Source organism: Sphingobium sp. FG11, from assembly GCF_057809915.1.
The window spans coordinates 1-57,671 of record NZ_JBMDKW010000006.1 but is presented as its reverse complement, the minus strand read 5'-3'; the positions used below and the strand labels follow the sequence as shown (position 1 = coordinate 57,671).

Genomic DNA, 57,671 nt, shown 5'->3' with positions numbered 1-57,671 from the left:
CGTCGGGTTCGACCGTCACCGGCAGGGTGTCGGCATTCTGGCCCAGATCGCGCAGCAGCACGGCGGTGCGCCGGTCGACGAACCGCTGCATCAGCGCCCCGTGCAGCGCATCGGACAGCTTTTCCTCCAGCGCGCGGGTCCGCTCCGCCATTTCGGCGGGATGCGCCAGCCAGTCGGCGCGGTGCGCGATATAGGCCCATGTCCGCGCGGCGGCGATCCGCCCAGACAGCGTGTCGATGTCGCCCTGCACCGAATCGAGCCGGGCGACAGCCTGTGCGAACCAGTCACGCGGGATATGGCCGTCCCCTTCCGACAGGAAGCGCCAGATTCGGGTGACGGTGCGGGCGTGGTGATCGGCGCCCAGTTTTTGAAAATCGGGCAGGCCACAGGCGGCCCACAGCCGTTCGACCTGCCGGTGGCCGCGCACGCGATCGATGACCAGCGGATCGTCGGCGAGGCGCTTGAGCACGGCCAGGTCCACCGCCTCGGGCGCGGCGCGCAGTTCGGGGCGGTCGGGTCGTTCCTCAAGATCGCCGATCAGCGTGGCGACCGAATCGAAGCGCGGCGCGCCGTCGCGCCAGTAAAGCTGCTCGATCGGGGGAAATCTGTGCGCCTCGATCGCCTCGATCTCCTCCGGGCGAAAGGCGGAATCGCTCTCCTCGCCGCCCAGGCTGCCAAACGTGCCGTCCTTATGGTGCCGCCCGGCGCGGCCGGCGATCTGCGCCATTTCCGCCACCGTCAACCGCCGCGAGCGCCGCCCGTCGAACTTGCGCAGCGACGCGAAGGCGACATGGGCGACGTCGAGATTGAGGCCCATGCCGATCGCATCGGTCGCGACGAGATAATCGACCTCGCCATTGAGGAACATCTGTACCTGCGCGTTGCGCGTGCGCGGGGAAAGCGCGCCCATCACGACGGCCGCACCGCCGCGAAAACGGCGCAGCATCTCGGCCACCGCATAGACTTCTTCGGCGGAGAAAGCGACGATGGCGGAGCGGCGGGGGAGACGGGAAAGCTTCTTCGCACCCGCATAGGACAGGGTGGAAAAGCGCGGCCGGCCGATGATGTCGATGTCGGGCACCAGCGCCTTGACGACCCGGCTGATACTGGCCGAACCCAGGATCATTGTTTCCTCCCGGCCGCGCGCATGCAGCAGACGGTCGGTGAAGATATGGCCCCGTTCCGGGTCAGCGCCGATCTGTGCCTCGTCCAGCGCGACGAAGGCGTAATCCCCCTGTGTCGGCATCGATTCGGCGGTGCAGAGGAAATAGCGCGCATGCGGCGGCACGATCTTTTCCTCGCCGGTAATCAGCGCGACCTGCTCCGGCCCCTTCATCGCCACCACCCGGTCATAGACCTCGCGCGCCAGCAGGCGCAGCGGAAAGCCCATCATGCCGCTCGAATGGCCGCACATGCGCTCTACCGCGAGATGGGTCTTGCCGGTGTTGGTAGGCCCCAGCACGGCGGTAACGGACGGGCGGGCGAACTGGGCCATATCCCGTCTATGTCGGGCATGGCGGCGACGAGGACAAGGGGCTTTGAGGAGGGGAAAACGATGCGCGCGCAGCAGGTGGCGCTATAAGGTCGCTCCGTCGATATTTATTCGACTTTAACCCTATGCCTTCACAACGGTTCGGCTCGACGCGCGGCGCGGGGGCCGTTGCGGCGCGCAATGACAGGATTGCCGGGGGACGCCCGTTTGTTTCAGGAAAGCCAGTTCGACATCCAGCCGGGGGGCGCCGCCGTTTCGCTGTGGATGGCCGACGCGTTACGGCGGGATGTCCCGACCCACCGCGCCGACTGGCGATCGCGCTTCCAGCATTGGGCGCAGGGCGTCGATCTCGTTCCCGATCTTGGCCAGAATGTCGGCACTCTCACATGGTTTCGTGGCTTGGCCACCTGTCTGGGGCTATGCGCCGCCGCGCTCTCGCTTTCGCCCGGCTTTCATGCTTTGCCCGGTGCGCCTGCGCCTTTGCTTGGCAGCGCCCAATATGACGAGGTGCGCAGCCAGATGCTCACGCCGCTCGCACTGGGCGCGGACAGCGGCCGCCGGATGGGATCGACAGACGCCGTCGAACCGCTCCGCGAGACGCCCGAACGCCCGCAGATCGAATTGAACGCGCAGATCGGCAGCAGTGATTCGCTCGGCCGGGCGCTCTCGCGCGCCGGAGTCAGCGGCGATGACGTCGCGACCGTCAACGCGCTGGTGGGCGGCGATATCGCCACCGGGGTCAAGCCAGGCACGCCGCTCGACATCCTGTTGGGGCGCCGGATCAGCCGCGATCGCCCCCGGCCGCTGGATCGGCTCGCATTCCGTGCGCGGCTGGACCTCGGCATCGAAATCAGCCGGGCGGGGGGCGTGCTGCAAGTGAAGCGCTCCGCGATCCGCGTCGATTCGACGCCCTTGCGGATTCAGGGCGTCGTCGGCGACAGCATCTATCGCTCGGCCAGAGCGGCGGGCGCCCCGCCCAAGGCGATCCAGGCATTTCTGCGCGTGATCGCGCAACAGGTCGATCTGGGATCCATCGGGGCCGGGGACCGCTACGACATCGTCACCGGCTATCGCCGCGCCGAAACCGGAGAGGTCGAGGTGGGTGAGTTGCTTTATGCCGGCCTGCGCCGATTGCGCGGCAAGGCGATCGACATGCTTAAATGGACCAGCGGCGATCATAGCGAATGGTATGAGGCGTCCGGCGTCGGCGAACGGCGCGGCGTGCTCTCAGCGCCCGTTGCGGGTCATATTTCGTCGGGTTATGGCATGCGCCGTCACCCGATCCTGGGCTATACCCGCATGCATGCCGGTATCGATTTCGCCGCGCGCTACGGATCGCCCATTTACGCCGTCACCGATGGCGTCGTATCCTATGCCGGTCGCCATGGCGGTCACGGCAATTATGTTCGGATCGAACATGGCGGCGGCATCGCCACCGGCTATGCGCATATGAGCCGGATCGCCGCGATCCCCGGCGAGCATGTGCGACGCGGCCAGGTGATCGGCTATGTCGGATCGAGCGGCCTGTCGACCGGCCCGCATCTCCATTACGAACTGTATCGCGGCGGGCAGACGGTGAATCCGCTCTCGGTCACCTTCACCAGCACGGCGCAACTCGCCGGACGCGATCTCGCCGCATTCCGGGCGCGGTTGGCGGAGCTGAGGGGCCTGCGCGCGGGCTTGCGCGACGGGCCGGTGAAGATCGCCTCGGCGGGGAGCGTCGCTGCCGGCCAATAAGCCGCTTTGCGTAGATGCCTGCGCTCGGCTAACGCCGCCTGATGATGACCCCGGCACCGACTTCCGTGACCGCGCTGCTCCTGGCCGGATCACGGCCTACGCCCGATCCGATCGCGCTCGCCGCCGGCGTGGCGATCAAGCCGCTGGCGCCCGTCGCCGGACAGTCCATGATCAACTGGCCCGCGCGCGCCCTGCTGTCGCACCCCGCCATCGGTCAGGTCGTCATCGTGACGCAGACGCCCGAGCTATTCGCGGCCGATCCCGCGACTGCCTGGCTGGCCGATCATCCGCAGGTGCGGTTCGAACAGAGCGGCGCAGGCATCGCCTCGTCGCTCCTTACGCTTATGGAGCGGACTGACTTTCCGCTGCTGGTGACGACCGCCGACCATGTGCTGCTGGACGGCGCGATGCTCGACCAGTTCGTGCGCGAGGCGAGCGGAGCGGATGTCGCGGTCGCGATGGTGGAGCGCCGTACGCTGGTCGCGCGCTATCCTCATTCGCGCCGGACCTGGCTCAAATTCCGCGACGGCTGGTGGTCGGGCGCGAACATCTTCTGGTTCGGCAGCGCCCGCGCGCGCGATGTGGTCGCTTTGTGGCAGGAAGTGGAGCAGGATCGCAAGAAGGGCTGGAAAATCCTCGCCGCCTTCGGACCGCTGGCCCTTCTTGGCGCGCTGTTGCGGATATCGACGCTGCGCGGCGGGATCGCGCGGGTCGGCCGCCGCTTTGGTCTGACCGCCCGGCTGGTCGCCATGACGCAGGCGGAGGCGTGTATCGACGCCGACAAGCCCGACGATGTGACCTCGATCGAGGCGATCTTGGCGCAGCGCCAGGGCTGACGACAACTCTCAGAGCGGTTTTTCGTATATCTGGTAGATTTTATTGACGCTGCTGCCGATCGCCTCTGCGATGGCGTTCATGCCCTGATTATCCTCCAGCACCCAGCCGATCTCGCTGCGCGTCGCGCCATAGCGAGTGATCGCGGCCTGACGGATGCATTCGATCATCATGAAGGCGAGCTGGCTGGCCATGCGCGAGGATTGCAATCGCTGCACCACGCCCATCAGCGGCACCCGCATCGTGCGCACCTGCGGCTTGCGCAGCCACCAGAGCAGCTTGGCCCAGCCGAAGGGCAGCAGCGAACCGTTGAGCGGCTGGAGCGCTTCGTTCAGGTCGGGCAGGGTCATCATGAACGCCACCGGCTCGCCGTCCAGTTCGGCGACCATGATGAGATCCTCATATACGATCGGCTTCAATTTCTTGCCGGTAAAGGCGATTTCCTCGTCCGTGATCGGAACGAAGCCCCAGTTGCGGCCCCACGCATCGTTGAGGATCGACAGGATCAGCGCCGCTTCCTGATCGAACCGGCTCTTGTCCGCCTTGCGGATGCGGATGCGCGGGTTTTTCTCGCCTGATGCGATGATACGCTGGATCAGCGGCGGGAAGTCTCGCGTGATGTCGAGTTCGTAGGTTTTGAGCTGCTTGACCGGCTGGTAGCCCGCGCCCTCGATCATCGCCTGATAGGCCGGATCGTCATGGCCCATCATCACCGTCGGCGGATGGTCGTGGCCCGAAATCAACAGTCCCGGTTCTTCCCAGATGGACAGAGATATAGGGCCAAGGACTCGCGTCATGCCCTTGTCGCGCAGCCACTGCTCCGCCGCCGCGATCAGCGCCGCGCCCGCCTGCGCATCCTTTGCCTCGAACAGCCCGAAATTGCCGACGCCGGGACCCATGCCCTGTTCCGGCGGCTGGGCAACGGCGAGATGATCGATATGCGCGGCGATGCGCCCCACCACCGCGTCCCCGCGCCTGGCGAGGAAATATTGCGCCGTGGCGTGACCGAAAAAGGGATTTTTCCCCGGCGTGATCAGGTCGCGCGCCTCGCCCTTGAGCGGCGCGACCCAGTTGGGATCATTGGCATAGAGCCGCCACGGCAGATCGACAAAAGCCGCTTTGTCGGCCTTGGATGTCACGGGGGTAATCACCAGATCGCTATGGGCCATGCCAGCCGCCTTTGTTGGGGAAGAAAATAGTGGCTCCATGCGTTTGACGCGTGGCCTGCGATTGTCAATCCGGTGCGATGGGCGGGGGCACTTATGGTAAAGATGTCCCATTGCTGCCACGATTGCAGCGCATTTTCTGTCTAGTCAGGCTCGCATGACCGTTCATGATCCCGTCCTCGCCGCAGCCAGCCGCGCTACGGCTGCTATTCCCGATGATGGCGCGATGCTGCGCGCCGCCGCCGATCTGACCAGGGCGCTTTCGACCGCCAATCCGGCGATCTACTGGCCCGATATGCTGGGTTCGGCGATCATAGGCTGGGGCGCATTGGGCGTGGCGATCATGGCGGAGGGTGCAGCGCTGGCGCTTGCCGCCGGGCTGATGGCTATGCTGGCGCTCTATCGCGCGGCGAGTTTCATCCACGAACTCACCCATATCCGCAAAGGCGCATTGCCCGGCTTCCGCTTCGCCTGGAATGTGGCTGTCGGCATCCCGCTGATGATCCCGTCCTTCATGTATGAGGGCGTGCATACCCAGCATCATGCCCGCACCCGCTATGGCACGGCGGACGACCCGGAATATCTGCCGCTGGCGCTGATGAAGCCCTGGTCGCTGCCCTTGTTCATCCTTGTCGCATCGCTCGCGCCGGTCGGCCTTATCCTGCGCTTTGGCATCCTGACGCCGCTGTCGTTCGTCGTGCCGCCGCTGCGGCGGATCGTGATCGAACAATTGTCGGCGCTGTCGATCAACCCCAGCTATCGCCGTCGCGCGCCGGAGGGCGATTTCGCACGCATGTGGTTGTGGCAGGAGGCGGGCGCCAGCATCGTCGCGCTGATGCTGGTCGGCAGTGTGTTCCTGTTCGGCTGGAAGCCGCTGCTCGCCTATATGGCGGTGCATTCGGCGATGACCGTCATCAATCAGTTGCGCACGCTTGTCGCCCATCTCTGGGAAAATGAGGGTGAGGCGATGACCGTGACGGCGCAATATCTCGATTCGGTTAATGTGCCGCCGCCAGCTTTGCTCGCGCCATTATGGGCACCTGTGGGCCTTCGCTACCACGCGCTGCATCATCTGCTGCCGAGCGTACCCTATCATAATCTGGCGCCCGCGCACCGGCAGCTGATCGCAACGCTCGAAGCGGCGTCGCCCTATCATCGCGGCAATTATGCGGGAATGTTTCCCCTGGTCGGCAAGATTGCGCGGAGCACGATGGGTCTGCGCTGACGCCTATTCCTCGGTTCGGAACAACACCGTCTCGCCGACGAGCAGGAACAGGAAAAACGGCGCCCAGGCGGCGAGGAAGGGCGGGTAAGCGCCCAGATTGCCCATGGCGAGCGAGAAATTATCGGCGACGAAATAGGCGAAGCCGAGCGCCATGCCCAAAACCGCGCGTATGAACAGATGCCCCGAGCGCGCGAGGCCGAACGCCGCGACCGACCCCAGGATCGGCATCAGCAGCGCCGACAGCGGGCTGGACAATTTGTGCCACAGGCTCGCTTCCAGTTCGGCGGTGGGCCGGCCCGCATCGTGCAGATTGGAAATCGCCCATCGCAACTCGCTGAAGGTCAGGGCGTCGGGATCGACCTTGGCCAGCGTGAACTGATCGGGCCGGATATCATGGCCGAAATGGACGGTGCCCAGATTGCGAGACGTGCCCCGCGCAACGTCGAACTGGCTGGCATTTTCCATCACCCAGCTTTTCGTCGCCGCCTCATAATGGCCGCGCGGCGCCTGTATGATGGTGGTCAGGCTGTTGCCGGCGCGGTTGAAGATTTCCACCTTGCGCAACTGGACGTTGGTGCCTCGGCCCGCCACGATCGCGGCGGTCACGAGATTATTGCCGTCCAGTACCCAGGGGTTCGCCTTGACCCCGCTATCGCGCGGTATGGGGCCATAATCCACCGCCTGCCAGGCATTCAGCGACGCCGTCGATCGCGCCACCACCCGTTCGTTGAAGGCATAGCTGATGATCGCCACGCCCAGCGCCGAAGCAACCAGCGGCGCGAGAATCTGATGCGCGGACAGGCCCGCCGCTTTCATGGAAACGATCTCGCTATTCTGGTTGAGCGAGGCGAGCATGATGAGCGTGCCGAGCAGCACGGAAAAAGGCAGGAATCGGGCAATGATCTGAGGCACGCGCAGGCCCACATAATGCCATAATTGGGCGTCGCCATTGCCGGGATAGGCCAGCACATCGCCCGAATTGCCGAGCAGGTCGAGCGTCTGGAGCACGATCACCAGCATCGCCAGCACCGCAAAGGTGCGGGTGAGGAACATGCGCGCCATGTACCAGCTGATCTGGCGGGAGGGGAAAAAGTCGAACTGCATGGGTTCAGGCCGCTCCTTGCCGGCCGGCGCCGAGCCGTGGAAGCCAGCGCAGCAGGCGACCGGCTTGCTTGCCGAGCTTGGCAAAGGCGATTTCCAGCGCGCCGATCGGCTGGCCGCCGGGCCGATGGGCGACGACATGGTACATCCAGAAGATCAGGCCCGACACCAGGAGGAAGGGTCCCCATAGCGCGATCACCGGATCGATCTTGCCCAGCGCGCCGACGCCTTCGCCATATTGGTTGATCTTGTGATAGGTCACGATGAAGACGATCGAGACAAAGACGCCAAGGGCCGAGGTCGATCGTTTGGGCGGGATGGCGAAGGCGAGCGCCGCCAGCGGCAATAGCATCATCATCACAACTTCCACCATGCGGAAATGGAAGTTCGCGCGGATCTCCTGGCGAAGCTTGGGCGGGGTTGCAGGGTCGCGGCCCACCATGACCAGTTCGGGAATCGTCTTTTCCCGATCGACGTCGCGCCCGCGGAAATTTTCGATCTGCGGCAGGTCGATGGGGAGGTCGTGGCTGGAGAAGGAGAGGATTCGCGGCGTCTTATATTTGGGCGCGTCGTTGACCAGCACGCCGTCACGCAGCCGGAAAATGATAGTGTCGGGGTCATCGGTCGCAAGGAATTCGCCGCGCGCTGCCGTCACCGCGAGCGTTTGCCCATTCTTGCCAAGCGCCCGGACGAAAATGCCCTGGAGATTGCGCCCTTCATCCAGGCTGCGTTCGATCCGCATTGTCATCCGCTTGCCAAGGCTGGTGAACTCGCCGACCTTGATCGAAGCGCCGAGCGCGCCAGAGCGCAACTCGAATCGCAGCGCTTCATAGGCGTGGCGCGACAGGGGCTGGACGAAGCCGACAATGCCGAAATTGACCAGCGCGAGCGCGATCGCATACATATAGGGCACGCGCAGCAGCCGCCCGTAGGAGAGGCCGACCGCGCGCATCACATCCAGTTCCGACGACAAGGCCAGCTTGCGGAAGGCGAGCAGAATGCCAAGCATCAGGCCGGTCGGAATGCCGAGCGAGAGATATTCGGGCAGCATGTTGGCGAGCATCCGCCACACCACGCTGACAGGTCCCCCCTCCGCCGCGACGAAATCGAACAGGCTGAGCATCTTGTCGAGCACCAGCAGCATCGCGGCGATCACCAGCGTCCCCATCATGGGCACGGCGATCAGGCGGGCGAGATATCGGTCGGTGGCGGTCAGCATTTCAATATGTGGTCGTTCCATCACCATGTTTTGGCCGCAAACCCATCCCATAGAAGAATGAGGTTAAAGCTGCGGGGCGAACAGGGGCTCGCCGTCCGATTGGTTCTGGCGGCTATAGCTTCACGGGATGGGATGGTCATGTTGAAAGTTGCATTGGGTCTGATGTCGTTGGGGGTCTTGTTCGCCGCCACCCCGGCATTGGCCCAGGGTCATGAAATCGCCAACGATATGGATCGTTGCAGCACATCTGCCAAAGGACCGGCGGTGCTGGTCGATGTGCGCGGCTTCGTCGCGCCTACCGGCACGGTCCGTGTCCAATCCTATCCCGCCACGCGGGCCGCCTGGCTCGCCAAGGGCGAATGGCTTGACCGGATCGATACGGCGGTGCGGCCGAGCAATGGCGAGATGCGTTTCTGCATGCCGGTGCCCGGTGCCGGCCGCTATGGCATCGCCGTGCGCCACGATCGCGACGGCAATGGCAAGACCGATATTTCCCGCGACGGCGGCGGCTTTTCCAACAATCCGGGGATCAGCATCTTCAATCTGGGCAAGCCATCGGTGGAAAAGGCCGCATTCTATGCGGGGCCGGGCGTGACCAAAATCACCATCACCCTCAAATATATGTGATTTGAAAAAATGGTCTGTGTCGCGCTCCTGTCCAACCCCAAATCCACGGGCAATCGCCAGACCCTTCCGCGTGTGCGCAGCTATTGCGCCAGCAACCCGGACATTTTCCACTATGAGGTGGAACATGTCGATCAGATCGGTCGCGCGCTTCAGACGATCGCGCGGGTCGGTCCCGCCGTCATCGTCATCAACGGCGGCGACGGCACGGTACAGGCGGCGCTGACCGAACTCTATCAGGGCGAGCATTTTCAGGGTCGCGTGCCGCCGATAGCGGTGCTGCCTAATGGCAAGACCAACCTGATCGCGCTCGACCTTGGCATTCACGGCGATCCGATCAAGGCGCTGGCCCGGATCGTGGAAATCGCCAAGACGGGCGTCGACGATCATGTCGTCGCGCGTGAGCTGATCGCTCTGTCCGACGGCCATGTCGATTCGCGCCCCGTGCTGGGCATGTTTTTGGGGGGCGCCGGTCTGGCGGACTATATCCTCTATTGCCGCAACCAGATTTATCCGCTGGGCCTGTCCAACGGCCTTAGCCATTTCCTGACCGCGCTGGCCGTGCTGGCGTCGGTGATGTTCGGGATTCGTGCCCGATTCCTGCCGCCCTCTACGCGGCCGGTACGGATTTCGCTGATCCGCGACGGGCAGCTGGTCGGGCGCTTTTCGGTGCTGATCGTCACGACGCTGGAACGGCTGCTGCTGGGCACGCGGCCGGGGCATAGCCAACGCGGCAATATGAAGCTGATGGCGGTGGACCAGAGCGCACCCGCCTTGCTGCGTCTGGTCTGGGCCAGCCTGTTCCGTCGCATGGGCAAGGGCAAGATGCAGGGCATCCACCTGGAACAGGGTGACACGATTCGTATCGAGGGCGACCGCAGCAGCGTGATCCTCGACGGCGAACTGTTTGAAGCGGCGGAGGGCCGCCCGATCGTGCTGCGCTCCACCGATCCGGTGCCGTTCCTGCGCCTCGCCGCCTGACGCGGATCAGTTTCCGGGTGCGTCCTTCCCCTTGAGCGCCTGTGCCAGCGAAACCGTCGCGCTGCCCCGCCGTGCGGGCTTTGCCTGACTGGGATCGGGCTTCCATCCACTGAGATAGACGATCGCCAGTCGCTCGGCGGTGCGTCCGTCCGGGTCTGCCGCAGCCGAAAAATGGGCAGCCGCCGCCATCAGCGCATCGCGCCGGATCATGGGCGGTCGGGACGCAAGCGCATTGCCGCCGCCCATCCCGCGCAGATCCCGCATCAATGCGAACATGTCGCCGTAGCGCACGGTCAGCGTCTCGCCATCCGCCACCGGCATGGCGAAACCGGCGCGGGCCAGAAGGTCGCCTGCCGAACGCACGTCCACCTGTGGATGGATATGCTGGGCCGCGCGATCGCCTTCACCCGCCATCAGCGCGGCGCGCAAGCGTGGCAGGCTGCCCGCCCCCGCGAAAGCCGCCAGCATCAGCCCGTCGGCCTTGAGCACGCGGCGGATCAGGATGAGCGCGCCGGGCAGGTCGTTCACGCTGTCGAGCGTCCCGCATGCCAGCACGAGATCGAAACTGTCGTCGGCAAAGGGCAGGGCGTCCTCGTCCGCCTGGACGCCCGCCGCCGCGCGCGCCGCCGCATAGCTCGGATCGACGCAGATCACCTGCTTGCCCAACGCCTCCAGCGCAGCCTTCGCGCTGCCGTCGGGGCACCCGATCACCAGCGCACGCGGCAAATCGCGCCGCACATCGGCAAGGCGATCCAGCAACTCGTCCAGCATGGCGCGGTACAGGAAATCATGATCGGGGAAGCGCGCCAACATGCGATCCCGGCGCAACGCGCGCAGCCTGCGGTCGAAAATGTCGGGCCTGTCGGGTGGGGCACTGTTCATGCCGGCCTTGTGCATGGCACGGGAAGCAGGGACAAGGGCCGATCATGACGCTCGTCCAGATCCTGCGTTCGGCCATCGGCCCGGCCGTCGATTATGCGCTGCCGCCGCGCTGCCCCGGTTGCGGCGCGATCGTGGCGGCGGACGACGCCTTCTGCCTCGCCTGCTGGTCGGGCATGCGCTTTCTTGGCGCGCCTTGCTGCGCAGGCTGCGGCCTGCCGTTCGATCATGATATGGGCGCGGGCGCACTATGCGGCGCCTGCCTGGCCGACCGGCCGCCGTTCGATAGCGCGCGGGCGGTGCTCGCCTATGGCGATGTCGCGCGCACGGTCGCGCTTCGGCTCAAATATGGGCGGCGGCTGGGGCTGGCGCGGCTGATCGCGCGACATATGGCGCGGCATGTTCCCGTGGACATGGACGCAGGTGCGTTGATCGTGCCGGTGCCGCTCCACCGCTGGCGCTTGTGGTGGCGGGGGTTCAACCAGTCTGCGCTGATCGCGGATCATCTCGGGCGGCTGTCGGGCCTGCCCGTGGACAAGCTGGCGCTCGCCCGCACCCGGCGGACGCAGCCCTTGCGCGACCTCAACCCCCGAATGCGGGCGCGGGTGGTGAAGGGCGCCTTCGCGCTCGCGCCCGGTCATATGGTCAGGGGCCGGTCGATCCTGCTGATCGACGATGTCCATACCAGCGGTTCGACCGCCGCCGCCTGCGCCCGCACCCTCAAGCGGGGTGGAGCGGCAAGCGTGCATCTGCTCTGCTGGGCGCGCGCCTTGCCGCATCTTGACGAGCCGGTGATTGACAAAAACGCACCCGCGCCCAATTTCGCTGACATAAAGGAGTGACGAAACCATCATGGCGAAGGTCGAAATCTATACGAAGCCGTTTTGCGGCTATTGCGCGCGGGCAAAGGCGCTGCTGAACGAGAAGGGCGTCGCCTTCGAGGAATATGATATCGGCATGGGCGGTCCCAAGCGGACGGAAATGCTGGAGCGCGCCAATGGCGGCAGCACCGTGCCGCAAATCTTCATCGACGGTCGCCATATCGGCGGCAGCGACGATATGGCGACGCTCGACCGGAGGGGTGCTCTGGACCCGTTGCTCGGATTTTGACCGGGATGCGCGCGGCGATCTTTCAGATGACGAGCGGGATCGATCCAGCCGCCAACGCCGCCGCCATCACGGAAATGGCAGCGCGGGCGAAGGGGCAGGGCGCGGATATGCTCTTCACCCCCGAAATGGCCGGCTATCTCGACCGTGATCGCGGGCGGGCGGCGGCGACTCTGTGTACCGAGGCGGAGGATGCTGTGCTGGCCGCCGTGCGGGAGGCCGCCGCGAAGCTAGGCCTGTGGGTGCATATCGGATCGTTGCCGCTCAAGGATGAACGCAGCGACGGCCGCTGGGCCAATCGCAGCTTCATGATCGATGACAGCGGCGCGATCCGCGCGCGTTATGACAAGATCCATCTGTTCGACGTGGATCTGGCGACCGGCGAAAGCTGGCGGGAATCGGCCGTCTATGGTCCGGGCGATCGGGCCGTCGCGGTCGATACGCCCTGGGCGCGTATGGGCCTTTCCGTCTGTTATGACATGCGCTTCCCCGATCTTTACCGCACACTGACCGATGCCGGGGCGAGCGTGCTGCTCGCGCCTGCCGCCTTCACTGTCCCGACCGGGCAGGCGCATTGGCATGTCCTGCTGCGCGCCCGTGCGATCGAGGCAGGCTGCTTCGTCATCGCCGCAGCGCAGTCGGGCGACCATGCCGACGGACGCAGCACCTATGGTCACAGCCTCGTCGTCGACCCATGGGGCGAAATCCTGCTCGATATGGAGGAGGGTGCGGGGCTTGCGCTTGCCGATCTCGACTTTTCGCGCGTAGAGGAAGTGCGTGGGCGCGTGCCCGCCATCGCCAACCGGCGGGCCATTCCCAGGGACGTGTTGCTGACGTGATCGTGTTCGACCTTAAATGCCAGGCCCAAGGCCATATATTCGAAGGCTGGTTCGGCTCCGGCGCGGATTATGAGCAGCAACTGGCGCGCGGCCTGCTCGTCTGTCCGCTGTGCGGCGATGCGGAGGTGGGTAAGGCGGTAATGGCCCCGGCTGTCGCGGCCAAGAGCAATAGCCGGTCATCGAAGCACGCGGTCGCGCCCCAGCCGTCCAGCGCGGTAGCCACCGGAGGCGACGAGGGACGCATGCAGGCGCTGATGGAAGGATTGGCGCAGGCCCAGAAGAAAGCGCTCGAAGGATCGACCTGGGTCGGACGCGGTTTCGCCGAACAGGCGCGCGCAATGCATTATGGCGAACAGCCGCGCCAGGGCATCCATGGCGAGGTGGCCCCGCAGGAGGCCAAGGCCCTGATCGCCGAAGGTGTCGAGTTCGCACCGCTGCCCTTTCCCGTGGTCCCCCCCGAAGCGAAGAATTGACCGCCGCACCTGCGGCCACAAAATAGATCTATGACTACCTTCAGGCTGCTTGGCTTTGAATGAATGAGCAGCGACATAGTATCGAAGAATCTAGCAGAAACCGCAGTGAAGAACGCGAAGGCGGTGCCGGAGACGCAATCTGCGAATGCGATATCCGCGAACGGGATTAAGGAGATGGCGTCCGGCCTCTATGCGGGACGGCCTCTCTAAAGCATGGGCTTGCCGATATTGATGGACGCAGGCTCAGGCCGAAGATATTGACCCATTTAGTGGTCCCATAGCTCAGCCGGATAGAGCGCAAAATTCCTAATTTTGAGGCCAGTGGTTCGAATCCACTTGGGATCACCACCTTATCCATTCCCTGTCTGAATGCACGAAAGCTGGATGCTGGGCCAAGCCGGAACGTTGAAGCTGGTTCCAGCGCGTCGGACCACAGATATTTGCGGGTCAAACTAAGTCAGTCCATGTCGATCACTCCGAGACTCTCCGACTGGCAGCCGGACGAGAGGGAGACACGGGTCATATCTCAATGCAGCTCAAAACGCTGAATAACAAACCGAGGCCCTGAGTCCGCAGACTCAGAGCCTGGCGCTGTCTTATAATTTCGAGCTTTGGTGCGAGGGTTCATCGCCCAAGGCGTGGCGCAATGTCCGATGGAGGTGATGAATCGCGATTTCATTGCGTCCGATCGTAAGATGGTCCTGCGCGCCAGATCGCAATGTTTGTTGAGCGCCTTGCACGACCGGATAATCTTCCTCGCGAACGGTGTTGTGGGTCATCGTGGACCAGTGCCGTGTCTCTTCTTCGATCGGTGTGCCGACGAAGTCGGTGCTGACCACAGTGCGCGAGATGGTTATCGATGTTTCCGGGCTATCGCCGGGCAGCACCTGATTGATGAAAATCCGTTCTACAGGTTCAACTCCGGCCTCTCGTTCGCTCGAAAAAGCCGTGTCACTCGCAAAAGCAAAAAATGTGGTGGGGAAACAGGTGAAGGCGAGTTGTACATAGCGCTTCAGATCGCTGGTCGATGATGGATCACATTTATCGATACCCAGAACCGGGGTTAAGAACTGGTTGTGAAGACCCAGCCTGTCAAACTTGAGCACATTGGGAATGACAAAACTGCCGAAGCTCTTCGCGTGCAGGCTGATAAAATGATAGGATTCGCAATAACCTTCGAATGCCAGCTTCCAGTTCGCCGCGGGTAGCTCGATCTGGTTTACAACCTGGAATCGATCCAGGCGACATTTCTCCAGAAGCTCGGTCATCTGTGGCCCCAGATATTCGTCGAGGCCAAGCGGTATGCCGGGGGTCAGCATACCCCAGATCAGGCCCGCGCGTTCTTCCACGGCCAGTTCGGTCAGACCGTGGCAGTTCTTATCGACGTCCCCGAAGATCCGGTTTTCGGGCAAGGCCAGAAGTTTTCCGTCCAACCCATATGTCCAGGCATGGTAGATACAGGTAAAACGCGGCTGCTTGCCCTTTCCTTCCTCCATCACCTTGGCGCCGCGGTGTCGGCAGGCGTTGATGAACAGCCGTACCTCACCCGATTTCAAACGGGTCAGGAGCATCGGCACACCCAGCCGGGTCATGGCCCAATAGCTGCCCGGCTCGGGCAGCTCGCTCGACAATGCAAGCATCATCGGTGTCGTTTGAAGGAACTTGACTTCGCGTTCCCAACGTTCGCGATCCGTGTAATCCGTCACGGGGACCTTGAGGATATCGGGCGCGAGCGTCGGTTCCTTGCGCGCGACCAATGCCATGATCTCATCATAGTGGGTGCGCAACTCTGCGTGTTCAAAACCAATCATCCTTGCACCTCATCCTTTTGTCCAATGCGCCTTTGGCGGGCATCGGGTTCCGATTGTCGATTGAATGGCCGAAGCAGGTCGTCGAGTCAACCAAATAGAGTGATCGCTCACTTTAATATCATAGTTTTGTTTCCTCCGGGGAATCTGTAAGGCTTCCAGCTTGAGAGTTCGTCGCAACGCATGATGTGGAAGGTGATAATGGCACAATCGCCGACAGTGGCACTGAGACGGGAAGAGCGTCTAAAATCTCGCAGGACTCAAATTCTCGACGCCGCGCGCGCCTGCGTCATAGCCGAGGGTTTCCACGCAGCAACGATAAGCCGTATCTGCGCCGAAGCCTCGATGAGTGTCGGGCATCTCTATAAAATATTCGAGAGCAAGGAGGCGATCATGATCGCTCTCACGGAGCGCGATTTTGAAGAGTTCATGTTGCACATCACTCATCCGGATAAACTTGGAAATCTGAGTATCGACGCCCTTATTGATCGATACCTCAATGATGTGCCCTGGCTGCTTGACTATGACCGGGCCGCGCTCGCGCAGGAAGTCCTGGCCGAAGCGGCCCGCAACCCCAGAGTGGCCGAACTGGTTGCGCGCGTCGACGACCGTTTCAGGAATGCAATCCGCACGATTGTGAAGCCGGTGTTCGCAGGTCTTACAGAAAGCGAAGTCGACGGGCGTATCGAGACGCTGCTGGTGATGACTAGAGCCTTGTCGCTTCATGCGAGTACTCATCCGGCCAGCGACCCCGGAATACTTGCCCCCGGATTTGAAGTGGCGCTGCGGGCTGTGCTCTCGCCGCCGCAGGCTTGAGGCGATCAAAGCGGCCGGTGCGCCAGACGGTTGCGGGGTCCTCGACCTTTGGAGAGAAATCATCCTCCCCTTCAGCGTGACCTTCGGGCAGTAAGAGTCTGTTTGGAATGAATAATAGGGCACCTGTAAAGAGGCATTAATTCTGCGAAATATGTATAATCTTCTCAGTAAATGAATAAAAATAAAGGAGATGGTGATGCTTAATGTTAAAAAAATCCCGATTCATTCATTCATGATATTAATTTATACTTTTGCTATTTTCGGAGCGGGAATCTCTGGCTCTGCATCCGCCGATACAGGCGGAGTTTCGCCTGATCGGCCTTTGGCTACCCCACGACAATATAAGATAGAGGAAACGGCGAACAGGATTCTTCGGACGCCTCAGATGCGGGAAACGATGGAGGAAGTAAGGCGGCGGTTGCTTGCAACGCCGCCGGCAGGATCGGAGGCTGCTCGACAGACGCTGCAACAGATGGTGTCTGAAACGGCTCTGTTTGCGACTTTGACAGCGGCCAGCGTCGACCCGCAAAATCCCGGTCTCGTGTGGAATATCGCTGCTTCCAGAGAATGGTTAGGGCACTCCGTACCCGGTTCCCGGTTCGCCTTTGATAATCCGGATAATGTCTACCGCTACGCAATCATTGATGACGCATCGACTTATGTTCTCGATGCGCGATCAAACGGGCCTGCTGGTCGATTGACCGTCACGGTCTACAAAGCGTTTGTCGGGGCGCAAACGACGAATTGGGGGCGGGCTGTTGCCTCGGCGGACGAGCAACGGATCAAATTCGATGGCCAAGGCAAAACGCGGATCACGATCGGGCCGGTCGATCCGCATGACGGCACGCTTTACCTGAACTCGGGGGGCGGTCGTATGTTGCTGGTGCGAGAGGCCGTATATGATTGGCAGACGCAGCGGCCCCGTGCCATGTCTCTCAAAAGGGTTTCCGGGCCGAAGGCGCACTCGCTGACGTTCGATGAAAGCGTTGCGACCGCGAAAGACTATCTGCTAGCGGCGACGCAGACCGTTATCGATCAGGAAAGGACCTACAGTCCCCTGCCTGTCAACGGCTTCTCGTCAGTTGCACGGGGATTTGGTAAATCGATGATCAGCATGGGGCGATTTCATATCGCGAATGATGAGGCGCTCATTGTGAACATCCGGTCGCAGTCAGCGGAATATATCGGAACCACGGTGACATCGCCCTGGCTGATTACGCGCGATTATATCGACCATTCGGGCAGCCGGACGAACAGGCAGTCGCATCAGAATCCGGACGGCTCTTACACCTATATTGTGAGCAGCCGGGATCCTGGCGTCGCGAACTGGCTGGATACAGGTGGTCTGCTTGACGGCGGCATGACATTACGCTGGGAGGGAATGAATGCGCCGGAGGTCAATCCGAATGATGCTGTAACGAGCGTCAAGCGCGTCAAGTTTAGTGATCTTCGTGCGGAGCTTCCATCCGGATTTCCTGCTGTCAGCGCTACGGAACGAGCAGCCGAAATGGCGAATCGCCGGACGAGCTATGAGAGCCGCTGCGGAGTCCCTTGCCGGACTGACGCAGGTTCGGGCCATTGACCTGATGGCCTGCTACCGGCTTGCTGAACGCGACGATAGATGTTCGATGTTTGCAAAGCGGTAGCAGGCCATAGCCCTGACGGAGCAATTTTATATTTGCATCCACTGGCGGCCGGAATGAGCCGCAAACGTAGAATCGTAAGATCGTTTAAATTCAAAGAGTTATCGTAGTCCGAAGCGTTTATGACATGCGCGGGAAATTTGGCAGCCAACGGTCACTAATGTCCCAATCGGACCACTAGCTAGACATATTTCTGACCCCAGCGAAAATCCATCTTGTGGTTGCCTACCAAAGTCGAAACCTGAACCCCGACGACGCCCTCGATCCTGGTCAGTTCCTGGTTTTTGATTTCCATGATGGCCCGAGCATTCTCGGCCTGCATGATGCCTTTGATCGGTGCGAATCCGGAGGTAACGAAAATCTGGGGCAGCCAGCTTTTTTGCCGCAGGCTGGCGATCACCTCTGCGACCCGGTTGGTTTCCGGCTCTATTTCGACCAGGGCAAAGGCGCCGATACCGAGCGCGGGCGGATTGAGCACGGTGATGAAACGCATCAGGCCGCGGCTTTCGAGCGACCGGATTCGATAGCGCACAGTGCTGGCGTTGATTTGACATTTGCGCGCGACCGCCTTGATCGACTGGCGCGCATTCAACAGCAGTTCGGCAAGGATTTGGCGATCGACTTCATCGACCTGGTCCTCCGGATATTCTTCGGCAAGATCGCGCAAGATATCCGTCGTTTCGATTCCGGGGTCGTGTCGAATATATTCCGACCGGAACAGCGCGATATCCAGGACGATCGACACCACTGAACGGTAAATGCCGTCGATCTTCCCGATCTGGTTGAACAGGAGTTCGTGGAGGCCCCCGAGTGTTCTGAAACGAACGATGACCAGCAAGTCATGGGGTCCCCCCAACAGCGTGCTAACCAGGATGACCTGTGCGATCGGCGCGATCTGCGCGGCTACGGATTCGACCGATGTGCGGCGCACGTCGATCAGCACGAAGCACATTTGCTGGCCGGCGGCAGCAAGATCCAGAACCGCCAATACCCGTGACACCTTGCGCCGGTCCATGGCTCGGATACGCGGTGCGACTTGGGCCAGGGACAGGCCGAGCGCATCGGCGACCATGCGGGTGCTGGCCTGGGGGTCACTCGTCAACACATTGAGGATTGCCCGGTCGAGGTCGGTAAGCGGTGGATGCGCTGTCATTCGCCTTCACCTGAACGCCAGCGGCAGAGCGCGCCATCGCGCGACTGTGTCATCAACATGCAACCAACCCCACGGGTCCAGACATAAGAGGTACTGCGGCGAACGGCCGCGAGAACGAGGGGATGGCTGGACGCGCTCCAGCCGGCCGACCGGATCTGCCCTATTATCCGGGACATATCTTGATCGCGGTTGCGCAAGAGAGGTGGACAGCCGCTCCGGTACTGACGCTCATAATCCCCGCTATAGCCAACGACACCAGAACGCCATTCGACGCGAACCGCCTCGATCACTCAAGTTCTATTATGAGATGCGCGCCGTGACAAGATAGCGGCCCGGCAAGCATGGGGCCAACGGGCACCACGGCGCTATCGCTTCATCAAAATCCTGTGTGGGAGCAGGCCCGTCTGTGTCACCGCGCCGGTCGCAGGCGCATGAGTTCGCCGCCGTCGGTGATCAGATAGATCAACCCGTCCGGACCGACCTGCACATCCCGCATGCGCCCGACATTGAACAGGACCGTCTCCAGAAGGACCACGCGATCCTTCGTGAGCGTCGCGCGCATGAGCGAGCGATACCGGAGCGTTCCGATGAAGGCGCTGCCTTTCCACTTCGGGAACGCCTTGCCGTTATAGAAACGGATCGACGACAAAGCGGGCGATGGCGACCAGTTGTAGACGGGCTGCTCCATCCCGGCTTGCAGCGGTCGCGGCGTGACCGCCTTATCGTCATAGCGGTGCCCCCAGGTGGTCACGGGCCAGCCATAATTTTTGCCAGGCAGGATCAGGTTGAGTTCGTCGCCGCCGCGCGGCCCGTTCTCCGTTTCCCAAAGCAAGCCGTTGTCGTCGAACGCCAGACCTAAGGGCACACGATGGCCATAGCTCCAGACGTAAGGAAAGGCGTCCTTCCGGCCCACGAACGGGTTGTCGGACGGCACAGTGCCATCCTCGTTCAACCGCAACACCTTGCCCTGCGGCTTGGCGAGGTCCTGCGCGGGGGCCTTTTCCTGATCGGATTCCATGACATTTTCGTCAAGAATGGGGTAAAAGACATGGCCTTTACCGTCGAAGGCGATCTTTGCCGAACCGGACATCAGACTTGGCGTCGTGAGCAGGTTTTGATTGTCGATCCAGCGGCCGTTATCGATACGGCCCCGGCTGAGGGTGATGCGCACCCCTGCGTCGCCCTTCACGCCGGGCTGCTGATCCGCCCAGGTCAGATAGACCCAGCCATTCTTCGCATAATCCGGATGGATCGCCACATCGAGCATCATGCGGCGCATCGCATCGTGCACCGGCAACCCTTTGGGGGTGCCAAGGATGGCATCGGAGACGCCGCCCGTCTTGTCTACGATTCTTAGCTCGCCCGTTGTCTGCGTCACCAGCATCCGGCCGTCCGGCAACGGAGCGAGGCTGTAGGGTTGCGGAACCTCCGCAACCTTTTCCACCCGAAAATCATGCACGGCCGAATGCACGATCCCGGTGGGCCACGGGTCCGCCGGAACGATGTTGGGCAGGGGGCCTAATTCCCCAGGCTGGACTGTATCGGCCTGGCTTCGAACGAAGGCGATCAACTCCTTCACCTGCGTGTCGGAGAGCATGTCCTTGAATCCGGGCATTCCGGCCGCCGCAAAGCCCTCATGGATGCTTTTCTCCAGTTCCTCGTCGCTGGATCCGTGCCGGAAGATTGGCCCGGTGATCGACGGCCCCTGAGCGCCACGCCCATGCTGGCCGTGGCAGGCCGCGCAATTCTGGGTGAAGGTGGCGAACCCCCGTTGTGCCTCAGGCGACAGGATCGCGTCGGCAGGCGGAGGATTTTGAGCCATGGCCAGCCCGAACGCGCCCAGACCGGCAAGCATCATCACCGCGACCGGCACTCTCCTGTGCCGCCGGTTATCCGGTTCCAACCCGGTGGGCCGGTTGCAAAGGGAGTGCCGCGGATCGATCATGCAGCCGGGCCGAAGTCGCTGCCTGCCGCCGCCGGGACGTTCTGCTCATCCATCGTCTCGAAAACGAGCGAGTCGGCGAGCTTGCTGTCATAATATCCGTCCATGTGACGGATTTTGCCGTCCCGCATGTGGAAAAGATAGACATACTGGTTGTTATACTCGCGGCCATCCGCCAGCTTCGAGAAGCCTTTGACCTGGCAAACGACCCGGTCTTCTTCCGCGGTGATGCTTTCATATTCAAAGCGGAGCCGTTCCTGAAACAGGCCGGGAACCGCAGCGGCAAAGGCCAGCACCTCGTCACGCGAACGCCAGCCGCCGATCTTGGCGGTATTGCGGTCTATATTGGCGAAATCATCCGTCAGGACGCTGTCCATCAGCGCCGTGTCACCATCTACAAGCGCTTTCAGATAGGCTATCGCGGCTTCTTTATTCTTCTCAATCATGAAACTTCCTTATGTATAAACGATGATATGCTGATTATGCGGCGTGTAATAGTTGGGCGGGGTCAGAACCTGACACTGCCTTCAAGGCCATAAGTACGCGGCGCGTCCCAGCTGCCCTGATATTGGGAAACGGACGACTGATAGATGCCGAATGTCTTGTAATCGGTTTTGCCGATATTCTTCGCATAGGCCCGCAGGGTGAAGTGATCGTTCGCAGGGGTAAAGCTGATGAATATATTCTGAGTGTTGTAAGCCTTCTGGGTCGCAGCCGCCCGCGCGAATTCGTCGAAATGGACCTTGCCGCTGAAATAGCTTTCACCGCGTACGACGATGTTCCCGCCCCCCGCCAGGTCGAAGCGATTTTCCAGACCGATGTTCAGCGTGTATGGCGGGGCGCGGTTGAGCCAGTTTCCCGAAACATCGGTGAGCCGGCTCGCGTCGTCGGGCCGGGGGTCGAACGCCGAGCAGGCGCCGGGGAATGCGGTCTGATCGCAGTTGACGAAATTTGTATATTTCGCCGACTGCACAAGGCCCGAAACATCGAGGCGGAGCGTGTCGGTGATGAGCGCATTCAGCGATGCCTCGACCCCGTATATTTTCGCCGCAGCGGCGTTTTCGACGAGGAAGGTGCCGACGCCGACGACCTTCTGCACCTGAAGATCCGAATATTTATAGTGATAGCCGGCGATGTTGAACCGGACGCGATTGTCGAACAGCTGGGATTTCAAACCGACCTCGAAGCCCTTGATCTTTTCCGGTGCGAAATCGTCGCCCGCGCTATTGGCGACAAAACCTCCCGATTTGAACCCTTTGGACCACTGGCCATAGAGCATGATCTTGTCCGTGATGTCATATTGCGCCCCGACCTTGGGCGTCCAGGCGGAGAAAGCTGCCCCCTTGGACGCCAGCGGGTAGTTGTATGCGGGCACCGGCGTAGTCACGGACTGGGTGGCGTCTTTGCGATCGTGATTATAGCGCAGGCCGCCGATCAACCGAAGATTCTCGGTCACGCTCAGCGTCTGATCCGTAAACAGAGCATAGGACTCAGACGTCTGGTCGGTCGTCACCGCGAAAAAGAAGCCAGGACCCGCAACGTCGAAATTCGTATAGGCCGAACTGCGGAATTTATCCTTAAAGTAAAAGGCGCCGTAGATGGATTTCAGCCGGTCATCGAACATCGAGGCTGAAAGGTTGATTTCCTGAGTGAAGGTGTGGCTCTTTATGCCCTGCTGCACGGTGATGCCGCGAAACGCGCTGGCATCGAGATCGATCAGCATCTTGTCCTTGAATGACTGGTAAGCGGTAATCGACTTCAGCGTGACGGTGTCGCTCAGATCATAGGCAATGGTGGCGTCGGTCTGAAAATAATTCGACGTCGTGCGGCTTTTGAGGTCGGTATATATGCGATGCGGCTCGATGGTCTGCGGGCTGAGACGCGGATCGGGCGAAGGTTCGAAAGTGGCGGACAGGGGTGACCCGCGCGAGTTGAGATAGATCGCTTCGAGATCGATACGAAAGCCATCGGCAGGGCGGAAGGCCAGCGCGGCCCGGCCCCCGGCGGAACGTCCGGTCTCGACCGACTTGGGTCCGACCGTCGCGAGATTCTTCGTGAAGCCCTTTCCTGATTATCGTAAATGCCGGAAACGAGAAAACCGACAGTGTCGGAAAGTGGGCCGGATATGCGTGCCTGACCACCATAGCGGTCGTAATTGCCAACCCGGCCGGTGATTTCCCCTTCGAAGCTTTCGGTGGGCGCCTTCAAAATATAGTTGATCACGCCGCCCGTGGCGTTGCGCCCGTAAAGCGTTCCCTGAGGACCCGACAGCACCTCCACCCGCTCAAGATCGGCCATCGCTGAATCGACGCTGCGCGAACGCGGCTGATAGACGCCGTTGATGTGGGTCGCGATCGAAGGATCTTCCGCGCCGGACGTAACGCCGGTGCTGATGCCGCGAAGCGCAATGACGCTCGTGCCGAAATAGCGGTTGACGACGAGGGACGGCACTTCGGACTGGAGGTCGGTAACGCTCTGAATTTGCCGGGTCTCCAGAGCGTCGCTCGACAGCGCCGTCACCGACGCGGCAACCCGCTGCGAGCTTTCCGACCGTTTTTGAGCGGTGACGATAATGTCTGTGAGGCCTTGATCCTGATCGGGCGACGGGGATGCCTGCTCGGCAGCCGCAGCCCGATCCTCGGCGAAGGCAGCGGTCGGCGACAAGGTTGCGATCACTGTTAGCGCGCTGGCCGCGAGCGCCGTGCAACGGATATTTTTCGCATAAATCATTGGTCCATCCCCTCATGGTTGGCCGCCTCGTTCGATCGAGCCGTGCTCACTTCTAGTCAGCGAAATATATATAATGGGCCGATATTTCAAGAAGATTTGAATTATAATGTGCATATGACCCGGAATGTTGTGAAAACAGAGCATAAATATAAATAACTTTTGCGCATTCCTCGCATCGTGCGGAAGCCAATTTTAGGGCACGTCACTAAGGCTGCGAGCGCGATGCATGATCTCCACGCCTGCAATGCGGGGTCGTATGGGGTGATGATGCCGATGCGATCTCGGAGTCTCGCGGCGAACGCAGAACTGGCGCCCGCGACCATGAAATCCGCCGCAGCCGTTTGAAAAATCAATTTTAAACATGCTCTTAGAATGGCGATTCAATTAATTATCTGGACAATCTAATTGCGGCGCCCATACCATCAGTGAATAAAGTATTCCGGTGTAAATTAAGAGGTTACGCCGATCTGGCGCATGGCCTATTTGAGCCGATATATCGTTTATCGTCACATAATTACGTAGATAATAGCATATATATAGAATAAGTTCGGGCATTTTGATTGACATATGCGGGATTTATTAATCCAATCGTCACCTTATCAAGTGTAAAACTGTCGAAATATAAATATAATAGGGGAGGGTATCCATGAGTACATCTGCCATCAGATCGATTCTTCTTGTCACGTCCGCGCTCGCCGCTGCGTCGCCGACCATCGCCGATGCGCAAGGCGGCGGCAGTCTTGCCGCCAGAAACGCCGTGGATCCCATGGATATCATAGTCACCGCGCGCAGGCGCGACGAGACGTCGATCGCGGTTCCCGTCGTGCTGACCGCGGTCACCGGAGCGGAACTGACCCGGCGCGGGGTCAACAGCGCTGACTCGCTGGCCCAACTGGTTCCCGGCCTTGCTTCCTCCGCGCACGCGGGGAGCGTTCAGGGCGGCACGATCGTGCTGCGCGGCGTGGCGGGGCCGATTAGCAACCCGTTGGGCGATCAGGCGGTCTCGTTCAACATCGACAACGTCCAGATCGCAAAGTCGAGCGTTCGCCGCCTGGGCTTCATGGATATCCAGCAGGTCGAGGTGCTCAAAGGGCCGCAGGCGCTGTTCTTCGGCAAGAACAGTCCGGGCGGCATCATTTCGCTGCGCACGGCCGACCCGACACCGCATTTCGCGGCCAAGGCGTCGCTGGGCTATGAGTTCAATGCGCACGAATGGCGCGGCGAAGGCTTCGTTTCCGGCCCGTTGACCGACACGCTCGGCGCGCGGCTCGCCTTTTATGGTTCGGACATGCGTGGTTGGGTGAAGAACATCGTGCCCAGTGACAGCCCGCTGCCGCCATTCCATCCTTACGGTCCGCGCGGACACGAATGGGCGGTGCGCGGTACGCTGAAGTTCGATCCGACCGACGCGTTCAGCGCGCGGCTCAAAATTTCCTATGGCAAGAGCAAGGGCGCATCCAACGCCTATAACGGGCAGGGGATCTACTGTCCGTTCGGGACCACGCAACTGGTCGGCGTGGTCAGCGACTGCAAAGCCGACAAGCGGGTCAATCGCACCGACAATATCGGCACGATCTTTACGCAATATGAGCCGAATTTTCGCGATGGCGAAACCTATGCGGAAAGCGACCAGATCCTCGCCGGACTGGAACTGAACTACAAGCTTGGCGACGCGATCGACCTGACCTCGGTGACTGGGTTTTATCGGAACATGTTTAATGGCACCGACCATTACCTTGTCTACCCGGCTGTGCCGATACTGCAGAGCGGCTCTGTCGGCCTGCCGGCGCTCGTGTCTTATCAGCATCTGAAGCACCGGCAGATTTCGCAGGAACTTCGAGCTAACAGCAGCTTTGACGGGCCGCTGAATTTCACGGTCGGCGGGATTTATACGGCCTCGCGATCGTCGATCTCCAACCATGCTTTTGCCAACGGCACTTTGCCCGTCGAGATATCTCAATATTTAATCGGGCAGAAGGGCACGGCCTATTCTGCGTTCGGCCAGGCGCGCTTCGACGTGACGCCGCAACTCGAACTGTCGGCGGGCGGACGCTATTCGCATGAAAAGAAAACGCTCCCCGTCACCATGGCGGATTTTACGCTGTCGCGCACCAATCCGATGGTGCCTTTCACACCATCCAATACGCAGGCTTCGTGGAACGATTTCTCCCCGGAACTCACGGTCACTTACCGGCCCACCGACAAGTTGACCCTCTTCGGATCGTACAAGCGTGGTTTTCTGTCCGGCGGTTTCAACGGCAGCTTGCCGACGGCCAGCGTGCCGCTCGATTATGGCCCGCAGAAGATCAGAGGCTTCGAGGGCGGCGTGAAAGCCTTGTTGTTTGACGGCGCGCTGCGCGCCAATTTGTCCGCCTATAGTTATAGTGTGCCCGGCCTCCAGATTACCTCCTTCGAGATCGTCAACAACGTCAATATCGGCACGCTTCGGAACGCCGGCGGGGCGCGGACCAAAGGTATCGAGTTCGATTTGAACTATCGCACCCCGATCGATGGACTGACCGTGAGGGGCGCGATCAGCTACAACCATGCCCGCTACACCGAATATTTCGGGCCATGCTATACCGGGCAATCGCAGGCGATGGGCTGTAATTTGCGAGCGCTGGGCGGTGGCCAGGCCCGACCCGTTCTGCCGGGCGAGACCGGCAACGCCCAGGATCTGGCCGGAAGGCAACTCATCAACGCGCCGGAGTGGGCGGGCAATGTAGGCGTGAGCTACGAAACCCCGCTTGGCTCGGCAATGAAGCTCGGCCTCTCGTCCGACCTCAATTTTGCCGGTGGCAACCCGACCAACAGCGCGCTGTGGGAGGGGGCGGACTCGCCGAAATACGCATTGCTCAGCGCCACCATGCGCATCGCCGATGCCAAGGACGCCTGGGAAGTCGCTCTTATCGGTCGCAATCTGACGGAGCAATATTATTGGGCGAGCGGGCAGAATATCAGCATTACGGGGAGCGGACCCACCGGCGGTGTAAACCCCGGCAGGCCTTCGGACGCATACGCCGTCCCCAACCGCGGGCGGGAGATCATGCTTCGCCTGACCGTCGCTTTCGGACAATGATTGGAATTTGCGGCTGCTTGTTGGAAACGGACAGGAAGAGGTGTCTACCATGAAGGACATTGCATTTTCACGGCGCAGTCTGTTGGCTACTGGTGTCGGATCATTGGTGGCGGCTCTTCCCGTTGCGGAAGCCAGTGCTGTACCAGCAGAAGCGAATTTCGCAGAAGCAAAAGACAAAATTTCTTCGCCGCAATCCGTGACGGAAGCGACATCCTATATTCCGGGCATAATAGAATTCGAAATCTGGTCGGTCTGAGGCTGCGGTCATCAGGCGAACCATTTGATGGCCGTGTGTCGCATTGTCCGCACGGCAGGACCTTCTGATATAAGGGCGCGTGTGCAATGGCTGGCGACAGGAATTTGCATCATGATGCGGCTTCGGAATTTGTAGCCGGAAGCGGCCTGCTGCACCGGCGCGCTTTGCTGTTGGGTGGAGCGGTCGCCACCGGCGGTCTCGCACTCCGTTCGGCAGTGGCTGTTGCGGCGCCCAATCCGGCGTCGGCGATCGCCGAAGGCCAGCCCGGAACCATGCGCACGCCTGGTGCCCCCTTCGCCGAATATGGGCAACCGGCCCGGTTCGAATCGGTCAAGCGCACCACGCGCACGCGGTTGCCCGAGCTGGCGCCCGGAACAGGAAGCAGCCTGACGCCTCTCCAGCATCTTCGGGGCACCATAACCCCCAATGGGCTGCATTTCATACGCGCCCACAACGGGATCCCGGAAATCGATCCCGCCGAGCACCGATTGCTGATCCACGGTCTGGTCGATCGCCCCCTCGTCTTCGATATGAACGCGCTGATGCGCTACCCGATGGTGTCGCGCATCCATTTCATCGAATGTACCGGCAACAGTGCGATGAACGGCAATATCGTGTCGGAAGCGCCGCAGGTCTCCGTCGATGTCATCCATGGTCTTGTGTCTTCGGCGGAATGGACCGGCATCCCGTTGGCGATCTTGCTGGATGAGGCCGGTATACGCCCGGAGGGCCGCTGGGTCATCGCCGAAGGCGCCGATGCCGCCGGTATGAGCCGGAGCATCCCCCTCCATAAGTGCATGGATGATGCGATGATCGCGCTTTACCAGAATGGCGAGAGGGTTCGCCCCGAGCAGGGCTATCCGATGCGACTGCTGTTGCCGGGGTTCGAAGGCAATATGTGCGTCAAATGGCTGCGTCGCCTGAAAGTCACCGCGGAACCTGTGCATAGCAAGGACGAGACGTCGAAATATTCCGATCTTTTGCCCGACGGAAAAGCGCGGCAGTTCACTTTTGCGGTGGGCGTCAAATCGGTGATCTGCAATCCGGCCGCGGGACTCGCGATGCAGGGTCCGGGCTTTTACGAGATTTCCGGAATTGCCTGGAGTGGCTACGGGCGCGTTGCAAAGGTCGAGGTGTCGGCCGACGGCGGCCGCAGTTGGGCTGAGGCGGCGCTGAGCCAGCCGGACCTGCCGATGGCCATGAGACGCTTCGCTCTGCCGTGGAAATGGGACGGTCGGCCCAGCATAATGATGAGCCGGGCAACCGATGATGAGGGCAATGTGCAACCGACCCGCGCCGAATGGGCGACCGGATATGGTGCGGCCCAGCCCTATCATTGCAACGCCATCCAGAGCTGGGTGGTCCAGAGTGACGGGAGCATCCGAAATGTCTTTGCGTAGCCATGGCTGGAGCGCTGCGGTGACGGCTGCCCTGCTTTGGGCGGGCATGGCACAGGCCGGACCTGGCCTGGGGAAACCGGCAAGCAAGGAGCAGGTCGCAGCCTGGGATATCAGCATCGGACCGGACGGCGCCGGCCTTCCGCCCGGTCGTGGCAGCGTGAAGGCTGGGGCCGCGATATTCGAAACCCAATGCGCGATATGTCACGGTGCCAGGGGCGAGGGCGGGAAGGACCTTGCCGACGCGCTGGTGGGGGGAAAGGGATCGCTTGCCACCCAACATCCCGTCAAGACGGTCGGCAGCTTCTGGCCCTACGCCACCACCTTGTTCGACTATATCCGCCGGGCGATGCCGCTCATGGCTCCCATGTCATTGTCCAACGACGACGTCTATTCGGTTACTGCCTATGTTTTGTCGCTGAACGGAATAATCAAAGACAAGAATTTCGTCATGGATGCGAAAAAACTCAAAGACATTAAAATGCCAAATCGCGATGGTTTCGTTGCGAGTGGTGAGGAAAAATCGCCAGAGAAAAAATGAATATTTATAATTTAGCGTAATGTTTGAACATGATTACGAAATATAAGAATTAATATACAGGAGGGTAGATTGCAGTCAGCGCAACAACGTCTGTCGCTTGATCTCGACGCCTATTTTCGTGATCCCGAATATGTTGATCCGAAATTGCCGCCTCACTTCATGCAATTTTCCATCGATAGCGGCGGTACGAACGTGCCTGTGAAGATGTGGCTGGCGGGCGGCGCGGGGGCAAAGGGCACGGTGATTATCAGCCCTCCCATGGGCGGCAGCGACAGCATGAACAGTGTCGCTATCCCGCTCATGAACGCCGGCATCCATGTCCTGTCCTATCGCCCCAGAGGCATCAGGGACCCCAAGGTCGCCTATAGCCAGATGAAACAGATGGAAGACATCCACGCGATGATAAACTGGGTCGTCGCGAACGCAGGCGCCAACAAAACAGCGCCGTTCGGTCCCCCGCTGCGTCTCGACCCCGAGCGGATCGCTCTTTTCGGAATGAGCGGAGGCGGCGGCAATCTTTCCTATGCCGTTTGCGCCGAATCCAAACACGCAAATTTTGCGATCGCGGTTGCCACCGGAAACATCGAGTGGGCGCTGCGTCCTGATAATCTCGAAAAATTGCGCCCCATGTTCAACAGGATAAAAGAAACCACGCGCGGGCGCCATGATTATGAAGCCTGGATGCTGGCGATGACGCCTGAAGAGGTCAAGAGCACGAGCCTTATCAATATCGCTCCTAAACTCGTTTCCGAGCATCTGCTGCTGCTCGGAGGATATAATGACATGACGGCGCCGATCGCCATGCATCATAACCTGATCGCCAAAGCTTTGCAGGATGCCGGTGTAAAGGATTTTACATCTCGGGTACTGGAAACCGATCATGGATTTACTACGAAGCGTTATGCGCTTCCTCGCGTGATGATAGCATGGTTGCACCAGCGCGGTTTCTAGACGCGGATATGACATGAAATTTTTTCCAGGGGCTCGTCATGGATAAGCTGTGGGCAGATATTGATAGTGCGTTCGATGATTTCCCTTTTCGCGATCCGGAATTTCCTCTTTCCGCCTCGCCCGTCATCGTCGATACTGAAAAAGGCACACTTTTCGGCGACCTGACGATGGCTGGCGGGCCGGGGACGAAAGGAACCGTCATTCTGACGCCGCCGATGGGCGATGGCGACGATCTGGCAAGCCTGATCGTGCCGCTGACCTATGCCGGAATTCACGTTCTGACGTTCAAGCCTCGCGGGACATCCCGCGAAGGTGAGGCATATTCGATGCCGAAAGCCGTCGATGACGTGCATTCGATCATAAGCTGGATCGTGGCCAATTCGGGGCCTGACAAGGTCTCCTCGGCAGGTCTCGGTCTTTGTCTCGATCCGAGCCGCATCGCGCTTTGCGGCATCGGGGACGGCGGGGCCAATGTCAGTGTTGCGGCCTGCGCCGAGTCCAGCACCGCCAATTACGTGATTGCCGTTGCGCCGGGCAATCTCGATGCCCAGCTAAAGCCCGAAGTCTTTGCGAAAGCCAGACCATCCATGCGCGCGCTGAAAGAGGCTACTCTTGGCGAGATCGACATGGAAGCATGGTATGATGCGCTTACGGCAGCCAATAAAGCGCGCCTGAGCGTGATCCAGCAGGCCCCCAAACTGGTGGACAAGCATATATTGCTGCTGGGGGCGAAGCGGGACACGGTATCGCCCATTGCCACCTGCCATGAACCCAATGCGCGCGCCTTGCGCGCTGCGGGTGCCAGGCATTTGACCGAGGTGGTGCTGGATACGGATCATCTTTTCCTGACGAAACGTTATGCCCTTGCTCGTCAGGTCATCACCTGGTTGCGAACCGAGGGCGGGTTTTGACGAAGAGATAGGGCGCATCGCCACGTCCGGCGCACAGCGTCTGCCGTTCCACCGATATCGTCTACGATAAATAAAGCTATTGATTGAGAGGAGTATCCGGATGGTCGCGCACAGAAAAATGGCGATCGGCTGGTTGATGGAGCCGGCCGGCACTCATGCAGCGGGGTGGCAGCAGTTTGCGGGTCAGCGCGACATCGCAAACGACATCGATCATTTCGCCAAAATGGCGCGAGAAGCCGAAGCGGCCAAGCTCGACTTCATTTTTCAGGCGGATTCGATGTCGATCCGGCCCGGTCCGATCGATTCGGTCGCGCGGCACATAACCTATTCGAACATGCTGGAGCCATTTACGCAAATGGCTGCGCTGTCGCAGGTGACATCCCGGATCGGCCTTGTGTCCACCGCCTGCACAAGTTTCTGGGAGCCATTCAACCTCGCCCGCCTTGCGTCATCGATCGATCATATCAGCGGCGGTCGCTTTGGGTGGAACATCGTCACTGGCAGGCATCCGCTGGCGGCCCCCAATTTCGGCGTCGATAAGATCATGCACGCCGATCGGTACAAAAGCGCCCACGAATTTACCGAAGTGGTCCTTGGCCTTTGGGACAGTTACGAAGACGATGCTTTCTGTCGTGATCCCGAGTCAGGTTATTATTTCGATCCGGCGAAGATTCATGTCCTCAATCATGAAGGCGAATTTTTCAAGGTTCGCGGCCCGATGAATCTGGGAAGGCCGCCGCAAGGCCGTCCGGTGCTGGTCCAGGCGGGGTCTTCCGGCGATGGCAAGGAGTTTGCCGCCCGGTTCGGGGAGGTGCTTTTCACACAGATCGGCACGATCGAGAAAGCCCGCGAATTTTACGACGACATCAAGGAACGCATGGCCAAATATGGGCGCGAGCCGGACGAAGTCCGCGTTCTCACTGCCTGGAGCGTCGTTGTTCGCGACACTGTTCAGGAGGCCGAAGAGGCCTATGCCGAATTGCAGGAAAAACTGCATCCAGACCTTATAAAGCACACCGTTTCATTTGATCTCGAAACGGACGTCATGGACCTCGAACTGGACGATTACGTCACCCTGGACCGGCTTCCTGCAGACGCCAATTCAAGCAAATCGGGCGATGCATTGCTTCGGGAATGGCTCACGGAAAGACCGATGACGGTGCGCGAAATCTATCATAAATTCTCGCAGAACCGTTCCGGATTGAAGATTTGCGGGGATGCCAAACAGGTCGCCGACTTCATGGAAGAATGGTTCAATGCCGGCGTCAACGACGGCTTCATGCTGCTTTTCCCGCTTTATTCGGGCATGCAGGACTTTGGCAGGCTGGTTATCCCGGAGCTTCAGCGCCGGGGGCTGTTCCGTCACGAATATGAAGGCCGCACACTTCGCGAGCATCTCGGTCTCAAACGTCCCCCTCACCGCACCTGGAGCTGACGTCCCGGCTTCAGGCGTTGCCTGCCCCCGCTGTGGGGGAGCAGCGCCGCCAATCATGGCGACGGCGCAACGCCGGAGCGCGGGCGTAAGAGGCGCGCTAGAGAGGGCATGATCCGATTCCGTTCGATCGGATCATGCCTTAAGTCCGGGCTGCAACGACAGGGAACCCGGCGATCGCTTCCCGCTCGAAGGCGGAGCGTATCCAGCACAGCAGTAACACGCCCGTTCCGGTGAGCGAGGCGCCGACGATCGCCAGCCCTCCGCTCAGGCCGATGGCGTCGCTCAAACCACCGACCGTCGGGATCAGCACCGGAGACGCGCCTGCGCCGAGTATCGTGTTCCCCATGTACAGCAACGCCACAAACGTCCCCCTCATCCGGGCGGGCGCGACTTCCTGCATGGAAACCACGATGTTCAGGCCGCCACCCACCGATCCGGTGAGGCCCAATCCCAGCACCGCCAGTCGCAGATGCGGGTCGGACAGCATCGGGCCAAACGCCAGCGACACGCATGCTACGGCCAGAAATACCGCCGTCACCAGGATGACGGCATCCATACGCCCTCTCGCTCTCACACGGGCGGTGATCCAGGGCGCCCCCATCACGCCGACCACACTCGCCACGAGGATGATCGGGCCAAATGCCGATCCCGCCTCTACTGCGGACCAGCCAAAATCCCGTTTGAGCGACTCCATCGACCAGTAAAGAAGCCCGGAGGTACATCCTGCCGCGAACGAGCAGGTGAAAAACAGGCCGAGATACATTTTCTTGCGCGACAGGATCTGTTGCACGACGTCGCCCTTGACGGGCGCGGGCGCCATGCCACGCTCGGTCACCCGCAGTGGTTCACGAACGATCATCCAAAAAAGGATGGCCAGGGTCAGGCAGGGCAAACCGACCGCGATCAGCACGACTTGCCAGGTCTCCATGTCGATCTGGACGCCGCTGGCTTTGACGGATTCTATCCCGGAAATAATCAGGGCGCCGCCGGAAAACGCCAATGGCGGTCCAATCAGGCCCGCAGTACTGTACAGGCTGGCCGCCAGACTGCGCTTCTCCCGCGGGAATAGATCTCCGATCATCGAATGTGCAGCGGGCGTCAGAACCGCTTCGCCTGCGGCGAGTCCAAGCCGGAGCACCAATAATGCGGCGAAGCTGCCGGCAAAACCCGATGCGATGGTGCAAAGGCACCAGATGATCGCGCCTGTGACGACCAGCATCTTGCGGTTGCCCTGATCGGCAAAACGGCCCGCCGGCACCCCCAGAACGGCGTAGACGGACGCAAATGCCGTGCCGATCAGCAAGCCAATCTGAACATCGCTAAGTTGGAACTGGGTTTTAATCGGGCCGATCAGCAGGATGAGAATATTTCGATCAATGAGCGACAGTGTATAAAGCGCTGACAGCAGCGCGAGAACCAGCCAGGGACGCGAGCCAGCGGCCAAAGATGCGGGCGCCTGGCCGCCGACAGGTTCGAGCATTTTTCTTCTCTCCATCGCCTTATTTGCAGTCATATTATCGGTGACAGGCTGCATTGGCTGCGCTTGAGCCTATCGCAACCAGCGGAAAGGCAAAAGCTTTTCATTAACATCACCTGCGCTTGCGCGACGCTTTTACCTGCTTACCAATTTCGCTGGTCTCCACGAAAGGCACGCCGCCGCGGATCCCGAATATCTCGCCACCGCTTGCTCCGGGGCATTTGACGGCCCCGATCGATAGGTCACTTCAACAATGCGGCTTTTAAACGGAAGGCCGCTTGGGTCGCCACGAGATTTCATGGGCCATGTTCAGAGCAGATAGTCGCCTCGATCGACAATCATTTGCGCACCATTGACATAGCGGGACGCATCGGAGGCAAGAAATACGATGACATGCGCATATTCCTCCGGAAGCCCCAATATTCCCTCGAGATTGGGTCTGTGTTCCGGGTCCAGTTCCGCGACCCGCTGCGCGACCATGGGTGTGTCGATCCCGCCCGGATGCACAGTGTTACAGCGGACGGGATAACCCATCTGTCGGCAATAGCCTGTTATAGCCGTACACATCGCCGCTACAGCACCTTTTGATGCGGCATATGATAAAAGGTCTGGAACATATCGCTGTATCGACGTCGAAGCGATATTAATAATAGATCCTCCGCCGTTGTCCTTCAACAGCGGAAGCGAATACTTTACCCCCAGCATAACGCCTTCGACGTTAACCGAGAAAATTTTCCGCATCGACAGGATATCCGTGGTCTCTACATTGCCATTGATGCAAATGGCTGCATTGTTGATGAGGACATCTAGACGACCGAAGCGATTTTCGATGGTCTTGATAATCTCGGCCCAGCTGGCTTCGCTTGATACGTCGTGCTTCAGATACAGTCCGCCACATTCCTCAGCGACCTCTGTGCCATCTAACAGATCAGCGATGATGACATGCGCGCCTTCCTTGCTCAGTGCATGAGCGTCCGCAGCTCCAAAGCCTCTGGCGCCCCCCGTGACCAACGCCACTTTGTCGTTGAGGATTCCCATGTCTTTCTCCCTGCCAGTTGGCTAACGCAAGCGGCTTAGTGGACGGCTATCGTCCCCCTTTATGCCCGTCAAGCATTGCAGAGGCTGTGGACGGCAAGCCGTAAATCGGCATCGCCATCCCAGCTTCGACTATAAGAGCGGCATCGCGATTACCGGGCCTTCGGCTGCATCCGCAAGGGTGAAGTCACCGTTAGCGCCCGCTTCGACGGCAGTAATTTTACGATACTGGCGTTTCTTCGCCTCGGCTCGGGGCGGCGTCGTCCGCCTCCAGTTCCGGGATGATCCTGCTCGCGATCAGTTCGAGGCTTTTCCAGGAAAATGCCGGATCGATGCCGGAGATCAGCGGGTTGATCACGACATGGCGACCAAGATCGCGTTGTGCGCGGCAATAGGACAGCCCGTCTTCGGGCGTGAAGATGAGATAGTTGCCCGAGTTGCGCAGGGCGTCGGCAGAATCTGCGGGTTTCTGGTGCAGGACCTGACCCGTCTTTTGTGCATTCGCCGCATAGGAGTTGGTTTCATGCAGCGCGAACGGGGCAAGCTGCGCCCACGCCTCGTCGGGGTCCTCCGCGATATGGATGACGGCGGAGCCGGGACCGTGGATCACCCGGCCCGGAGTCTTGCCATATTCGACGCAGGCACGATGATATTCTTCGACGAAATCGGCGCGGTAGGACATGGGATAGTAGCCATCGCCATAGCGCGCGGCCCGGCGTGCGGCGGCAAGGACGCCGCCACCGATGAACAGCTTTGGCCCGCCCGCCTGCACCGGAGACGGCGTTACGTGAATTTTGCGGCCGTCATATTCGAACCTCTCGCCCTTCAGCGCGCGCCCAAGCGCATCGAGCTTGTCGTCCATCAGTTGGGCGCGATCCTTGAGGCTCACGCCGAACATTTCGAATTCCGAGGGCATGTAGCCAAGCCCGAGCGTCACATCCAGGCGACCGTTGCTGACGATGTCCACCATGGCGCAATCTTCCGCGATCCGGATAGGATCGTGGAGCGGCAGGATGATCGCCGAGGGCTGAAACCGGATGCGGGACGAACGGCTCGCCATCGCCGCGGCGATGATGAGCGGCGACGGGTTGACGTTGTCGAGCGTACCATGATGCTCGGTTAGTTCAACCCGGTGAAAGCCCCGCTTGTCGGCCCATTCGACCTGTTCGATGGCGGCGCGCACCAGTTCGGCGGAACCGCGCCCGAACGCCGGGCTTCGCAAATCATATCGCAGCCAGAATTCCATCATGTCGCACACTTTTCTCGAAAAAAGGGTCCTCGCCGGCACTGATGCGGGCCGGTCAATCCATATAGGCTGCAAAGCGATCGATATAGGGAGCAAAGGCCGAGCGGATTTCCGCCTCGCTCATGCCGATCTCGTCGGCCGAGTAAGAGGTTCGCCCGTGCTTGTCCCTCGGATTGCGGTCCTCCCACGCCTGGATATTCGCCTGCGATGCTTCGGTGAAATCCATTTCGAGAAAATCGTAGATTTTCCTGGCGACGGCCTCCCCCCCTTGGGTGACTTCGCGGAAGCTCAGGTCCAGGACCGGCGCGTCGGGATTGGCGTCGCGCCATCGGATGTGGTCGATTGCCTGCTGGGAACAGGCCGCCAGCATTTCCGAAGCCAGATGCTGACTGGTATCGACCTGCGAATACATTTTGCGGACGGCCATCGTCGTATGGGTGACGGACGGCATGCATTTCACGGGATCGCGATGGGTGATGATAAACCTCGGATTCTTGTGAATGCGGGTGAGCCGCGCTTCGGCGCCAAGATGGAAGGGGTTCTTGAACAGCCAGGGCTTGTGCCGGTCCGACGGAAATTGCCATTGAAGATATCGTATCGCCGCCATGAAATAGTCGAATGCCGGCTGCTGATCGGCATGGCCGAGCCATTCGATGAAGTCCGTGACGCCGGTGATCCCAAAGTTCAGCGTTTCGCGGAATGTGCTTTCCATCAGGAAGCAATCTTCTTCAGGCTCCTCGGCGTGCATCGGGTGCCATTTGGCTATGTCGGGCGAAACAGCGTACATCCATTTCTCATAGTCATAGGTCTGGCGGATGCGTTCGGCCCTGCCGGCATCCGGCATGTTCGGGATCCGGGCAAATCGCGACGTGCTCCACAGGCGCAGGACCTGAAAATCGTCCGAAGCGCCCAGGAGCCGCTGCAACTTCGTGCTCCCCGTGCGGGGGAGGGATGCGATGATGACCGGCGAGCCGATATCCTCATCCGCTATCTCGGGATGGTTTTTAAGATCCTCGGCGAACCACAAACGGTTGACCAGAATATTGAGGAACCGTTCTTTCAGATCATTCGCACGATCGTCGCGTATCAGATTGGACCTGTTGATGCCCTCTATCAATACGGTCAGCCCCTCCATGAAGTCGTCGGGACCGAAATCAGAGAGACCCGTCCGATCCCTCGCCGTGGCAAGAAGATCGTTGACGTCGAACATGGCCATTCCACTCTCCAATATTATAGCTCTTTTTTGAAATATGGAGCCGGATGGTCATCTGCTCTTCCATCCGGCGCGGGCGTCGTTCTACCATCGCCGCCTTAGCTGAACCGCCCTGCGCCGGGTGCGGATCGCCGCATCCCGCTCCTGCGCTGTGACCCTTTCCGTATCGGCGGGAAGATGCCACAAAATATCCGCGATCCTGACCTTTGTGACATGGGGGGTGGGGTAATCGGATGCGTCCGTCCAGCGCCCGTAGACGAACCCATTGGAGCGTCCCACGGTGTCGAGCCAGTTGGGCACGCCGGGGTCCTGCGCGGACACCACGATCCGGAGCTTGCCGTCGCTGTCGATCCGCGCGGTGTGACCGTTCAGGCTGGAGTGACGGTTGACCCAGTCGATCGACTGCCAGAAATCATCGGTCAGATGGAAGCCCCAATAGGCGCATCGTTCCGGCACATCGGACAGGATGATAAGGGCCTCGTCGTCGGCCAGCTCGAACATGCCCTCGACGAACGCCTGGTTCGCCAGCCCCCCGTAATTTGAATAGTCCTTGCAAGTGAGGCTGTTGGGCGGCGCCGCCCGCAAATGCCGGGTCGGCGGACCATCGAAGCTGACGGTGCCGTAGGCCTCGATATATTTTGAGATTTTGCCAAGGGCCTCGTCGATGTCGCGCGCGGATCGCCTCGGTCGCGCGGCCGGCACATCCAGACGTTGAATGGCGAAGCGGCCGTCGATTTCGTTGACCCAGTCATAGTGGCGCTGTCGGGCGATCACGGCGGTCACGCCCGGCTCCAGCTTCCACCAGTCGCCTTCATATCCCGGCGGGCGCTCGGGGCTGAGCAGGATTTCGAACGATCCATCCTCGCCCAGCGTCGCTGAATCGAGATCGAAAACGCCCTTGGAACTGCCGACGAGCGATGTCGGATCGTCGATCATCCGCGCCACCGAACCGACATCCCCGCCCAGTTGCAGCGAGGCGACGCGGGCAGTCCCGCGAAACCCCGTAATCTGGTAGATTCCGCGATCCTCGATGACCGCCTGGTTGAGCGTATCATCCGGATTGGGGAAACCCTGCCCATATATATGATTATAATAGGACAGGAATTCGGGATATTGCGGGTCGCTGACCATGAACAGATAGCCCACGGATATCTGCGAATAAAGGAATTGATACAGGTCGGCTTTCCACTGTGCATCATGCGACCGTGCCGAGAGCGCCGCGATTTTTTCGGCCAGCGGGGCCAATTGCTCCATATAGCCGCGCCATGCGGGAAAACCGATGGTCTCTGTTCCGGCAGAATCATTCGTCATTTAAAATCATCCCCTGCCGCGAACATATGAGCAAAGCGAGCGTCGGGTTGCGGGACGTCAGGCGTCATATGCCACGCCTTCTCATTGTGAGGGGAGCGATCCGATTTTCCGGCGGATCTCGGGGATGACATAATCCATGAGATACTGCGCGCGCGGATAGGTGCTCGCAATCGGCTCACCCGGCCCGCTGCTCATCAGGAAGAGCACTTCATCGACGATGGGGTTCGCGGTAATCGCCTCGACAATTTCGGAAACAGCCTTTGCGCCGTCCCAAACCCTGTACAAATCTATATCGACCGCCTGCTGGATCGTCTCGAAGCGTGGATGCTGCACGAACCCGCGATCGACATAGATGTTCACATAATTGAGCGCATATTGCTCCAACTCCGCAACCGCTCGTTCGGGATCTTCCGCGATGAGGGCGACCTGCGCGGCGATCGCCGTGCCCGTGCGTCCATATTCTTTCAGGGCAGCGACATAGGTCGGCAAATGCGCATTATTGCTGGAGAGAAAACCGTCACCGAGCAACGCCGCCCGCCTGATGGCTGGCTCCGCAACGCCTCCGATCAAGATTCGCGGCGGATCGGCAGGGACCGGCGTCACCGCGATTTCAGGCATTTTGAACCTTTTTCCCTCGAACGCGAACGGTTCGCCCGTCCACGCGCGACGAACGAAATCGACCGTATCTTCCATCAAACTCGGCCGGTGGCGCATGTTGACGCCGAATGCTTCGAATTCCTTTTCGCTGTAACCCATGCCGATGCCGAGGTCATATCGCCCCTCCGACAGAACGGACACCATGGCCGCTTCCTCGGCGAGACGCAGGGGGTGATACAAAGGAGCAAGCGTCACGCAACTGCTCAGACGCACCCGTTTGGTGCGCATGGCGGCCGCGGCGGTCATGACGAGCGGCGAAGGACACAGCCCATCGAAATGATGCTCGTTGAACCAGACCGAATCGAAGCCGATCGATTCCGCCCAGGCCACATGATCGAGCGTCTCTGCCCAGTGACGCTCATACCCCCGGCGCGACGGATCGGTCGCAGTGGCGCGGTCGTTATCCAGATAGGTGTACACCGCCCCGAACCGCAGCGTCTTGGGGGCAACCGCTTCGTTAGCCAATTCGGGCATCAGCTTCCTCCGGCCTATGGGCTGTTCCAGCCTTTTGAAGATCGTATGCGGCGGACTGGACGTCGTATCAAGGGCTTAACACTGCCCACGTTTCAACGGTCAATCCCGGCACTAAGGCATGTTGCCTCACAAGCCTTTTATGCTGGAGAAGCTGTGCCATTCCCAGGCAGCGGCGGGGGCGCGGGTCATTTTCGGATCTGCGGCGCCCGTTGCGAGGGATCGCTCGGGGAGAAAATCACATGACGAATTTCGTTGGTACAGTCTGGGCGGAAACGCTTTTCGGTACATCCGCCATTGATAACATCAAGGCCCTCGGCGGCAACGACATCGTCTGGGCCGGCGCGGGCGACGATTATGTCGAAGGCGGCGACGGCAACGACACGCTTTACGGCCAGGCAGGCAACGACTTCCTGAAGGGCGGCAATGGCGCCGACATATTGGACGGCGGCGATGGCGACGACAAGCTCGACGGCGGCATCGGCGACGATAGGCTGATCGGCGGCCTCGGCAACGACATCTTCTCCGGCGGCGAAGGCAATGACCGGATCGATGGCGGCGATGGCTATGACCAGATCCTGGGCGATGCAGGAAACGATACGATCATTGCTGGCGCAGGCCGCGACTATATAGACGGCGGCTATGGCGACGATCTCATCTATGCGGGCGATGGCGACGACGGCTTCTTTAATGAAATCAATCCCGCGACCGGAAAGCTGACCACGCAGGCCGTGGGCGGCGGCGCGGGCAACGACACGATTTACGGCGAGGGCGGCAATGACCGGCTAAAGGGCCAGTCGGGCGACGATCGCGTTTATGGCGGCATCGGCAATGATTTCGTGGATGGCGGCGACGGCAATAATTATCTCGACGGAGGCGCTGGCAACGATGTGCTCTCGTCCGAATATGGCGTCGACATTCTGGTCGGCGGCGATGGCAACGACAATCTTCAGGCGGGCGCCGGCAATGACAATCTGTCGGGCGGCAACGATGCCGACTCCATGAATGGCGAGGACGGCAACGATATCATGAGCGGCGGCAGCGGCGATGATCTGCTGCTCGGCGGCGGCGGCAACGACATGATGTATGGCGACGGCGGATTCGACAAGCTGATGGGAGAACTGGGCAGCGACCATCTATGGGGGGGCGCTGGCGCTGACTGGTTCTGCTTCAAGGGCGCAGGCGCGCTCGACGGCGGCGACGTGATCGAGGATTTTCAGGACGGCAGCGATCGCATCGTCATCGAAAAGCTGGGCGTCAGCAGCTACAATTCCAGCGGCGCACCGGGGACCATCTTCGCGCATGATCTCGCCAACGGCAATGTGGGTCTCGATGTCTTCACGTCGTCTGGCAGCAAATTCATGATCGAAGTGGCGGACCCGACCGCGACGCTGACCGCCCGCAATTTTTCGGCCTCCGACTTTTTTCTGGTCTGACGGGCGGCGAGTCCCGGTGCACCGGCACGCCTTGCCGGGACTCGCTCCCCATTACTTCGCGCGCTGACGCGCATATGATGAAAAGTTCCGGCTCTGAAGTCGGGATTTTGCAGATATATTCCCAGAGTGTGAGGCCGCTGAGTTTCGGAGCGGTATGCGAAATCGCAGGCGTGTATAATTCGCCGAGGTGCGTGCGCAGTTGATCGCGGCTGTTGTAATGGACGCGTTTGACGGTAGCTTGTCGAAGCGCGTTTGCCGACCTCTCGCCAGGCCCGCGTTGCGGCAGTCCAAGAAGAATTCCCTGTTGAATTGCCAACGGAATGGGCGTTGTCTTTCAACACAGGCCTAATGGGAGCAAAGCCGTGGACCAGATCGAAACGACGGCCAGTGCCCAAGACAGTCGATATCGAAAGGTCCCGGCCACGTGCAAAGTCTGTCTCGGCACCTGCGGAACGATCCTGACGCTCGACGACAACGACCGGATCGTTGGCATCGCGCCGGACAAGGAGCATCCTTTGACGCGCGGTTACGCCTGTTTCAAAGGGTTGCAGACCGATCTTTATTCGCGCCCCGATCGCTTGCTACATCCGCTAAAGCGTATGCCCGACGGGTCGTTCCAGCAGATCAGCGCCGAGCAGGCGCTCGATGAGATCGCGCAGAAGCTTTCGGACCTGCTGACCAGCGATGGGCCCGACGCCATAGCCAGCTATTATGGCACCGGAACGATGGGGAATGTCTTGAGCGCCCCCGTGCTGCGGTCGTGGATGCAAGCCATCGGATCGCAGGCGCTGTTTTCGAGCATGACGATTGACCAGCCGGCAAAATGGGTGACACCAGAGCGGCTGGGGGCCTGGCACGCGGGCAAGCACCGGCTTCCCGATTCCGACGTCTTTTTGATCGGCGGATCAAATCCCGTCACCTCCCATCTTCTCTATGGCGGGCTGTTTGCCAACCCGCTCGCCGAACTGAAAGCCGCCAAAGAGCGCGGCATGAAATTGATCGTGATCGATCCACGGCGTTCGGAAACCAGCCATTATGCCGACATCGCCTTGCAGCCCTTTCCGGGCGAGGACGCCACCGTCGTTGCCGGCTTGATCCGCATCATCCTGACCGAGCGCTGGGAAGACAGGCCCTTCTGCGACGATTATGTGCAGGGGCTGGACGCCCTGCGCGCGGGCGTTGATCCGTTTACGCCCGCCTATGTCGAAAAACGCGCGGGCGTCCCGGCAGACCAGCTTCATGCCGCCGCCCGGATGTTCGCAAAAGAGGCCCGTCGCGGGGCCGCCTATACCGGCACCGGACCCAATATGGCGCCGCACGCCAATCTTGCCGAACATCTTTATGAAGTGTTGAATGTCATTTGCGGACGCTTCAACCGCGCGGGTGATCCGGTAATCAATCCGGGTGTCCTCGTGCCCCGGACGGCTCTGCGCGCCGAGGTGACTGCGCCATCGCGCAGTTGGGAAACGGGCAAGAAAAGCCGCGTTCGCAATGTCGGCATGCTTGCCGGCGAAATGATGTCGCCCGTCCTGCCCGACGAAATTCTGGCGCCGGGACCAGGAAATATCCGGTCGCTTTTCGTGCTTGCCAGCAACCCGGCCAGCGCTTTCCCCGACCCGCCCAAGGTGATCGAAGCGCTCAAGGCGCTGGACCTGCTGGTGGTGATCGACCCGAATTTCAGCACTACGGCGCGATTTGCGCATTATATCCTGCCGCCGAAACTCAATTACGAAATGGCGACGATCCCCGATTATGAAACGTTCCGTTATTTCCAGCCCTATTCGCAATATTCGCCCGGTCCGGCCAGACCCCCGGCAGGCTCCGCCGTCCTGGACGAGCATTACATCTTCTGGGCTTTGGCCAAGAGGCTGGGGAAACAAATGCAATTCAACGGCGCGCCCCTGGACATGACGCAAGCCCCGAGCGTCGACGATATGCTCGACATCATGACCCGCGACGCGCAAATTCCGCTGTCCGAGGTGCGGAAATATCCGCACGGCCATATATTCGCGGTCGCGCCGCAATGCGTCGAGCCTGCAACCAACGACGCGCGCTTCGCTGTTTTTCCTGACGATGTCGGGATCGAACTGAGCGAAGTCGCGGCCGAATCCTTCGACGAAGAAGGCCGCAAGGTGGAGCATGGAACGGCGTTCACGCATCGCCTCACCTGTCGGCGGATGCGAAATGTCATGAACTCGGTCACCTATCTCCCCGCGACGCGCAAACGCCATCCCTTCAACGCGGCCTTCGTGCATCCCGCCGACCTCGCGGCGCTCGACGTGAAATCAGGGGCGGAGATCGAGATCACATCCGCTCACGGCACGATAACGGGGATCGCCATGCCCGACGACCGGCTGAAACCGGGCACCGTGTCGATGACGCACGGGTTCGGCGGATTGCCCGAGGATCACACGCCCGTTCATAACGGCGGAGCCAATGTCGCGACCCTCATCAGCCTGGAGAAAAACCTGGATAATATCACGGCCATGCCCCGGTTGTCGGCGATCCCGGTGAACCTGCGCAAAAAGGGGACTGTGGCGTGAACGACCACTTGGCCCGAAGCTGGATATCAAGGATTTCGACCGATTTCCCGCGCAACAGGATAACGGGCCTCTCAGGCGGAAAATTTCCGAGCAATCTGGTCGATATGGCGGGCAAGAGGGCCGGGGGCAGATAGAAACGGAGAATGATCGCCGGGCATTGTCACGACCACGCTGCACGGCAAAGCCGCCTGCATTCTGCGCTGGAGGGCCAAGGGCACGATGCGATCTTCTGCGCATTCGATATAGGCGCGCGGGATGCGGCCATAATGGTCGTCGGTGAGTAGCAGCGGCGACCCGATGACCTGCTCGGGCTGGGGGCGCAGCCGTTCAATGGCCATTGCGGCAAGATCGGGCGGCGTGTGGCCATAAAGAAGGTGGATTGTCGCGGCGGCCGGATCGGGGAAATCCCGCGCGGTCTTTTCGGCGATTTCCAGCACTTCGGGACAGGCCGAAAGGAGCGTCTCGCCAGTGGGGATCATGATCGCGCTCAGGTAGATGATGCCTTGAACCTGCCCGGAAACGCGCTCCGCGCCCTGGGATACGGCCGTGCCGCCTATGCTGTGGCCGACCAGAATTACGGGGTTTTGGGCCGACCGAACCGCCCCGGCGACGGCTTCCGCCCAATCATCGGCGGTTACTTCATGGGCCGGGCTGTTGTCCGCGCCTTGCCCCGGCAGGTCGATCGCCCGGACCGTATGACCTAAATCGACAAGGAGCGGGGTGACGAGATCCCAGCACCACGCGCCGTGCATAGACCCATGAACAAGCACGATATCAGCCATATGTCACCTCTACTCGATCAGGGCCATTATAGCTCCTTTCGCAACGGTGGCGACGCCCATTACGCGCCGGTGCGCATGAGCGAAGTGACAGGACTTCTGGCGCTCCGATCCCGACTTTGAACGAGCCTGCTGGTGCTGGTCCTCACAGCCGCGCACGACCGCAGCGATCGCACTATTCGTCTACCCCGAGGCGCTTGGGTCGCCCATTGCAGAGCAATTGCGCGACGAGCCAGCCGACAACGGCATAGGCCCCAAGCCAGATCAGGAAAGCCGCGCCATTCCCGGTCAATATGTAGAAGCCTCCGGGTGCGAAGCTGGCGGCAGCGAGCGCACGGCGGGTCCTCGTTCCATAGACTGCGCCCGGCAGCTTGAGCGTACGCCTTCGCTTGGGATCATGCAGGCAAAGGAGGAGGATGAGGACGGCAGAGACGATGCCGGACGCCAGGAGCGCTACGGTCATGCGCGCGCCTGTCGGGCGGGCTTCGCCGTCCCCCGATGCTCCGGCCGGGCGGCCCGCCATTGCCATAGCATCGCAGCCCCCGCGAGCAGCAGCGCCATATCCAGAGCGACGATGATCGGCTGCCCTGCCACGATCGCGGTCGACCATCCGGGGCCGCCGATCAGCAGCCGAAGCGGCGGCAGCGCGATCATGATGACGGCGGTCGCATGTTGCAAAATTTGCGCGATCGCCGCTCTAGATGGCCACAGCAGGCCGGCGCCGATGAGGATGGTCGAGACGATCAGGAAGCCCGCCGGCGTCCAGTACACCGCGCTGCCCAGCGGCATGGCGAGCAGAAAGATCGCCGCAGTGGCCAAGAGCGCGAGGGGCAGGCCCAGCCCCACAATGACCGCAAGCCGGTCGAGCCAGTCCAGCGGACGGCCGCTCTCCTGGCGGCGTACGAGCCACAGGCGAATGCCGGTATAAGTGACATAGCACATCGCAAAGCCCAGCCCGAACCAGATCGCCTTGGACAGCAGCCCCCAGAAATTGCCGAAGTGCAGCGGCGACATGATCCCGGCCAGTGTTCCGCCGACGGACGGCTTGGTGCCGATCAGCGGCTTGACCCCCTCGAAGCGGGCGGTGGCGCCATCGTAGAGGAGGCTGACGGGGGAAAGCGCGCCGTCTTTGGGCGGATGGAAGGTCGTGACCTTGGCATCGGCGCGGCCGAAATTCTCGATGCTGACGAAGGTCGGGAGTGCGCCTGCGCGCGCGAAGGCATCCCTGCCGATCTGGTCGAAATTGCCGACGGCGACCGGCCGGCTATCCACTTTGCCGGGGTTGCCGAACACGGCCTCCTGCAACGCCTGCACATCGCCGCCAAAGGCCGCCATCGCGACGATGGGGACGCCGATCGTGCCGAAAAAGGAGAAAAAGCTGCCGGTGAAGGCCAGGATGAAGGCGAAAGGCAGGCTCCATGTCCCCGCAACGCTATGGCTGTCGCGGTGGATCAGGACGGGGTTTCCCTTGCGCCGCAGCGTGAAAATGTCCTTGAACAGATGGCGGTGGATCAACATGCCGGAGACGGCCGCGACCAGCATCGACAGGCCGAGAATGCCCGTCAAAAGCAGCCCCCATGGATTGGGCACGTGCAGCCGAACATGGGTGTCGACCAGAAAGGCGCTCAGCGCATTGTCGTTGCGGGGACCGAACACCTCTTCTCCGGTGCCGGCCTGTTCGTGGAGGACGCGGCCATCCTTCCCCACCGTGTAGAAGATGCCACGGCTGATCTGTTCGCTATCCTGCATTTCATGCCGGTGGAAGAACAGGCCAAGGTCATGATCGCCGACCTCGAACAGATCGACGCCCTCATGATATTTCTTGGGCACGCGCGTACCCAGCGTGCGCAGGGTATCCGCTATCGGTCGCTCGAAGGCGGATTGCCGCGCGACGTGGCCCGCCGACCAGATGCCGATCTCTTCGGCGAACACGGCAGCCGTGCCGGTCAGCACGACCGCGTACAGCAGCAGCCCCAGCAGGATGCCGGACCAGCCATGGACCGCGACCATCGCCTTGGTTTCCGTCTTGGGCAGGTGGATCATCGGCCAGCCTTCTCCTGCCGCGACGGGCTATCGAGGAATGTATGAGCGATCAGGGCGGCATGACCGGCCAGCAGCAGCAGCGCGACCAGCGCCACGCGGCCCAGCCGCCGGTCAAGGCAGGCATGGAAGAACAGCCCCGCCCACATCAGCGGCACCAGCACCAGCGGCAGCACCAGATTGTCGATCCCCGCCGCGCCGCCCGGCAGCCACAGCGCCATGCCCGCCATGACCACGAGCGACACGATCACCGCGCCCGGCCCGGCCAGCGCTATGCGGGTCCATCGCTGTGCTTGCGGCGTCATCGTCCCTCTCAATATTTCAGGCTGATCGTGCCGAGAATCGTGCGTGGCGCGCCATAATAGCCCTGATCGTAATTGAGCGCGGTCAGATATTTGACGTTGGTCACATTCTTGAGATTGGCGCTGATCGCCAGATTGTCGGTGATCTTGTAGCGCGCGAGCAGATCAAGCAGGGCATAGCCTTTTTGCTCGATCCGCACCTGCTGTCCGGTCGTGATCGAGAGGATGCCGGCGGGTTCCAGATAAGTCCTGCTCTGATACTGCATCGACGCGCCCAGCTTGAGCGCCGGAAGCGACGGCGGCGCGTAGGTGATATTGAGACGCGCCGTGTTGCGCGGCACGAAGGTGCGCACGGGGCTGCCGGTTTCGATCCGGTCGACGCGCATCACCGTATAGCCGCCCGTCGCCTGAAGCCCCGGCGCGAGCTGACCGCCAAATTCCGCTTCGATGCCCTGCGACTTCGCGTTGACCTCGGTAAAGATGCTCTGGCCGATGGACGGATCGAAGCCCGCCGCATTGGCGAGATGGCGCTGGCGGCTCTGGAACACGGCAATGCTGGCGTTCAGCCGGCCGTCGAACCAGTCGCCCTTCACGCCGCCTTCCATATTGTCGCCGGTGACGGGCCGGATCAACGCGCGGTCGCTCGTCGTCGACGTCTGCGGGTTGAAGATCGTCGCATAGCTTGCATAGGCGCTGATATTGGAGGCTAGGTCGAACGTCGCGCCGACGAAGGGCAAGGCCCGCGTCTTGTCGTAATTCATATAGGCGCCGTAGGAGAAACCCTTGCTGGTCGCATGGGTCACATTGACGCCGATCATGACCTTGAGCGGATCGGCCAGTTGCAGCCGCACGAGACCATAGGCCGTTTCCCGCTTGGTCGTGGTGTTACCGCTCTCCTCGAAATTCGTGTTGAAACTGGTCGGGAAATTGGGGCGCGCGAAGCTGCCGTCGAAAATCTGGGTCAGCGTGAGCGGCACCGCGCCGATCGTGCTGTAATCATAGCCCGACGTCTGGACATAATTTTGCGCGCTGCGGTTCACGCCTACCATCACATCATGCTGCCGGCCGAACAGCGCAATCTTGCCGGCGACATAGGCGTCGATCGTCAGGCTGCGGGTTTCGGCCCTGAACGCGCCCGGATAGGCGCGGACGTTGCCGCCGGAATCGTTGAGCGCCGGATCGACCCCGTCCGCAAACGCGCGGCTGGGATTCCCGTAGACATAGAATAGCTCGTCATCCTCGCTGACGGCACGGCGATTGACCGTGAGGCGCGCGGTCCAGTCCTCGTTGAAATGATGGGTGAGATCGCCGAAGATCTGGCGGTCGGTTACATGCCAGCCCGCCCAGTCGGGTCCGGTGTTCGCCGATCGCGGCAGGGCGATCCGCGAGCCGTCCGTGAAATAGGTGGGCAGCGCGCCCCACATGGCGCCCCGGCTCTGATGATCCTGATGACCATAGCCGGCGCTGATTACGGTGTCCGGTCCCAGATCGGCTTCGACGATGCCATAGGCGGTCCAGCGCCGCAGATGATAGCGGTCGAGATAGCTGTCGCTGTCGTCATAGACGCCCACGGCGCGCGCCCGCACATGGCCGCCCCGCGTCAGCGGCACCGAAACGTCGCCGTCAAGTCGCAGTGCGTCGAACGAGCCATATTGCGCATTGGCCGACGCCTGAAATTCCCGCGTCGGGCGCTGGCGAATGAAATTGACGACAGCGGACGGGTTGCCGGTCGACGACAGCAGGCCCGGCGCGCCCTTCAGCACCTCGATATGGTCATATATGGCCGTGTCGATGGAGCCGGTCTGCACTTCGAACGCGAACGGCAGGCCGATGCCGTCGATCTGGAACGTCTGAATGTCAAAGCCGCGCGCCGAATAATAGACCCGGTCCGTCTCCGCCGCTTGCACATTGATGCCAGGCACGGTGGCGAGCAGCGCGTTGACGTCGTTCAGCCGGAAATCCTCGATCTGCGCGCGCGACACGACGCTGATCGACTGGGGCGTTTCGCGCTGGGAAATGGGAAAGCGGGTCGTGGTCGTCTGCTTCCTGACCGCATAATCATCCTGTCCCTCGGTGCGCTGGCCGGTGACGATGATCTGCGACCCATCGGCCCGATCCGCAGCGGCATCAGCCGGCTGAGCAGATGTGGCGGCGGCGAGAAGCGCGATCAGAGCGGACATTTGACTATACCTTCATTGATGTTGAGCCCCCTTAACTGATCGCGCTATTTATGCAAGTGATTGTCAATAGCGATTGATGCGGGATCGTAACGGCCGACGATCGCCACTAGCTTCTTGCAGAACCATTCTTCGAAGCTGCACCAACGACGCGGGACTCCGTCACGCTGATTCTGCATCTGACCTTAGCGTTGAGGAGCGCACGCCCCTTGATGTCGCGGAATGCCTGATCGACCCAAGCGCTCTGGTAGCTAGCGTTCACCTTGGCGAAATGCCGCTCCTGTGCTGACCGGATTGAGCTGGGCATTTTTATACGGGCGCTCGCCGAAGCCTATTATACCCGCTGGATTGTTATCGAGGCCGAGCAGAACCCTGATATCGCCAACCCAAGTACATATCAGTAGCTGGGCCTGGACACGCTCAAGCGTCTCGCCCGCGATGCGTGATCATCTCGTAAGTATTCTGTTGGGACTCCGGTCGCTCAGGTGACCGGCACAAAACCGTAACGAGTCCAATCAGCATCGGTTCGTCGTACGATGCGCTCGAATAGCCCGTACAATTGCCGAAACAACCGGGGGCGTTCACGCGCCAGAAAGGTTAGCCGGAACAGGCAGAACATCCATGGCGCTGATCTTCGGCGCCATGCCTGACATTTTACGAAGATATGGAGGGGTTCTGACAGCTGAATACGCCATCACGCGAGCGGCAGTCGGACGAGAAGCTGCGGTCACGCAGGCCCGACTGATCGCCTTTTAGAGGAGTAGCGCGATGAATATCATTTCCAAAAGCCCCAAAATTCTTTTGCTTCCGGCCCTGCTTGCCGGGGCATCGGCAGGCAGCTTGTCGGCCCAGACGCAGGAGCCGCCCGCAGCGGATGTCTCCGCCACGATCAGCAGCCCGGCTCCCGCTCCCGCCGAGGCGACCCAAGGTCCCGAGATCGAAGGCATCATTTCCGCGCGCAGCGGCGACAGGATGCAGGTTACGGCCGCCGATGGCACCAAATCCGTCATTTCCATCGACGATGCGACCAAGATCAGCGCCAGCAAAGGCTTTTTCGGCCTGAGCCGCAGCAAGCTCGCCGCAACGTCGCTGATCAATGGTGTGCCGGTTACCGTCAAGACCTTGCAATCGGGCGCTGGCCTGGTGGCGAGCCAGATCCGCCTTCAGAACAAGGATCTGAAAACCGCGTCGATGATCCATAACGGAACGAACCAGCGCTTCGACGAACAGACCGCCGCCACCGAGGCTTTGCGCGGCCGCATGGGCGAGATCGACCAATATAATATCAAAAGTACGACCAACGTGAATTTCGACACCGGTAAGGCGGTATTGTCCGCTCAGGCGAAAAACGACCTTTGTGCCGCCGCGACCTCTGCTGAGGGGATGAGCAATGCACTACTGCTGGTCGTCGGCTATACGGACTCTACCGGAGGCGATGACTATAATCAGGTGTTGAGCGAAAAGCGCGCCGGTCGCGTCGTCAATTTTCTTCAGCAGGCGTGCCACTGGAAACCCTATCGCATGCTGACCCCCACCGGCATGGCCAAGGCGGACCCGCTGGCCAGCAACGATACTGCCGAAGGCAAAGCGCAGAACCGCCGCGTTGCGGTAAATGTCTTGGTCAGCAAGGGCCTAGACGGTCTGTAAGATGCGGGGGTGGGCGTGGCCCACCCCTTTTTCGGGGCATCTCCGCGCGCGATATGCCGTGGGCGGAGGTAGGCCGCCGCGCTGGTCAGTTTCTACCGATGAAGAGAAAGCCCACCGCCGCCATGATGCAGAGGAAGGCGGCAGCGTGCCGCCAGTGCAGCGGTTCGCCCAGAACCGTCACCATGAAGCCGCCAAAGACGATGAGCGCGATCGCTTCCTGCGCGATTTTGAGCTGACCGGCGCTCCAGCCATGCGCGAAACCGATCCGGTTGGCGGGCACGGCGAAGCAATATTCGACGAAGGCGATCGCCCAACTGATGAGGATGACCGTCATCAGGGGTTTCCCCATCCCGCCCTTCAAATGCCAGTACCAGGCGGTGGTTATGAAGAGGTTGGATATGACGAGCAGCAGAATTGTGGGCATGCAGAGCCTCATAGCAGGCGAAACGTCATGATGTCGCATTAGCGGACGGATGGTCGCAAGCGTTCTTCCGCAGGGTTTTGAAGCGGCGGCATAAGAAAAGGGTCCGGCCTGAGCCGAACCCTCATTTTCCCGCCGGGACAAACCCGACTTCATTCGCATTAGCCGGTCACGCCGCGACCCGCAGTATCGCCAGACCTCCATTCCTGTTCCCGTCGCTCACGATCGTCCTGATCGTTGAACAGGGCCTGATTCTCACGCTCCGCGCGCCAAGCGTGCTGTGCTTCGTCGGCCGTTTTTTCGAGCGTTACCTTTTGGGCGTCCACCGACTTGATCCAGGAGGACGGGATCGAATGATGGACACCGCCCGCGTCGCTGTCGCTCTTGGTCAGGACGATGCGATCGCCACGCTGCTTATCGACCTTGCCGACATGGACGCCGTCGCTGCCGACCACTTCCATATGGTCGCGCACCTGCTGGATGGCTTGCCGCTGTTCGCCACGGCGCGCACGCCAGTTGCTGAATTCATTGTGGAAGCGTTCGCGATGTTCGTTCTGATATTCGGCATAGTCGCGGTCGAGTTCGTCGATCCGCTGGCGGCGCCAGTTGTGATAATTGCTGTCATGCCCGCCATAGTTGCGCGGACCGTAGTCCTGCTGAGGGCCATAGGCGCGTACGCGATTGCCATGATCCTCGCTGCCAAAGCCGCTGCGTTCACCCGTATAGGGCGCATAGCCGCGATTGGGGAGGTAGCTGCTGCCCGACGCGGACGCATAGCCAATGCGGCTGCTCTGGTCGCGCGGATCGCCATAGGGGCGGTTGTAATAATCATCATATCCACGCCGGCGCTCGGCTTCTTCATCGCCGAACCAGCTACGAATCTCATCGCCCGCACGGTCGAAAAAGCCGCGGTCTTCGGGATCATAGTCGTCTGGCCCACGGCGCTGGTCCGGTCCGCCAAATTGCCCGCGTGTGCCATAACGATAGCCCGCTTCCTCACGATAGCCTCGCGCGCCACCGCGATGGCGATCCGACCCGCGATCCCAATCGCTCGAATAACGATCGCCTGCATAGCGATCATCGCCACCATAGCGGCGTCCGCCCTGGTAACCCATCATCCGTCTCCTTGTCTGCATCCGACGCCTTTGCAGCGTCACCATGATATCAATGTCGGAAAGGGGCGGGTGTTCCGCGCATTACGCAAGAGTAATGTCCTGGCTTTGCACCAGCTTGCCGACCGGGAGAACAACCGTCTTGCGCGTTTTTCGGCAGGCTAATCTATTTGCGCGCCTGGTTTAAAAGACCGTTGCAAGGCCGCAAAGGCTCGCATATAGGCAGCGCTCCTTTGGGGCCTTAGCTCAGCTGGGAGAGCGCGTCGTTCGCAATGACGAGGTCAGGGGTTCGATCCCCCTAGGCTCCACCAAGGACTTTTTCCGACCGTTGAAATGCCGGCGCGATGCGCGCTGATTGGCCGATTGCGTCATACATGCGATCGCGTGCGGGCGATATATTGCAGGCAGCAAAAAGGGGGCATGGCCGGATGATCCGGCCATGCCCCCTTTTTTAACGATCAGAAGCGGATAGTGACGCCTGCGTTGATGTGGCGCGACGCGCTGTGGCCGCTGAATTCGGCGTCGCCTTGCAGGAACAGGGAAACGCGCGAGCCGACCGCGAAGTCGATGCCCCCGGCCGCATGCGCAACCGTGCGATCGCGTTCCGCGCCGGCGACCGTGTAGCCGGTCGTGGTGCCGACGAAAGCGCCGGTCGCGGTGATCGCATCGCCGCTGGCGCGATGGCGAACGCCGCCCGCGATCCAGGGACGGATAGCGCCGGCGCCCGGTGCGGAAAGCTTGAGATCGCCGGTCAGGAAGGTCGCGTCATATTTCTGCTTCGCGACGTTCAGGGCGAGGGCGCCCGCGCCGGACTCCGCCGCTGCGCCGCGCTTTACCGAAATATGGGTCACGCCAACCTGCGGTCCGATCTGCCAATTGTCGCCCACCGCGAAGCCATAGCCGACAAAGCCGTCGATGCTGGTGCCGCGCAGGCTGTAGCGGCTGCGCGCGGAACCGCCTGTCGCCGGATTGCGGAGCGTATCGGCATTGGCGCGATCGAACAGTAATGTTGCGCCAGCGGAAAGGCCGCCCGCCGCATAATGGAGCCTTCCGCCGAAGAACAGCCCATCCGCGTCGTTGCGGGCACCGATGCCGCGAAGGCGCTGGCGGGAGTCGCTGCGGCCCACAAACAGTGCGCCGCCGAGCGTGCTGTTGCCATAGCCCACCCCGCCCAGATAGCCGCTGCTGTCGATATCGGCCTTGGCGACGCCGCGCGCGTCCGCATCGAAGTTGCGGCGATTGCCGTACGCCTGCCCGAAGACGAACAGCCCGCCTTCGTCGCTCAGCCCGGCCATGCGGACCGATCGTAGCGCGTTGGTGATGGCGAGGCCATTTTCGATGCCCATTTGCACTGCCGAGGCATAGGGTTCGGGGCTGAGGGTCGAGAGTGCGGCGGTGCTGGCATAGCCGTCCGAGCCGACCAGGATGGGGAAGGCGGCCAGGACGCCGGTCGGCGCCCCGCCGACCAGCAGGTTATTGAGATAGGCGTTGGTCAGTGTCACCTGAGTGCTTGCACCAGCGCGCAGCTGGAACGTGCTGAGAAGCTGGATTGTATTGGGAGTGTAATTCAATACGCCCAGCACGGTAGCATCGCGCATCACATTCGCGCCGAACGTGCCGTTCACGCCCCCGGTTGTGGTGACGAGATTATAGACGCCGGGCGTCAGGGGCCGATTTCCGGTCATTGTGAGTGAAGCGCCGTTGGCGATCGTGAGCGATCCGTTGATGACCAGCGCGTCGCTGACGGTCGGAGTAAATTCGAACAGGCTGTTCGACCCGGCGTTGAGCGTGACATTGCCGTTCACCGTCATGATCCCCGGTGATGCGCCGGGGGACAGGGTACCACTGACATTGACGGAGCCGTTGACCGTACCCGCGCTGCCAAATGTGCCTGCAGCCGCGATGCTGACATTGCCGTTAATCGTCGATCCCGCTCGCCCGATCAGGCGACCGCCATCGACCGCAATGGCGTCAAAGCTTGCGGCGCCGCTGATTGCGCCGGTGCCCGAGACGACCTGTAACTGTTCGAATGCGGAAAAGCCGGACAGGTTGAGCTCCTGCGGCTCAGCTCCGGTGCCGGTGAAGCTGGCGTGCACCACATCCACTCCGGCGCCCCCGGTTGCTGTACCACCGATCGCCCAGCTGTCATTGAGGATCAGCTCATCGTCGCCGCTGCCCATATCGACATTGCCGCCGACCGAACCGGACAGGGTGAAGCGGTCATTGCCGCCGCCTGCAAAGACGCTGCCCGATACGGTGCCGCTGCTGGCAAAAACGTCATTGCCATCGGTCGGAACGGGTTCGGCGCCCAGCGCCATGATGCTGGCGAAACGCGCCTGACTCTGGGGAGGGGCTTCTTCCGTCTGTTCCACCGGCGGTTCGCCGGGGGCATCGTCGTCGAGATAAACGTCGCCGTCGATCGTGCCGCTGTTGGTCAGGTTGTCGTCGCCGCTGCCGGTGTCGACATTGCCCGAGGTGGTGCCATTATTGGTAAAGGCGTCATCCCCTTCGCCCAGCGCGACATTACCGATGATCGTGCCCTGATTGGTGAGGTCGTCGCCGCTGTCCGACCCGGTGACGGCAATATCCCCCTGCGTCTGAATGATCGCATCTTGGCCGAATGTAACGGGCGCGTCGTCGCCGAGCTGGATGGTCTGCACCGGCAAGGGGGCGTCCGATACGATCGAGCCGGAACCCGTTAACGCCAGCGATTCGAAATTGAGGAGCTGGCTGTAAAGCGCTTGATTAAGCGTGCCGCCGCCGGTGATGTCGATCACGAAACTGTCATTGCCCGCGCCGCCATCGGCCATGCCGGTCAGCGTGGCGTTGATGCCCTGCACGACGCTGTCGTCGCCGTCGCCCAGGTCGAGATTGCCGTTCAACGTGCCATAATTGGCGAAGCGGTCATTGCCGACGCCGAGCGCGACCGAGCCGTTGATCGTGCCGCGATTGGTGAAATCCTGCTCCAGCGGCGCATCGCCCCGGAAGGCGAAGCCGTTATTCACCGCGTTGACGGTGCTGCCTTCCGCCAGCGTGATTGCGCCGGTCGCAAGCTGGATCGGGGCCAGTGGCGCGTCCCCGCTGCTGGTGACGGTGCCATCGCCAGCCAGCGCGACAAACTCGAAGCCGGTTTTCTGCGCCAGTGCCATGTCCTGCAAGGACCCGCCCTGACCGACGCCAAAGATAAACGTATCGCCCAGCCCCTCGCCGCCATCGACGGTGCCGTTGAAATGGGTCGCATAATCTTTGAGCAGAGTGACGAACACGTCATTGCCCGCGCCCATCGCGACATTGCCGGTCAGCGCCCCCGTGTTGATGATGCGGTCATTACCGGAGCCGGTGAAGATATTGCCGGTGATCTGCCCGAGATTGGTGAACGAGTCGCCACCCTGACGCAAGGCGATGCCGCCTTCGATGACGCCAGTGGCGCCGTTCGTGATGGTGTCAGCCGAATCGAACGTATCGATGCCGCCGCCGATCACGCCCTCCATCCGGGCGTCGTCGACAATCTGGCCGTTGGCATAGGAGAAGGCGAGAATGGCGTTCGGATTATTGACCGCGTTCAGGAACGCGCCGCCGCCCGGCGTCGTGCGGATCAGGCCGTCATTGACGATGCTGATAGTGTCTGCCGTCGCCACGATGCCACTGCCCGCCGCCTGATTGGCCAGGGTGATCGCGCCACTGGGTTGGCCAAAGAATATATTGGAGCGCTCTGAAACGATCCGGCCATTGGCGGCGTTGACGATCGACAGGCTTCCCGTGCCTTCCGCGTCGATTGCAACGCCCAGCGCCACCGAGGGTTGTACCACCAGCCGGTTTTGAGCCAGGCCGTAAAATTGCCCCGGCGTGAAAAAAGTACCGCCGGTGGTACGAAGGGTGCCGCTGTTGACGATATTGACGGTTGCGTCTGCGGTATCGGCGCCGGCCACCCCGCTGCCAATATCGCCGGCCTCGACCGAAACCAGCACTGCGGGTCCGCCATGATCGGCGGTTTCGATCGTGCCGCTATTGTTGAAATCGAGTGTCGCGCCGAGATTGGTTTCCTGTTCGATATCGAGGCCCGCAACGCGCGACGGATATATGCTGGAATTGGGTGTCACTGCGCGCGACATCTGGCCGCTGTTCGTAATTGTAACCGCGGTCGATTCGGCGAAGAGCGAGGTGCCACCTTGAATCGTCCCAGTATTGACGAAGGCGAAGCTCTCCCCATCCACGATATCGTCGCCGCCATCGACGGCAGCGAAATCGTTTGCTTCCAGATCCACCGCATTCGCATAGGGGTCGTTGGGATCGATCGTGATCGTGCCGCTGTTGGTGAAGCTGAGGCTGCGGGTCGCGCCACCGGCCTCGATGCCGCCGCCCAGCGTCCCGCTGTTGAGCAGGGTCACGCTGGCAGCGGCGAAACTGTCATCCTCCGGCAGGCCGATATCGAAGCCGTCCCACGACAGATCGACCGCGCGATCGATCCCGTTGGGATTCGCGCCGATCGAAATCGCACCCTTATTTTCGAACCGGAAATCACTGGGCCTGCCCGCAAAGGCGAGGCCACCTGCAATGATGCCGTTCGTATCGTTGAGGATGCTGACCGGGGCTGCGGTCGTCGCGTCGACGGCGGTGACGAGCGTGACGGCGGGGGCGAGAATATCGAACAAACGTCCGCCGTTATCGATCATGACGATGGCACCACTGTTGACGAAGCTGAACGTCTTGCCAGCGGCACCCTGAATGACCGTGCCAAGTGCGTCTGAGCGAAGATTGATCGTGCCGCTATTGGTGAATGCGGCAGTGTTCAGCGTCAAATCGCCGTTGATCGTTCCCTCATTGGCGAAGGATTGAAGCGCGCTGCCGGTGACGAAGCCATATGAGAACGACCCTCCGTTGGCATAGGGCAAGGTCAGAACGAGATCGCCGCTCAGCCCAGCCTCGCCGCCATAAAATACCGCACGGGCGCGAACATAGGGCAGGGCAGCGGGCGGAAGGCCGGAACCCTCAAATGAGTAGTCGTTGATGACAGCCTTGTTGACGATCGCGCCGTCGCCCCAGATGGTCAGGCCGTTGGCCGCCGTCGCGCCCGTTTCGTTCGTCAACGTGATAGTCGTACCGGCACCCAGCGCTTCTACGCCGCTAATTTCAAAATGGGTGGGTAGGGTAGACGGGATCGCGAAGTTGGTTGACGTGTTGAACGACTGAATGAAGCTGTCGATGCCGTTGCCGGGATCAACCACGCCGGCGACGCCAAGGCCATCGCTGCCTCGATTGATGAAGAATTCAGATGAGAAAGCCTGTAAGTCCTCCGGACCGACATTGCCACTGACCGTTCCCCCAGCGTTTACGTAGATGCCGTTGGCGACGAACGAAACATTGCCGTCGATGGCGCCCGCATTGATGATCGTGGTATTGTTATGAGGCCTAGGGTCAGGACTCACTGATCAGAGCCAGAAGATGACGGTGGCTGCCAGTGCGAT

The 57,671-nt window shown here is 61.0% G+C and carries 46 protein-coding genes and 2 tRNA genes (1 of these 48 running past the window's edge); 23 read left to right on the top strand and 25 right to left on the bottom strand.

Features of this window, described 5'->3' with window-relative positions; genetic code table 11:
- Positions 1 to 1,495 carry the 5' portion of a helicase-related protein gene (locus ACODSN_RS07050; RefSeq protein WP_489054205.1) on the bottom strand. The gene continues 1,085 nt to the left of window position 1, outside the view, so only the first 1,495 of its 2,580 coding nucleotides appear in the window; it begins with the start codon at positions 1,493 to 1,495; its stop codon lies off the left edge, out of view.
- Positions 1,496 to 1,672: 177 nt separating this feature from the next.
- Here ACODSN_RS07050 and ACODSN_RS07045 point away from each other — a divergent pair, with 177 nt between their 5' ends.
- Both ACODSN_RS07045 and ACODSN_RS07040 read left to right on the top strand, forming a co-directional pair.
- Positions 1,673 to 3,229 carry a peptidoglycan DD-metalloendopeptidase family protein gene (locus ACODSN_RS07045; RefSeq protein ID WP_489054204.1) on the top strand — a complete coding sequence of 519 codons (1,557 nt, stop codon included), beginning with the start codon at positions 1,673 to 1,675 and terminating at the stop codon, positions 3,227 to 3,229.
- Between the two features lie 44 nt (positions 3,230 to 3,273).
- A complete protein-coding gene (locus ACODSN_RS07040; RefSeq protein WP_489054380.1) occupies positions 3,274 to 4,065 on the top strand; it encodes a nucleotidyltransferase family protein in 792 nt (263 codons plus the stop codon).
- 9 nt (positions 4,066 to 4,074) lie between these two features.
- On the opposite strand, the gene ACODSN_RS07035 is transcribed toward ACODSN_RS07040, so the two are convergent.
- Positions 4,075 to 5,232: an N-acetyltransferase gene (locus tag ACODSN_RS07035; RefSeq protein WP_489054203.1), complete on the bottom strand. Its 1,158-nt coding sequence runs from the start codon at positions 5,230 to 5,232 to the stop codon at positions 4,075 to 4,077.
- A 154-nt stretch (positions 5,233 to 5,386) separates the two neighbouring features.
- On the opposite strand from ACODSN_RS07035, the gene ACODSN_RS07030 reads away from it, so the two are divergent.
- Positions 5,387 to 6,454, top strand: a complete 1,068-nt coding sequence (locus ACODSN_RS07030) for a fatty acid desaturase family protein (RefSeq protein WP_489054201.1) — start codon at positions 5,387 to 5,389, stop codon at positions 6,452 to 6,454.
- A 3-nt stretch (positions 6,455 to 6,457) separates the two neighbouring features.
- Here ACODSN_RS07030 and lptG read toward each other — a convergent pair whose 3' ends face one another.
- Both lptG and lptF read right to left on the bottom strand, forming a co-directional pair.
- Complete coding sequence (gene lptG, locus ACODSN_RS07025) at positions 6,458 to 7,558, bottom strand: LPS export ABC transporter permease LptG (RefSeq protein ID WP_489054200.1); 1,101 nt, start codon at positions 7,556 to 7,558, stop codon at positions 6,458 to 6,460.
- 4 nt (positions 7,559 to 7,562) lie between these two features.
- The gene (gene lptF, locus ACODSN_RS07020; RefSeq protein ID WP_489054379.1) at positions 7,563 to 8,774 is read right to left on the bottom strand and encodes an LPS export ABC transporter permease LptF; all 1,212 of its coding nucleotides are present in this window, start codon (positions 8,772 to 8,774) and stop codon (positions 7,563 to 7,565) included.
- 132 nt (positions 8,775 to 8,906) lie between these two features.
- Here lptF and ACODSN_RS07015 point away from each other — a divergent pair, with 132 nt between their 5' ends.
- Both ACODSN_RS07015 and ACODSN_RS07010 read left to right on the top strand, forming a co-directional pair.
- On the top strand, positions 8,907 to 9,401 hold the full coding sequence (locus ACODSN_RS07015) for a DUF2141 domain-containing protein (protein WP_489054199.1): 495 nt from the start codon (positions 8,907 to 8,909) through the stop codon (positions 9,399 to 9,401).
- A gap of 9 nt (positions 9,402 to 9,410) precedes the next feature.
- A complete protein-coding gene (locus tag ACODSN_RS07010) occupies positions 9,411 to 10,379 on the top strand; it encodes a diacylglycerol/lipid kinase family protein (protein ID WP_489054197.1) in 969 nt (322 codons plus the stop codon).
- 6 nt (positions 10,380 to 10,385) lie between these two features.
- Here the strand turns inward: ACODSN_RS07010 and ACODSN_RS07005 are convergent, their stop codons facing one another.
- The gene (locus tag ACODSN_RS07005; protein WP_489054196.1) at positions 10,386 to 11,261 is read right to left on the bottom strand and encodes a class I SAM-dependent methyltransferase; all 876 of its coding nucleotides are present in this window, start codon (positions 11,259 to 11,261) and stop codon (positions 10,386 to 10,388) included.
- Positions 11,262 to 11,305: 44 nt separating this feature from the next.
- Between ACODSN_RS07005 and ACODSN_RS07000 the strand changes: the two genes are divergently transcribed.
- The 5 genes from ACODSN_RS07000 (at position 11,306) to ACODSN_RS06980 (ending at position 14,025) form a co-directional block, all read left to right on the top strand.
- The gene (locus ACODSN_RS07000; RefSeq protein WP_489054195.1) at positions 11,306 to 12,100 is read left to right on the top strand and encodes a ComF family protein; all 795 of its coding nucleotides are present in this window, start codon (positions 11,306 to 11,308) and stop codon (positions 12,098 to 12,100) included.
- A 10-nt stretch (positions 12,101 to 12,110) separates the two neighbouring features.
- Positions 12,111 to 12,368 carry a glutaredoxin 3 gene (gene grxC, locus ACODSN_RS06995; RefSeq protein WP_489054194.1) on the top strand — a complete coding sequence of 86 codons (258 nt, stop codon included), beginning with the start codon at positions 12,111 to 12,113 and terminating at the stop codon, positions 12,366 to 12,368.
- Positions 12,369 to 12,373: 5 nt separating this feature from the next.
- Positions 12,374 to 13,204, top strand: a complete 831-nt coding sequence (locus tag ACODSN_RS06990) for a carbon-nitrogen hydrolase family protein (protein WP_489054192.1) — start codon at positions 12,374 to 12,376, stop codon at positions 13,202 to 13,204.
- Positions 13,201 to 13,677: a DUF1178 family protein gene (locus ACODSN_RS06985; RefSeq protein WP_489054190.1), complete on the top strand. Its 477-nt coding sequence runs from the start codon at positions 13,201 to 13,203 to the stop codon at positions 13,675 to 13,677. Before ACODSN_RS06990 ends, ACODSN_RS06985 begins: the two co-directional genes overlap by 4 nt.
- A gap of 271 nt (positions 13,678 to 13,948) precedes the next feature.
- Positions 13,949 to 14,025, top strand: a tRNA-Arg gene (locus ACODSN_RS06980).
- 248 nt (positions 14,026 to 14,273) lie between these two features.
- Here the strand turns inward: ACODSN_RS06980 and ACODSN_RS06975 are convergent.
- The gene (locus ACODSN_RS06975; RefSeq protein ID WP_489054189.1) at positions 14,274 to 15,488 is read right to left on the bottom strand and encodes an aromatic ring-hydroxylating oxygenase subunit alpha; all 1,215 of its coding nucleotides are present in this window, start codon (positions 15,486 to 15,488) and stop codon (positions 14,274 to 14,276) included.
- 198 nt (positions 15,489 to 15,686) lie between these two features.
- Between ACODSN_RS06975 and ACODSN_RS06970 the strand changes: the two genes are divergently transcribed.
- Both ACODSN_RS06970 and ACODSN_RS06965 read left to right on the top strand, forming a co-directional pair.
- Positions 15,687 to 16,301, top strand: coding sequence for a TetR/AcrR family transcriptional regulator (locus ACODSN_RS06970; protein ID WP_489054187.1), 615 nt, complete (start codon positions 15,687 to 15,689; stop codon positions 16,299 to 16,301).
- A 196-nt stretch (positions 16,302 to 16,497) separates the two neighbouring features.
- A complete protein-coding gene (locus ACODSN_RS06965; RefSeq protein WP_489054185.1) occupies positions 16,498 to 17,883 on the top strand; it encodes a hypothetical protein in 1,386 nt (461 codons plus the stop codon).
- Positions 17,884 to 18,125: 242 nt separating this feature from the next.
- On the opposite strand, the gene ACODSN_RS06960 is transcribed toward ACODSN_RS06965, so the two are convergent.
- From ACODSN_RS06960 to ACODSN_RS06940, 5 genes are all read right to left on the bottom strand, one after another.
- On the bottom strand, positions 18,126 to 19,097 hold the full coding sequence (locus ACODSN_RS06960) for an Lrp/AsnC family transcriptional regulator (RefSeq protein WP_489054183.1): 972 nt from the start codon (positions 19,095 to 19,097) through the stop codon (positions 18,126 to 18,128).
- Between the two features lie 409 nt (positions 19,098 to 19,506).
- A complete protein-coding gene (locus ACODSN_RS06955; protein ID WP_489054377.1) occupies positions 19,507 to 20,955 on the bottom strand; it encodes a PQQ-dependent sugar dehydrogenase in 1,449 nt (482 codons plus the stop codon).
- Between the two features lie 83 nt (positions 20,956 to 21,038).
- Entirely contained in the window at positions 21,039 to 21,485 is a 447-nt protein-coding gene (locus ACODSN_RS06950; protein WP_489054182.1) for a nuclear transport factor 2 family protein, read from the bottom strand.
- A gap of 62 nt (positions 21,486 to 21,547) precedes the next feature.
- Positions 21,548 to 22,888 carry a TonB-dependent receptor gene (locus ACODSN_RS06945; RefSeq protein WP_489054375.1) on the bottom strand — a complete coding sequence of 447 codons (1,341 nt, stop codon included), beginning with the start codon at positions 22,886 to 22,888 and terminating at the stop codon, positions 21,548 to 21,550.
- The gene (locus ACODSN_RS06940; protein WP_489054180.1) at positions 22,816 to 23,769 is read right to left on the bottom strand and encodes a TonB-dependent receptor plug domain-containing protein; all 954 of its coding nucleotides are present in this window, start codon (positions 23,767 to 23,769) and stop codon (positions 22,816 to 22,818) included. Before ACODSN_RS06940 ends, ACODSN_RS06945 begins: the two co-directional genes overlap by 73 nt.
- 646 nt (positions 23,770 to 24,415) lie before the next feature.
- On the opposite strand from ACODSN_RS06940, the gene ACODSN_RS06935 reads away from it, so the two are divergent.
- From ACODSN_RS06935 to ACODSN_RS06905, 7 genes are all read left to right on the top strand, one after another.
- Entirely contained in the window at positions 24,416 to 26,848 is a 2,433-nt protein-coding gene (locus tag ACODSN_RS06935; RefSeq protein WP_489054179.1) for a TonB-dependent receptor, read from the top strand.
- Between the two features lie 49 nt (positions 26,849 to 26,897).
- On the top strand, positions 26,898 to 27,104 hold the full coding sequence (locus ACODSN_RS06930; protein WP_489054177.1) for a hypothetical protein: 207 nt from the start codon (positions 26,898 to 26,900) through the stop codon (positions 27,102 to 27,104).
- Positions 27,105 to 27,190: 86 nt separating this feature from the next.
- The gene (soxC, locus tag ACODSN_RS06925; RefSeq protein ID WP_489054176.1) at positions 27,191 to 28,504 is read left to right on the top strand and encodes a sulfite dehydrogenase; all 1,314 of its coding nucleotides are present in this window, start codon (positions 27,191 to 27,193) and stop codon (positions 28,502 to 28,504) included.
- Between the two features lie 19 nt (positions 28,505 to 28,523).
- Complete coding sequence (locus ACODSN_RS06920) at positions 28,524 to 29,042, top strand: c-type cytochrome (protein ID WP_489054174.1); 519 nt, start codon at positions 28,524 to 28,526, stop codon at positions 29,040 to 29,042.
- Between the two features lie 69 nt (positions 29,043 to 29,111).
- Positions 29,112 to 29,993 carry an alpha/beta hydrolase family protein gene (locus ACODSN_RS06915; RefSeq protein ID WP_489054173.1) on the top strand — a complete coding sequence of 294 codons (882 nt, stop codon included), beginning with the start codon at positions 29,112 to 29,114 and terminating at the stop codon, positions 29,991 to 29,993.
- A 38-nt stretch (positions 29,994 to 30,031) separates the two neighbouring features.
- The gene (locus ACODSN_RS06910) at positions 30,032 to 30,904 is read left to right on the top strand and encodes an alpha/beta hydrolase family protein (RefSeq protein WP_489054171.1); all 873 of its coding nucleotides are present in this window, start codon (positions 30,032 to 30,034) and stop codon (positions 30,902 to 30,904) included.
- A 100-nt stretch (positions 30,905 to 31,004) separates the two neighbouring features.
- The gene (locus ACODSN_RS06905; RefSeq protein WP_489054169.1) at positions 31,005 to 32,339 is read left to right on the top strand and encodes an NtaA/DmoA family FMN-dependent monooxygenase; all 1,335 of its coding nucleotides are present in this window, start codon (positions 31,005 to 31,007) and stop codon (positions 32,337 to 32,339) included.
- Between the two features lie 139 nt (positions 32,340 to 32,478).
- Here ACODSN_RS06905 and ACODSN_RS06900 read toward each other — a convergent pair whose 3' ends face one another.
- The 6 genes from ACODSN_RS06900 to ACODSN_RS06875 all read right to left on the bottom strand — a co-directional run bounded on the left by ACODSN_RS06900 (position 32,479) and on the right by ACODSN_RS06875 (position 39,752).
- A complete protein-coding gene (locus ACODSN_RS06900; protein WP_489054168.1) occupies positions 32,479 to 33,819 on the bottom strand; it encodes an MFS transporter in 1,341 nt (446 codons plus the stop codon).
- A 306-nt stretch (positions 33,820 to 34,125) separates the two neighbouring features.
- Positions 34,126 to 34,854, bottom strand: coding sequence for an SDR family oxidoreductase (locus ACODSN_RS06895; RefSeq protein ID WP_489054166.1), 729 nt, complete (start codon positions 34,852 to 34,854; stop codon positions 34,126 to 34,128).
- Between the two features lie 217 nt (positions 34,855 to 35,071).
- Positions 35,072 to 36,100, bottom strand: a complete 1,029-nt coding sequence (locus tag ACODSN_RS06890) for an LLM class flavin-dependent oxidoreductase (protein WP_489054164.1) — start codon at positions 36,098 to 36,100, stop codon at positions 35,072 to 35,074.
- 52 nt (positions 36,101 to 36,152) lie between these two features.
- Entirely contained in the window at positions 36,153 to 37,313 is a 1,161-nt protein-coding gene (locus tag ACODSN_RS06885) for a sulfotransferase family protein (protein WP_489054162.1), read from the bottom strand.
- An 81-nt stretch (positions 37,314 to 37,394) separates the two neighbouring features.
- Positions 37,395 to 38,621 (bottom strand): DUF1214 domain-containing protein, encoded by a 1,227-nt coding sequence (locus tag ACODSN_RS06880; RefSeq protein ID WP_489054160.1) that lies wholly within the window; start codon positions 38,619 to 38,621, stop codon positions 37,395 to 37,397.
- A gap of 81 nt (positions 38,622 to 38,702) precedes the next feature.
- Complete coding sequence (locus ACODSN_RS06875; protein WP_489054159.1) at positions 38,703 to 39,752, bottom strand: LLM class flavin-dependent oxidoreductase; 1,050 nt, start codon at positions 39,750 to 39,752, stop codon at positions 38,703 to 38,705.
- Between the two features lie 239 nt (positions 39,753 to 39,991).
- Between ACODSN_RS06875 and ACODSN_RS06870 the strand changes: the two genes are divergently transcribed.
- Both ACODSN_RS06870 and ACODSN_RS06865 read left to right on the top strand, forming a co-directional pair.
- Positions 39,992 to 41,185, top strand: coding sequence for a calcium-binding protein (locus ACODSN_RS06870; protein ID WP_489054158.1), 1,194 nt, complete (start codon positions 39,992 to 39,994; stop codon positions 41,183 to 41,185).
- Positions 41,186 to 41,547: 362 nt separating this feature from the next.
- Positions 41,548 to 43,728, top strand: a complete 2,181-nt coding sequence (locus ACODSN_RS06865) for a molybdopterin-containing oxidoreductase family protein (RefSeq protein ID WP_489054156.1) — start codon at positions 41,548 to 41,550, stop codon at positions 43,726 to 43,728.
- Positions 43,729 to 43,799: 71 nt separating this feature from the next.
- Here ACODSN_RS06865 and ACODSN_RS06860 read toward each other — a convergent pair whose 3' ends face one another.
- The 5 genes from ACODSN_RS06860 to ACODSN_RS06840 all read right to left on the bottom strand — a co-directional run bounded on the left by ACODSN_RS06860 (position 43,800) and on the right by ACODSN_RS06840 (position 49,029).
- Positions 43,800 to 44,510 (bottom strand): alpha/beta fold hydrolase, encoded by a 711-nt coding sequence (locus tag ACODSN_RS06860; protein WP_489054154.1) that lies wholly within the window; start codon positions 44,508 to 44,510, stop codon positions 43,800 to 43,802.
- Between the two features lie 172 nt (positions 44,511 to 44,682).
- Positions 44,683 to 44,970, bottom strand: coding sequence for a hypothetical protein (locus ACODSN_RS06855; protein ID WP_489054153.1), 288 nt, complete (start codon positions 44,968 to 44,970; stop codon positions 44,683 to 44,685).
- Complete coding sequence (locus tag ACODSN_RS06850; protein WP_489054152.1) at positions 44,967 to 46,550, bottom strand: PepSY-associated TM helix domain-containing protein; 1,584 nt, start codon at positions 46,548 to 46,550, stop codon at positions 44,967 to 44,969. Before ACODSN_RS06850 ends, ACODSN_RS06855 begins: the two co-directional genes overlap by 4 nt.
- A complete protein-coding gene (locus tag ACODSN_RS06845; protein WP_489054150.1) occupies positions 46,547 to 46,852 on the bottom strand; it encodes a hypothetical protein in 306 nt (101 codons plus the stop codon). The genes ACODSN_RS06850 and ACODSN_RS06845 overlap by 4 nt, the downstream gene beginning before the upstream one ends.
- Before the next feature lie 8 nt (positions 46,853 to 46,860).
- Positions 46,861 to 49,029, bottom strand: a complete 2,169-nt coding sequence (locus tag ACODSN_RS06840; RefSeq protein WP_489054148.1) for a TonB-dependent siderophore receptor — start codon at positions 49,027 to 49,029, stop codon at positions 46,861 to 46,863.
- A 765-nt stretch (positions 49,030 to 49,794) separates the two neighbouring features.
- On the opposite strand from ACODSN_RS06840, the gene ACODSN_RS06835 reads away from it, so the two are divergent.
- Complete coding sequence (locus tag ACODSN_RS06835) at positions 49,795 to 50,673, top strand: OmpA family protein (RefSeq protein WP_489054147.1); 879 nt, start codon at positions 49,795 to 49,797, stop codon at positions 50,671 to 50,673.
- Positions 50,674 to 50,758: 85 nt separating this feature from the next.
- Here ACODSN_RS06835 and ACODSN_RS06830 read toward each other — a convergent pair whose 3' ends face one another.
- On the bottom strand, positions 50,759 to 51,097 hold the full coding sequence (locus tag ACODSN_RS06830; RefSeq protein WP_489054145.1) for a DMT family protein: 339 nt from the start codon (positions 51,095 to 51,097) through the stop codon (positions 50,759 to 50,761).
- A gap of 158 nt (positions 51,098 to 51,255) precedes the next feature.
- Positions 51,256 to 52,209, bottom strand: a complete 954-nt coding sequence (locus ACODSN_RS06825) for a DUF2171 domain-containing protein (protein ID WP_489054373.1) — start codon at positions 52,207 to 52,209, stop codon at positions 51,256 to 51,258.
- A gap of 232 nt (positions 52,210 to 52,441) precedes the next feature.
- Between ACODSN_RS06825 and ACODSN_RS06820 the strand changes: the two genes are divergently transcribed.
- A tRNA-Ala gene (locus ACODSN_RS06820) sits at positions 52,442 to 52,517 on the top strand.
- Positions 52,518 to 52,664: 147 nt separating this feature from the next.
- On the opposite strand, the gene ACODSN_RS06815 is transcribed toward ACODSN_RS06820, so the two are convergent.
- A complete protein-coding gene (locus tag ACODSN_RS06815; protein WP_489054144.1) occupies positions 52,665 to 57,632 on the bottom strand; it encodes a beta strand repeat-containing protein in 4,968 nt (1,655 codons plus the stop codon).
- Positions 57,633 to 57,671: the final 39 nt, after the last annotated feature.

Coding starts and splice junctions, on each gene's coding strand:
- ACODSN_RS06875 (WP_489054159.1), bottom strand. CDS start 39,752: ATGCCCGAATTGGCTAACGAAGCGGTTGCCCCCAAGACGCTGCGGTTC.
- ACODSN_RS06860 (WP_489054154.1), bottom strand. CDS start 44,510: ATGGCTGATATCGTGCTTGTTCATGGGTCTATGCACGGCGCGTGGTGC.
- ACODSN_RS06845 (WP_489054150.1), bottom strand. CDS start 46,852: ATGACGCCGCAAGCACAGCGATGGACCCGCATAGCGCTGGCCGGGCCG.
- ACODSN_RS06975 (WP_489054189.1), bottom strand. CDS start 15,488: ATGATTGGTTTTGAACACGCAGAGTTGCGCACCCACTATGATGAGATC.
- ACODSN_RS06940 (WP_489054180.1), bottom strand. CDS start 23,769: ATGATTTATGCGAAAAATATCCGTTGCACGGCGCTCGCGGCCAGCGCG.
- ACODSN_RS06855 (WP_489054153.1), bottom strand. CDS start 44,970: ATGACCGTAGCGCTCCTGGCGTCCGGCATCGTCTCTGCCGTCCTCATC.
- ACODSN_RS06910 (WP_489054171.1), top strand. CDS start 30,032: ATGGATAAGCTGTGGGCAGATATTGATAGTGCGTTCGATGATTTCCCT.
- lptG (WP_489054200.1), bottom strand. CDS start 7,558: ATGCAGTTCGACTTTTTCCCCTCCCGCCAGATCAGCTGGTACATGGCG.
- soxC (WP_489054176.1), top strand. CDS start 27,191: ATGGCTGGCGACAGGAATTTGCATCATGATGCGGCTTCGGAATTTGTA.
- ACODSN_RS06880 (WP_489054160.1), bottom strand. CDS start 38,621: ATGACGAATGATTCTGCCGGAACAGAGACCATCGGTTTTCCCGCATGG.
- ACODSN_RS06905 (WP_489054169.1), top strand. CDS start 31,005: ATGGTCGCGCACAGAAAAATGGCGATCGGCTGGTTGATGGAGCCGGCC.
- ACODSN_RS07015 (WP_489054199.1), top strand. CDS start 8,907: ATGGTCATGTTGAAAGTTGCATTGGGTCTGATGTCGTTGGGGGTCTTG.
- ACODSN_RS07040 (WP_489054380.1), top strand. CDS start 3,274: ATGACCCCGGCACCGACTTCCGTGACCGCGCTGCTCCTGGCCGGATCA.
- ACODSN_RS06825 (WP_489054373.1), bottom strand. CDS start 52,209: ATGGGTTACCAGGGCGGACGCCGCTATGGTGGCGATGATCGCTATGCA.
- ACODSN_RS06900 (WP_489054168.1), bottom strand. CDS start 33,819: ATGCTCGAACCTGTCGGCGGCCAGGCGCCCGCATCTTTGGCCGCTGGC.
- ACODSN_RS06885 (WP_489054162.1), bottom strand. CDS start 37,313: ATGGCCATGTTCGACGTCAACGATCTTCTTGCCACGGCGAGGGATCGG.
- ACODSN_RS06955 (WP_489054377.1), bottom strand. CDS start 20,955: ATGATGCTTGCCGGTCTGGGCGCGTTCGGGCTGGCCATGGCTCAAAAT.
- ACODSN_RS07045 (WP_489054204.1), top strand. CDS start 1,673: ATGACAGGATTGCCGGGGGACGCCCGTTTGTTTCAGGAAAGCCAGTTC.
- ACODSN_RS06835 (WP_489054147.1), top strand. CDS start 49,795: ATGAATATCATTTCCAAAAGCCCCAAAATTCTTTTGCTTCCGGCCCTG.
- ACODSN_RS06840 (WP_489054148.1), bottom strand. CDS start 49,029: ATGTCCGCTCTGATCGCGCTTCTCGCCGCCGCCACATCTGCTCAGCCG.
- ACODSN_RS06870 (WP_489054158.1), top strand. CDS start 39,992: ATGACGAATTTCGTTGGTACAGTCTGGGCGGAAACGCTTTTCGGTACA.
- ACODSN_RS06935 (WP_489054179.1), top strand. CDS start 24,416: ATGAGTACATCTGCCATCAGATCGATTCTTCTTGTCACGTCCGCGCTC.
- ACODSN_RS06890 (WP_489054164.1), bottom strand. CDS start 36,100: ATGATGGAATTCTGGCTGCGATATGATTTGCGAAGCCCGGCGTTCGGG.
- lptF (WP_489054379.1), bottom strand. CDS start 8,774: ATGCTGACCGCCACCGACCGATATCTCGCCCGCCTGATCGCCGTGCCC.
- ACODSN_RS06930 (WP_489054177.1), top strand. CDS start 26,898: ATGAAGGACATTGCATTTTCACGGCGCAGTCTGTTGGCTACTGGTGTC.
- ACODSN_RS06895 (WP_489054166.1), bottom strand. CDS start 34,854: ATGGGAATCCTCAACGACAAAGTGGCGTTGGTCACGGGGGGCGCCAGA.
- ACODSN_RS07030 (WP_489054201.1), top strand. CDS start 5,387: ATGACCGTTCATGATCCCGTCCTCGCCGCAGCCAGCCGCGCTACGGCT.
- ACODSN_RS06965 (WP_489054185.1), top strand. CDS start 16,498: ATGCTTAATGTTAAAAAAATCCCGATTCATTCATTCATGATATTAATT.
- ACODSN_RS07000 (WP_489054195.1), top strand. CDS start 11,306: ATGACGCTCGTCCAGATCCTGCGTTCGGCCATCGGCCCGGCCGTCGAT.
- ACODSN_RS07005 (WP_489054196.1), bottom strand. CDS start 11,261: ATGAACAGTGCCCCACCCGACAGGCCCGACATTTTCGACCGCAGGCTG.
- ACODSN_RS07010 (WP_489054197.1), top strand. CDS start 9,411: ATGGTCTGTGTCGCGCTCCTGTCCAACCCCAAATCCACGGGCAATCGC.
- ACODSN_RS07035 (WP_489054203.1), bottom strand. CDS start 5,232: ATGGCCCATAGCGATCTGGTGATTACCCCCGTGACATCCAAGGCCGAC.
- grxC (WP_489054194.1), top strand. CDS start 12,111: ATGGCGAAGGTCGAAATCTATACGAAGCCGTTTTGCGGCTATTGCGCG.
- ACODSN_RS06990 (WP_489054192.1), top strand. CDS start 12,374: ATGCGCGCGGCGATCTTTCAGATGACGAGCGGGATCGATCCAGCCGCC.
- ACODSN_RS06830 (WP_489054145.1), bottom strand. CDS start 51,097: ATGCCCACAATTCTGCTGCTCGTCATATCCAACCTCTTCATAACCACC.
- ACODSN_RS06960 (WP_489054183.1), bottom strand. CDS start 19,097: ATGACAGCGCATCCACCGCTTACCGACCTCGACCGGGCAATCCTCAAT.
- ACODSN_RS06850 (WP_489054152.1), bottom strand. CDS start 46,550: ATGATCCACCTGCCCAAGACGGAAACCAAGGCGATGGTCGCGGTCCAT.
- ACODSN_RS06950 (WP_489054182.1), bottom strand. CDS start 21,485: ATGATTGAGAAGAATAAAGAAGCCGCGATAGCCTATCTGAAAGCGCTT.
- ACODSN_RS06970 (WP_489054187.1), top strand. CDS start 15,687: ATGGCACAATCGCCGACAGTGGCACTGAGACGGGAAGAGCGTCTAAAA.